This window comes from Desulfosporosinus shakirovi, assembly GCF_020595055.1.
Lineage (GTDB): Bacteria > Bacillota > Desulfitobacteriia > Desulfitobacteriales > Desulfitobacteriaceae > Desulfosporosinus > Desulfosporosinus shakirovi.
Genome location: NZ_JAJDOO010000030.1, coordinates 1 through 57,671 on the forward strand (window position 1 = coordinate 1; position 57,671 = coordinate 57,671).

56 protein-coding genes and 2 riboswitches (1 of these 58 running past the window's edge) are annotated in these 57,671 nt (G+C 42.4%); of the genes, 46 read left to right on the forward strand and 10 right to left on the reverse strand.

The window, feature by feature from the left end:
• Nucleotides 1-203 precede the first annotated feature (203 nt).
• Nucleotides 204-1,118, reverse strand: coding sequence for a choline kinase family protein (locus LJE72_RS19790; RefSeq protein ID WP_229249719.1), 915 nt, complete (start codon nt 1,116-1,118; stop codon nt 204-206).
• A gap of 335 nt (nt 1,119-1,453) precedes the next feature.
• Here LJE72_RS19790 and LJE72_RS19795 point away from each other — a divergent pair, with 335 nt between their 5' ends.
• From LJE72_RS19795 to LJE72_RS19900, 22 genes are all read left to right on the forward strand, one after another.
• Nucleotides 1,454-1,753, forward strand: a complete 300-nt coding sequence (locus tag LJE72_RS19795) for a BMC domain-containing protein (protein ID WP_073027677.1) — start codon at nt 1,454-1,456, stop codon at nt 1,751-1,753.
• Nucleotides 1,754-1,780: 27 nt separating this feature from the next.
• Nucleotides 1,781-2,071 (forward strand): BMC domain-containing protein, encoded by a 291-nt coding sequence (locus LJE72_RS19800; RefSeq protein ID WP_229249720.1) that lies wholly within the window; start codon nt 1,781-1,783, stop codon nt 2,069-2,071.
• A gap of 58 nt (nt 2,072-2,129) precedes the next feature.
• Entirely contained in the window at nt 2,130-3,578 is a 1,449-nt protein-coding gene (locus LJE72_RS19805) for an acetaldehyde dehydrogenase (acetylating) (RefSeq protein WP_229249721.1), read from the forward strand.
• Between the two features lie 101 nt (nt 3,579-3,679).
• Nucleotides 3,680-6,223, forward strand: a complete 2,544-nt coding sequence (cutC, locus tag LJE72_RS19810) for a choline trimethylamine-lyase (protein WP_229249722.1) — start codon at nt 3,680-3,682, stop codon at nt 6,221-6,223.
• A 79-nt stretch (nt 6,224-6,302) separates the two neighbouring features.
• Nucleotides 6,303-7,313: a DMT family transporter gene (locus tag LJE72_RS19815; RefSeq protein ID WP_229249723.1), complete on the forward strand. Its 1,011-nt coding sequence runs from the start codon at nt 6,303-6,305 to the stop codon at nt 7,311-7,313.
• Nucleotides 7,314-7,315: 2 nt separating this feature from the next.
• On the forward strand, nt 7,316-7,606 hold the full coding sequence (locus LJE72_RS19820) for a hypothetical protein (RefSeq protein ID WP_229249724.1): 291 nt from the start codon (nt 7,316-7,318) through the stop codon (nt 7,604-7,606).
• A 36-nt stretch (nt 7,607-7,642) separates the two neighbouring features.
• Nucleotides 7,643-8,626, forward strand: a complete 984-nt coding sequence (gene cutD / locus LJE72_RS19825) for a choline TMA-lyase-activating enzyme (RefSeq protein WP_229249725.1) — start codon at nt 7,643-7,645, stop codon at nt 8,624-8,626.
• Nucleotides 8,627-8,652: 26 nt separating this feature from the next.
• Nucleotides 8,653-9,006 carry an ethanolamine utilization microcompartment protein EutS gene (eutS, locus tag LJE72_RS19830; RefSeq protein ID WP_229249726.1) on the forward strand — a complete coding sequence of 118 codons (354 nt, stop codon included), beginning with the start codon at nt 8,653-8,655 and terminating at the stop codon, nt 9,004-9,006.
• Nucleotides 9,003-9,458, forward strand: a complete 456-nt coding sequence (locus LJE72_RS19835) for a EutP/PduV family microcompartment system protein (protein ID WP_229249727.1) — start codon at nt 9,003-9,005, stop codon at nt 9,456-9,458. The genes eutS and LJE72_RS19835 overlap by 4 nt, the downstream gene beginning before the upstream one ends.
• A gap of 50 nt (nt 9,459-9,508) precedes the next feature.
• Nucleotides 9,509-10,180 (forward strand): cobalamin adenosyltransferase, encoded by a 672-nt coding sequence (locus LJE72_RS19840; RefSeq protein ID WP_229249728.1) that lies wholly within the window; start codon nt 9,509-9,511, stop codon nt 10,178-10,180.
• Entirely contained in the window at nt 10,168-11,010 is an 843-nt protein-coding gene (gene eutJ, locus LJE72_RS19845; RefSeq protein ID WP_229249729.1) for an ethanolamine utilization protein EutJ, read from the forward strand. The genes LJE72_RS19840 and eutJ overlap by 13 nt, the downstream gene beginning before the upstream one ends.
• Before the next feature lie 18 nt (nt 11,011-11,028).
• Entirely contained in the window at nt 11,029-11,340 is a 312-nt protein-coding gene (locus tag LJE72_RS19850; protein ID WP_229249730.1) for a BMC domain-containing protein, read from the forward strand.
• A complete protein-coding gene (locus LJE72_RS19855) occupies nt 11,337-11,597 on the forward strand; it encodes a EutN/CcmL family microcompartment protein (protein ID WP_073027696.1) in 261 nt (86 codons plus the stop codon). Before LJE72_RS19850 ends, LJE72_RS19855 begins: the two co-directional genes overlap by 4 nt.
• 21 nt (nt 11,598-11,618) lie before the next feature.
• On the forward strand, nt 11,619-12,956 hold the full coding sequence (locus LJE72_RS19860) for a 4Fe-4S dicluster domain-containing protein (protein WP_229249731.1): 1,338 nt from the start codon (nt 11,619-11,621) through the stop codon (nt 12,954-12,956).
• A complete protein-coding gene (locus LJE72_RS19865) occupies nt 12,949-13,497 on the forward strand; it encodes a BMC domain-containing protein (protein ID WP_229249732.1) in 549 nt (182 codons plus the stop codon). Before LJE72_RS19860 ends, LJE72_RS19865 begins: the two co-directional genes overlap by 8 nt.
• A 51-nt stretch (nt 13,498-13,548) precedes the next feature.
• On the forward strand, nt 13,549-14,229 hold the full coding sequence (locus LJE72_RS19870) for a cupin domain-containing protein (RefSeq protein WP_229249733.1): 681 nt from the start codon (nt 13,549-13,551) through the stop codon (nt 14,227-14,229).
• Between the two features lie 11 nt (nt 14,230-14,240).
• A complete protein-coding gene (locus LJE72_RS19875) occupies nt 14,241-14,810 on the forward strand; it encodes a BMC domain-containing protein (RefSeq protein WP_229249734.1) in 570 nt (189 codons plus the stop codon).
• A 77-nt stretch (nt 14,811-14,887) separates the two neighbouring features.
• Complete coding sequence (locus LJE72_RS19880; RefSeq protein ID WP_229249735.1) at nt 14,888-16,372, forward strand: acetaldehyde dehydrogenase (acetylating); 1,485 nt, start codon at nt 14,888-14,890, stop codon at nt 16,370-16,372.
• Nucleotides 16,373-16,374: 2 nt separating this feature from the next.
• On the forward strand, nt 16,375-17,016 hold the full coding sequence (locus LJE72_RS19885; RefSeq protein WP_229249736.1) for a phosphate propanoyltransferase: 642 nt from the start codon (nt 16,375-16,377) through the stop codon (nt 17,014-17,016).
• Nucleotides 17,017-17,036: 20 nt separating this feature from the next.
• On the forward strand, nt 17,037-17,327 hold the full coding sequence (gene eutM / locus LJE72_RS19890; RefSeq protein WP_073027707.1) for an ethanolamine utilization microcompartment protein EutM: 291 nt from the start codon (nt 17,037-17,039) through the stop codon (nt 17,325-17,327).
• Between the two features lie 400 nt (nt 17,328-17,727).
• Nucleotides 17,728-18,921, forward strand: coding sequence for a histidine kinase (locus LJE72_RS19895; RefSeq protein WP_229249737.1), 1,194 nt, complete (start codon nt 17,728-17,730; stop codon nt 18,919-18,921).
• A gap of 2 nt (nt 18,922-18,923) precedes the next feature.
• A complete protein-coding gene (locus LJE72_RS19900) occupies nt 18,924-19,685 on the forward strand; it encodes a response regulator transcription factor (protein WP_229249738.1) in 762 nt (253 codons plus the stop codon).
• Nucleotides 19,686-19,951: 266 nt separating this feature from the next.
• On the opposite strand, the gene LJE72_RS19905 is transcribed toward LJE72_RS19900, so the two are convergent.
• The gene (locus LJE72_RS19905; protein ID WP_229249739.1) at nt 19,952-20,860 is read right to left on the reverse strand and encodes a LysR family transcriptional regulator; all 909 of its coding nucleotides are present in this window, start codon (nt 20,858-20,860) and stop codon (nt 19,952-19,954) included.
• A 467-nt stretch (nt 20,861-21,327) separates the two neighbouring features.
• Here LJE72_RS19905 and LJE72_RS19910 point away from each other — a divergent pair, with 467 nt between their 5' ends.
• From LJE72_RS19910 to LJE72_RS19930, 5 genes are all read left to right on the forward strand, one after another.
• Nucleotides 21,328-22,893, forward strand: coding sequence for a BCCT family transporter (locus LJE72_RS19910; protein ID WP_229249740.1), 1,566 nt, complete (start codon nt 21,328-21,330; stop codon nt 22,891-22,893).
• A gap of 375 nt (nt 22,894-23,268) precedes the next feature.
• Nucleotides 23,269-25,317: an alkaline phosphatase family protein gene (locus tag LJE72_RS19915; protein WP_229249741.1), complete on the forward strand. Its 2,049-nt coding sequence runs from the start codon at nt 23,269-23,271 to the stop codon at nt 25,315-25,317.
• Nucleotides 25,318-25,472: 155 nt separating this feature from the next.
• Nucleotides 25,473-25,799, forward strand: a complete 327-nt coding sequence (locus tag LJE72_RS19920) for a thioredoxin family protein (protein ID WP_229249742.1) — start codon at nt 25,473-25,475, stop codon at nt 25,797-25,799.
• 26 nt (nt 25,800-25,825) lie between these two features.
• Nucleotides 25,826-27,040, forward strand: coding sequence for a thioredoxin-disulfide reductase (trxB, locus tag LJE72_RS19925; protein ID WP_229249743.1), 1,215 nt, complete (start codon nt 25,826-25,828; stop codon nt 27,038-27,040).
• 290 nt (nt 27,041-27,330) lie between these two features.
• A riboswitch (cyclic di-GMP riboswitch) is annotated at nt 27,331-27,421 on the forward strand.
• 129 nt (nt 27,422-27,550) lie between these two features.
• On the forward strand, nt 27,551-27,940 hold the full coding sequence (locus LJE72_RS19930; protein WP_229249744.1) for a helix-turn-helix domain-containing protein: 390 nt from the start codon (nt 27,551-27,553) through the stop codon (nt 27,938-27,940).
• Between the two features lie 341 nt (nt 27,941-28,281).
• On the opposite strand, the gene LJE72_RS19935 is transcribed toward LJE72_RS19930, so the two are convergent.
• On the reverse strand, nt 28,282-28,998 hold the full coding sequence (locus tag LJE72_RS19935) for a GntT/GntP/DsdX family permease (protein ID WP_229249745.1): 717 nt from the start codon (nt 28,996-28,998) through the stop codon (nt 28,282-28,284).
• A gap of 52 nt (nt 28,999-29,050) precedes the next feature.
• Nucleotides 29,051-29,158: riboswitch (TPP riboswitch) on the forward strand.
• 52 nt (nt 29,159-29,210) lie between these two features.
• Here LJE72_RS19935 and LJE72_RS19940 point away from each other — a divergent pair.
• Genes LJE72_RS19940 through LJE72_RS19965 form a run of 6 tightly spaced genes read left to right on the forward strand, consistent with a single transcriptional unit; the run spans nt 29,211 to nt 35,039 of the window.
• A complete protein-coding gene (locus tag LJE72_RS19940; RefSeq protein ID WP_229249746.1) occupies nt 29,211-30,296 on the forward strand; it encodes a LuxE/PaaK family acyltransferase in 1,086 nt (361 codons plus the stop codon).
• Complete coding sequence (locus tag LJE72_RS19945; RefSeq protein ID WP_229249747.1) at nt 30,293-31,744, forward strand: acyl-CoA reductase; 1,452 nt, start codon at nt 30,293-30,295, stop codon at nt 31,742-31,744. The genes LJE72_RS19940 and LJE72_RS19945 overlap by 4 nt, the downstream gene beginning before the upstream one ends.
• Before the next feature lie 12 nt (nt 31,745-31,756).
• Nucleotides 31,757-32,503 carry an ABC transporter ATP-binding protein gene (locus tag LJE72_RS19950; RefSeq protein WP_229249748.1) on the forward strand — a complete coding sequence of 249 codons (747 nt, stop codon included), beginning with the start codon at nt 31,757-31,759 and terminating at the stop codon, nt 32,501-32,503.
• Nucleotides 32,500-33,255, forward strand: coding sequence for an ABC transporter permease (locus tag LJE72_RS19955; RefSeq protein WP_229249749.1), 756 nt, complete (start codon nt 32,500-32,502; stop codon nt 33,253-33,255). Before LJE72_RS19950 ends, LJE72_RS19955 begins: the two co-directional genes overlap by 4 nt.
• A complete protein-coding gene (locus LJE72_RS19960; protein ID WP_229249750.1) occupies nt 33,252-34,259 on the forward strand; it encodes an ABC transporter substrate-binding protein in 1,008 nt (335 codons plus the stop codon). The genes LJE72_RS19955 and LJE72_RS19960 overlap by 4 nt, the downstream gene beginning before the upstream one ends.
• 12 nt (nt 34,260-34,271) lie before the next feature.
• Nucleotides 34,272-35,039 carry an SDR family oxidoreductase gene (locus LJE72_RS19965; RefSeq protein WP_229249751.1) on the forward strand — a complete coding sequence of 256 codons (768 nt, stop codon included), beginning with the start codon at nt 34,272-34,274 and terminating at the stop codon, nt 35,037-35,039.
• Nucleotides 35,040-35,043: 4 nt separating this feature from the next.
• On the opposite strand, the gene LJE72_RS19970 is transcribed toward LJE72_RS19965, so the two are convergent.
• The 6 genes from LJE72_RS19970 to allB (LJE72_RS19995) form a co-directional block, all read right to left on the reverse strand.
• A complete protein-coding gene (locus LJE72_RS19970; RefSeq protein WP_229249752.1) occupies nt 35,044-36,447 on the reverse strand; it encodes an FMN-binding glutamate synthase family protein in 1,404 nt (467 codons plus the stop codon).
• 23 nt (nt 36,448-36,470) lie between these two features.
• Nucleotides 36,471-37,871, reverse strand: coding sequence for a cbb3-type cytochrome c oxidase subunit I (locus LJE72_RS19975; protein ID WP_229249753.1), 1,401 nt, complete (start codon nt 37,869-37,871; stop codon nt 36,471-36,473).
• Entirely contained in the window at nt 37,871-38,212 is a 342-nt protein-coding gene (locus LJE72_RS19980) for a c-type cytochrome (RefSeq protein WP_229249754.1), read from the reverse strand. Before LJE72_RS19980 ends, LJE72_RS19975 begins: the two co-directional genes overlap by 1 nt.
• 340 nt (nt 38,213-38,552) lie before the next feature.
• The gene (locus tag LJE72_RS19985) at nt 38,553-39,950 is read right to left on the reverse strand and encodes an NCS1 family transporter (RefSeq protein ID WP_229249755.1); all 1,398 of its coding nucleotides are present in this window, start codon (nt 39,948-39,950) and stop codon (nt 38,553-38,555) included.
• 61 nt (nt 39,951-40,011) lie between these two features.
• Nucleotides 40,012-41,364 carry an allantoinase AllB gene (gene allB, locus LJE72_RS19990; protein WP_229249756.1) on the reverse strand — a complete coding sequence of 451 codons (1,353 nt, stop codon included), beginning with the start codon at nt 41,362-41,364 and terminating at the stop codon, nt 40,012-40,014.
• Between the two features lie 80 nt (nt 41,365-41,444).
• Nucleotides 41,445-42,806 carry an allantoinase AllB gene (allB, locus tag LJE72_RS19995; RefSeq protein ID WP_229249757.1) on the reverse strand — a complete coding sequence of 454 codons (1,362 nt, stop codon included), beginning with the start codon at nt 42,804-42,806 and terminating at the stop codon, nt 41,445-41,447.
• Between the two features lie 551 nt (nt 42,807-43,357).
• Here allB (LJE72_RS19995) and allE point away from each other — a divergent pair.
• Both allE and LJE72_RS20005 read left to right on the forward strand, forming a co-directional pair.
• A complete protein-coding gene (allE, locus tag LJE72_RS20000) occupies nt 43,358-44,119 on the forward strand; it encodes a (S)-ureidoglycine aminohydrolase (RefSeq protein ID WP_229249758.1) in 762 nt (253 codons plus the stop codon).
• 38 nt (nt 44,120-44,157) lie between these two features.
• The gene (locus LJE72_RS20005; RefSeq protein WP_229249759.1) at nt 44,158-45,381 is read left to right on the forward strand and encodes a Zn-dependent hydrolase; all 1,224 of its coding nucleotides are present in this window, start codon (nt 44,158-44,160) and stop codon (nt 45,379-45,381) included.
• Between the two features lie 150 nt (nt 45,382-45,531).
• On the opposite strand, the gene LJE72_RS20010 is transcribed toward LJE72_RS20005, so the two are convergent.
• On the reverse strand, nt 45,532-46,056 hold the full coding sequence (locus LJE72_RS20010; RefSeq protein WP_229249760.1) for an ureidoglycolate lyase: 525 nt from the start codon (nt 46,054-46,056) through the stop codon (nt 45,532-45,534).
• Between the two features lie 185 nt (nt 46,057-46,241).
• Here LJE72_RS20010 and LJE72_RS20015 point away from each other — a divergent pair, with 185 nt between their 5' ends.
• The 11 genes from LJE72_RS20015 to LJE72_RS20060 all read left to right on the forward strand — a co-directional run.
• A complete protein-coding gene (locus LJE72_RS20015; protein WP_229249761.1) occupies nt 46,242-47,879 on the forward strand; it encodes a PucR family transcriptional regulator in 1,638 nt (545 codons plus the stop codon).
• Between the two features lie 497 nt (nt 47,880-48,376).
• Nucleotides 48,377-49,129 carry a GntR family transcriptional regulator gene (locus tag LJE72_RS20020; protein ID WP_229249762.1) on the forward strand — a complete coding sequence of 251 codons (753 nt, stop codon included), beginning with the start codon at nt 48,377-48,379 and terminating at the stop codon, nt 49,127-49,129.
• A gap of 99 nt (nt 49,130-49,228) precedes the next feature.
• Nucleotides 49,229-50,263 carry a BMP family ABC transporter substrate-binding protein gene (locus tag LJE72_RS20025; protein ID WP_229249763.1) on the forward strand — a complete coding sequence of 345 codons (1,035 nt, stop codon included), beginning with the start codon at nt 49,229-49,231 and terminating at the stop codon, nt 50,261-50,263.
• 20 nt (nt 50,264-50,283) lie between these two features.
• Entirely contained in the window at nt 50,284-51,819 is a 1,536-nt protein-coding gene (locus LJE72_RS26585) for an ABC transporter ATP-binding protein (protein ID WP_229249764.1), read from the forward strand.
• On the forward strand, nt 51,816-52,868 hold the full coding sequence (locus LJE72_RS20035) for an ABC transporter permease (RefSeq protein ID WP_229249765.1): 1,053 nt from the start codon (nt 51,816-51,818) through the stop codon (nt 52,866-52,868). Before LJE72_RS26585 ends, LJE72_RS20035 begins: the two co-directional genes overlap by 4 nt.
• Nucleotides 52,865-53,782 (forward strand): ABC transporter permease, encoded by a 918-nt coding sequence (locus tag LJE72_RS20040; protein ID WP_229249766.1) that lies wholly within the window; start codon nt 52,865-52,867, stop codon nt 53,780-53,782. Before LJE72_RS20035 ends, LJE72_RS20040 begins: the two co-directional genes overlap by 4 nt.
• Nucleotides 53,783-53,798: 16 nt before the next feature.
• Nucleotides 53,799-54,575 (forward strand): nucleoside phosphorylase, encoded by a 777-nt coding sequence (locus LJE72_RS20045; protein WP_229249767.1) that lies wholly within the window; start codon nt 53,799-53,801, stop codon nt 54,573-54,575.
• Between the two features lie 62 nt (nt 54,576-54,637).
• Nucleotides 54,638-56,017: an 8-oxoguanine deaminase gene (locus LJE72_RS20050; RefSeq protein ID WP_229249771.1), complete on the forward strand. Its 1,380-nt coding sequence runs from the start codon at nt 54,638-54,640 to the stop codon at nt 56,015-56,017.
• A 237-nt stretch (nt 56,018-56,254) separates the two neighbouring features.
• A complete protein-coding gene (locus tag LJE72_RS26590) occupies nt 56,255-56,461 on the forward strand; it encodes a Uma2 family endonuclease (RefSeq protein ID WP_312038949.1) in 207 nt (68 codons plus the stop codon).
• Nucleotides 56,409-56,828, forward strand: coding sequence for a Uma2 family endonuclease (locus tag LJE72_RS20055; protein ID WP_312038950.1), 420 nt, complete (start codon nt 56,409-56,411; stop codon nt 56,826-56,828). The genes LJE72_RS26590 and LJE72_RS20055 overlap by 53 nt, the downstream gene beginning before the upstream one ends.
• Before the next feature lie 333 nt (nt 56,829-57,161).
• Nucleotides 57,162-57,671 carry the 5' portion of an exodeoxyribonuclease III gene (locus LJE72_RS20060; RefSeq protein WP_229249768.1) on the forward strand. Its footprint extends 243 nt past the window's final position, so 510 of the gene's 753 nt are visible here — the first part of the coding sequence; it begins with the start codon at nt 57,162-57,164; its stop codon lies beyond the right edge, outside the window.

A 57,671-nucleotide genomic window follows, 5' to 3' on the forward strand; every position in this document is an offset into this window, starting at 1 on the left:
GCTGATCTGCCTTTAGGAATTCGGATGGTTTTTGCGAACATTTATTGACACTATCGCCGTAAAATTGGCTGTTTGTACTTCTGCTTGCCAGGGAAATCGCAAAATTCATATAATAATTCAAGCCCCGCCTTTTTTTAATGAAGGCGGGGCTTGAATTATGATTCATTTCATTTGTCGAATTGGCACTTCTTTTGTTGAGGTGTTCAACTCGTAACCATGCTGGCAATGGAACAATGGGGGGAGTTGGTCATTGCTTTGATATTCTTTCGGAAACGTTCATATCTAAATAAGCAATATTCGAGAAAGTCATCCCCATTGTAATGTCTGATCAAAGCCCAGGCTGTCCAGAGTATATCTTGAGCCATCATAAAGCATTTTATCTTTAATTCTTCCATAGGGGTCAGTGGCTGGCTGAAGCAGTTCTGAATTAAATGGCCAATTGCTTCCGAAGATAGTTTAGATTCCAGAATGTAGGCGGCCACATCCCAACAGGGATCGTTCATTCCAGAATATTCCCAGTCTATAAGATATGTTTTGCCGGTGTCGTCAATGATAAAGTTTTCAGGCACTGTGTCATTGTGACAGGGCACCAAAATTGTATTTTTAATATTTTCTTGGACAAAAGTGACTAACTGGTTTTTTAGGGTTTTGTAATCAAAGAAAAGGTCGCCGTGTAATTGTTGAATAATCAGTTCGTATTTGCAGAGCTCTGCTTGCCAATCGAAGCGATTTAAAAAACCCTTGGGATATGAGTGGATTTTTTTCATTATAGTGGAAACGGAATCCAAGTTTTCAGGTGAGCCAGGATCAGTTTGAGCCAAGTTTTGGCTGTTTTTTATGTTTATGCTTATTTTGATGCCGCTGTCTTCATCGAAGTAAATGCAATCAGAGTTCACACCTAACTCAGAGGCAATGTTATTATTGACCCTTTCTATTTTTCGATCAATAATCTGTTCCGTCATGCCGCCGGGTTGCCTGATGACATATTCGATACCTTTAATAGTCATGACGTAGTTGTAATTGGTAAGTCCGCCGGCAAAGCGGGATTTATCAAAGATAATGCTTTCATCATGAAAAGCATGGCGCAGCTTTTCTTGGACTAATTCTTCCATTCTCATATATATCTCCCCCAAGTTATTAAACTTGGATTTTAGGATTATTTGTTAATTTACTTTAGCAAATAATCCTAACAAAATCAATGCTTGGAAAAATGAATTTACGATGAATGAGTTTTAAACTTATGTCTTGATTGTTCAAATAAGTCATTTTAGTACAATAACTATATTTTGCTAGATACAATAATGCTAATTATACATATTCATTCTTCAAAAAAAATTGCTCTGCATGGGATATTATTAAAGTACAAATTATTATCGGTTTAATTAAAAAATAAAAAAGACAATCCTAAAAAGTTTAAATCTATGTTAATAGAAAGAAAAGAGGGGTTGTTTCTATGAAATACTCTGGAGAAGAGGCATTAGGTCTTATTGAAACAAGAGGCATGGTTCCGGCAATTCAAGCAGCAGATGTCATGTGTAAAACTGCTGATGTTGTTCTTGTTTCGTATGAAAATATGGGTTCCGGGCTTGTCACGGTCATGGTTAAAGGGGATGTAGCAGCAGTGAGGTCGGCTGTAGAAAAGGGAGCAGCGGCCGCAGCAGCTATCGGCGAGTTGACAGCCTCCCACGTTATGCCGCGTCCCATCAGCCGGATAGGCAAGATTGTCTCGAGCCATGACATAGACGCGGAATGAAACATTAATTTGGAAAGGGGAGCCCGTGTGGACAAAAATAGTGCTTTAGGGTTCATAGAAACGTACAGCCTGGTTTCGGTACTGGAAGCTGCGGATGCCATGTGCAAGGCTGCGGATGTGGAATTGGTTGGGTATGAAAACGTGGCTTCCGGTTTGGTTTCCGTCGTGGTTCGCGGGGATGTGGGAGCGGTGAAAGCAGCGGTAGATGCCGGCGTCAAAGAAGCAGGCAAGGTAGGCCAGATCTATAGCTCCCTTGTCATTGCCAGGCCTCATGCGGAGGTTGAAAAGATTATCGCCAAATACGTTATCGACTGGTGAATAACGCATTTGTTAAATCATTGATTCTGCGAGTGGAAAGGGGGGAGCGACTGGAATTATGAATAGAATTGACAATGATTTGCTCTCCGTCCAAGAGGCTCGAATTCTTGTAGAAAATGCCCGAGAGGCGCAAAAGGAGCTGGCGGCTTTTTCGCAAGAAAAACTGGATAAAGTCGTCGGGAATATGGCTGAAGCAGCCTATAAACATGCTAGAGAACTGGCAGTGATGTCCCATGAAGAAACAGGATTTGGTAAATGGCAGGACAAGCTTGTCAAAAATATTTTTGCGAGTGATTATCTCTATAAGAAAATCAAGGACATGAAAGTTGTCGGCATTATAAATGAAGACAAAGAAAATAAAACCATGGATATTGGCGTACCCGTTGGAGTGATTGTCGCCTTGTCTCCTTCAACCAACCCTGCATCTACTACAATTTATAAAGCACTGATTGCCATAAAGTCGGGTAATGCGATTGTCTTTTCTCCTCATCCTAAGGCCAAAAAAACAATCACCCAGGTACTTGACATACTCATCCAGGCCGCTGAAGAAAGCGGATTGCCAAGTGGCGCCATCGGATATTTGCGAACGCTGGCTGTGGACGGTACGGTTGCCTTGATGAACCATAAAGATACGTCTCTCATTCTGATTACGGGTGTGCCCAAGATGGTCAGGGCAGCGTATACATCTGGCAAACCGACTATTTATGGTGGTCCGGGGAATGGCCCTGCCTTTATTGAGCGTTCGGCTGATATAAAAAAGGCCGTAGCAGATATCATTGTCAGCAGAACCTTTGATAACGGAATTGTTTCAGCCTCGGAACAATCCATTGTTGCTGAGGGCTGTATCGCTGATGAAGTAAGGCAAGAGCTTAGGAAAAATGGAGCTCATTTCATGTCAGAGCAGGAATCAGTTCAGCTCAGTAAGTTCTTTTTCCGTCCTGATGGCAGTTTGAATCCAGAGATTGTCGGAAAAACGGCCTTAGAGTTGGCGCGGCATAGCGGCATATGTGTGCCGGAGAATACGTTATTATTGATTTCAGAACAAAAATATGTCTCCTCCAGCAATCCTTATTCAAGGGAAAAACTTTGCCCGGTTCTGGCCTTTTACGTTGAAAAGGATTGGATGAATGCTTGTGAAAAATGCGTAGAATTGCTTATAAATGAAGGCCGAGGACATACCTTGGTCATTCACTCGAAGAATGAGAATGTGATTCGGGAATTTGCCCTAAAAAAACCAGTATCCAGAGTTCTGGTGAATACGCCGGCGTCATTAGGGGGTATAGGAGCGACAACCAATCTCTTCCCGGCATTAACCTTAGGTTCCGGTACGGCAGGCGGCGGGTATACTTCTGATAATGTCACACCCATGAACTTGATTAATATCCGAAAAGTCGGCTATGGTGTACGGCAGATAGAGGATATAACCAAGGGTGTTGATCAGCTCTCCATTGAAAGTACGGATGATTTAAAAGAGGTCCTCGAAAAATTACTTGAGCTACTTAAGTAATGCGGAGACGATAGTGGTACTGAAAAATTTGTTGCCGGTATAGATACTTTGGTACATGCCCATTGAGGCTTATGTTTCTAAAGTAAGAGGAGGAAAGAAAGTTGGATATCAAAGAGTTTTCAAATAAATTTGCGGATGCCACAAAACATTTGTCCCCGGAAGAAACATCCGCCATCATGAAATTGTTTCAGGGGATTTCCAAGGAATTGTCAGCAAAAGCTCCGGTAATAAACGCTGTGACAAAATCGCCTGTGTATGAAGGGGAAATCACAGGACTGACACCCCGACTGGAACGACTAAAAGCGGCTTATTTAAAGGTTAAACCGAGTGTCAGTATCTATCGTGCCAGAGCTTTTACCCAAGTTGCCAAAGAAAATGTGGGGTTACCTAAAATTCTTCTGAGGGCCAAGTGCTTTAGAAAAGCCTGTGAGACTGCTCCCTTGGTAATTCAGAACGATGAGTTAATTGTGGGACATCCTTGCGGGAAACCAAGAGCCGGTGCAGTATCCCCGGATATCGCCTGGAGATGGTTGCGGGATGAATTAGATACCATGTCAACGAGAGCCCAGGATCCATTCCAAATCAGTGAAGAAGACAAGCGGATTTTGCGGGATGAGATCTTCCCCTACTGGGAAGGTAAGAGTGTAGACGAGATTTGTCAGAATCAATATGAAGAAGCTGGGGTATGGTCATTTTCAGGGGAATCCTTTGTTAGCGATCTCTCTTACCATCAGGTAAATGGCGGCGGTGACACTTGCCCTGGATACGATGTCATATTGATTAAAAAGGGCATTAACGCTGTAAGACAGGAAGCTGTCGACAAATTGAGCCAATTGTCCATGGAAAATCCGGATGACATGGATAAGATTTATTTCTATAAAGCAGAGATTGAGACTTGTGACGGTATTTTGGCTTATGCCAAACGACTTTCTGATTATGCGAGAGAACTGGCTAACAGAGAGCACGACTTAGTCCGGCAGAAAGAACTTTACAAGATTTCAGAGATTTTGACCTATGTACCGGCCAATCCACCTCGTACTTTCCAGGAAGCACTCCAGTCCGTTTGGACGCTGGAATCCTTGTTTGTGGTAGAAGAAAACCAGACGGGGATTTCTCTCGGACGCTTGGATCAATACATTTATCCTATGTTTAAGGCCGACATGGAAGCTGGCCGAATGAACAAATTGGAAGCCTTTGAACTGATAAGCAGTTTTATTATTAAATGCTCTGAAGTTATGTGGCTTTCCAGCGAACTGGGAGCAAAGTATTTCGCAGGCTATCAACCGTTTATCAATTTAACGATTGGTGGACAGAAGAGAACCGGTGGCGATGCAACCAATGATCTGACTTATTTGATCATGGATGCCGTTCGTTTTACCAAGATGTATCAACCGTCCCTTGCTTGCCGGATTCACAACAAATCACCGCAACAATATCTGAAGAAGATCGTCGATGTTGTTAAAGCAGGGCTTGGATTCCCCGCCTGTCACTTTGATGATTCTCATATCAAAATGATGCTTGCCAAGGGATTCTCTATAGAAGATTCACGGGATTATTGCCTTATGGGCTGCGTAGAACCGCAAAAGTCCGGCCGAATTTATCAATGGACATCCACCGGTTATACCCAATGGCCTATTGCCATAGAATTTGTTCTTAATCGCGGCATGATGAAATGGCATGGCACCATGCAAGGCCTGGACACAGGAGATCTTGACAATATCAAGACTTATGAAGAATTTGATGTTGCATGTAAACAACAAATCGAGCATATTATCCGCTTATCTGCCATAGGAACTCTTGTCAGCCAGCGGGTTCACCGAGATATTGCTCCAAAACCCCTTATGTCCCTACTGGTAGAAGGGTGTATGGAAAAAGGCACGGATGTTACAGGTGGCGGGGCTCTAGTCAATTACGGTCCTGGACTTATCTTCTCCGGTCTCGGAACCTATGCCGATTCTATGGCAGCGATCAAAAAGCTGGTTTTTGAAGAGAAGAAATATACTCTAAAACAAATCAGAGACGCATTGATTGCGAATTACGAAGGATTTGAATCTATTCGCACGGATTGTTTAAATGCACCCAAATACGGCAATGACGATGACTATGTTGATGAAATTGCCTCAGATCTTATTATTTGGACTGAACGGGTGCACCATTCCTTTAAAATGCTGTATTCTCACTTCACCCATGGCACCCTATCCATTTCCAACAACACGCCTATCGGAGAAATTACTGGTGCATCCGCGAATGGACGCTTAGCCTGGACACCTTTGTCAGATGGAATTAGCCCGACACAAGGAGCCGACAAATTGGGACCCACAGCTATTATTAAATCCATTAGCAAGCTAAGTAACGAGTCTATGAATATTGGTATGGTACACAACTTCAAACTGTTGCGAGGCATTCTGGAAACTCCGGAAGGGGAAAATGGCCTGATCACCTTACTCAGAACAGCCTCCATCCTCGGTAATGGTCAGATGCAATTTAGCTATGTTGACAATGAAGTTTTAAAGAAAGCGCAAATCGAACCTGACAAGTATCGAGACTTAATCATTCGCGTCGCTGGGTACAGCGCTTACTTCGTAGAACTGTGCAAGGAAGTACAGGATGAAATTATTAGCAGAACCGTGTTGGAGCATTTTTAAGATGATTTAAATCTATATGGAATATCTAAAGAGTTTAAAACTCTTACAGATATTCCATAAAGGAGAGAGTATTGCCGAGATGAGCATATCGGGAAACCAAAAAGCCATTATGATGAAGGAAAAACTGAATGCTGACTTTACTAGAAAAGGCGTCTTTACAGGTCTTTTCAGCGGCTTTACCTGGGGCTTAAACAGTGTACTCTTGGGCCTTGCTTTAAGTATGATCCCTGTTATGGGAGAAAATGTTGCCATATTTGCCATCCCACTGGCCGCCGCCTGTATCAATGATTCTTTTGCAGGACTATGGCTGCTCCTTTATAACAGCGGAGCCGGACGTTTAAAGGAAGTGCTCCGCAGTCTTAAAACCTTTCCCGGTCAAATGGTTTGTGTAGCCGCCTTATTGGGTGGACCCATTGCTAATGGCGGATACCTACTGGGTATTTCTCTGGCAGGATCTGCTTATGCTTTAACAATTACAGCCTTATATCCCATCGTTGGTGCTCTTCTTTCCCGGATTTTCCTTAAACAACAAATTGTGCCCCGCGTTTGGGCTGGCATGATGCTCTCCGTTGTTGGTGCTATCGTCATATCCTATGTTCCGCCCGAAGGCGTGAACAGTGAAACTTTCTACCTCGGTCTTCTCTTTGCATCACTAGCCGCGTTGGGTTGGGGAGCAGAAGCCGTTTTGGCGGTATTTGGCATGTCGATGATTGACCCGAAGGTTGCCATCAATATTCGTCAACTGACTTCCGGACTTTTTCTGGCGATTTTCATTCTTCCTATCGTTGGTGGCTGGGTTATCGTTTCCCAAGTTTTCACTCTGCCTGGAACTCTCGGGGCATTTGCCATTGTTGGCTTGGCGGGAGCGATATCATACTTGGCGTGGTATAAGGCTAATACTACCATTGGCGTGGCTAAAGGAATGGCTCTTAACGGAACCTATGTCATGTGGGGAGTCATCTTCTCGGTTGTTTTCTTGAAATCCCCCCTTACGCAGAACTTGGTCATAGGCAGTCTTCTGGTGGTGATAGGGGCTACTCTAGTGGCTATTAACCCGAAGGAGTTCTTCAAGAAAGGAGATGTGACATAATCATGGCGGACACATTACCACTGCGATTCAGAATGCTTCATTATGTTTCCACGGTCAAGAAAGCCAGCGCGGATGAGATTATGAAGGCGCTGAAACCGGAATATGGCACAGAAAAACAGTTTACAAAGAAAGTCTTTGTGAATCATCTCCTCGACATGAAAGCGAACCATATCCTTGACGATAATGATGTGACACTTGATGACGAGGGAGAATTGGTCATTTACTACTCCATCAATGATGAGGGGAAAAGACTTCTCAAAAAGTACCTTCCCAAAGGGTGGAATCAGACTTAAATTTTCGCTGGGGATTTTTAAAGGGATGGGGACATTATGAGTACAGAAACCGGTAGCATCTTAGAAAGAAAGGCAAGAATCTTCAATGTCCAGAAGTATTCCATTTATGATGGACCGGGCGTCAGAACATTAATTTTCTTCAAAGGGTGTCCCCTGAGATGCAAGTGGTGTTCAAATCCGGAGGGACTTGAAAGAAAATATCAAGTCATGTTCAAAGAAGATTTGTGCATTGACTGTGGCAACTGTATTCCTGTTTGTCCCGTCCAAATACATCATTTCCCGGAGGGAGAAGAAGGGCAACTGAAAACCCAAAGTGAAAGACTCGTGCATAAAGTCAGGAGAAGTATCGACTGTGTTGGTTGCCGAAAGTGCGAAACAGTTTGTCCCAAGCAGGCACTATCCATTGTCGGCACGGATAAAACAATTTCCGAAGCCCTGGAAATTATCCAACAGGATTTGCCCTTCTACCTCAGTTCAGGCGGCGGAGTCACCCTTGGGGGAGGGGAAGTCACAGCACAGCCGGATTTTGCGGCCAACCTGTTGACAGAATGCAAGCGCATGGGAATTCACACAGCCATTGAAACCTCGGGATATGTAAAACTGGATTCCCTGCTTATGATTGCCCAGTTTACCGATTTGTTTTTATACGATATTAAGCAAATTGATTCTGAGCGGCATTATGAACTTACGGGAGTGCGCAATGAACGTATTCTGGACAACCTAACAGAGCTCATACGCCGCGGGCATACTGTTAAAGTCAGGATGCCCCTCATCAGGGGACTGAATGATAGTGAAGAAACCTTGCGCAGAACTCTGGAATTTCTCCGGCCCTTTAAAAACTATAAGAACTTCCAGGGTATTGACTTGCTTCCTTATCATAAATTGGGTATCAACAAATATAAGCAATTGGACTTGAAATACGCCATCAGCGAAGATTTGAGCTTCAAAGAAGAAGAGTTGGATAAAATCGAAGAGTTCATAAAAGGGTATGACCTACAAGTTGAAGTCATCAGACATTAAAGACGTATACCTGACGGAGGGATTTTATGGGTGCAGCCGATGAGTTTGACAGAAAACGTATTATCCAAGAATCCGTGCCTGGCAAGCAAGTCACGCTGGCTCATATCATAGCCTCGCCGGTACAAGACTTGTACGAACGTCTAGGCATTGAAGAACAGGGATCGATTGGAATTTTAACCCTTACTCCCAGTGAGACAGCAATCATAGCAGCCGATGTTGCCACAAAGACCTCTGACGTAGAGATCGGCTTTCTTGATCGATTTACAGGATCACTGGTTATATCCGGTGATGTGGCAAGTGTCGAAGCGGCCATGATTGCCATTAATGACACCCTGGAAAAGCTGCTAGGCTTCACGCCTGCCAAGATTACACGAACATGAAAAAACGAATTATGGTCCTTGGACCAACCCAATCAGGCAAATCCACCCTAGCCAATGTTATAAATGAGTCTACTAGGCCCTTGAAAAAGACCCAAGATGTTATTTATGGGAAGAATACCATTGATACACCGGGCTCATATCTGGAAAACGCTTCTATGTATAAATATCTGATTGCAACAGCACAAGCTGCATCTCATGTGCTCATGCTTGTTGATCAATCGAAACCCAGGGAAGTATATCCGCCTGCTTTTGCCAAAACATTTACTTGTCCCGTCATTGGAATAATTACCAAGATTGATTTAGTCCCGGAAAATGCTGATTTGTGTATTCAACAGTTAAAAAAAATCGGGATTGATGAACCTTTCTTCTGGATTTCATTAAACGACAATACAGGCGTGGAAGCCTTGAAGCAATATTTATTCACTTGGAAAACAAGAAACATCTTAAAATAATTGAGTTTTTGATATAGATATATTCTTTGTCAGGAAAGGGGGGTGAGGCAATGAAATTCATCACTGAAATGGAACTGCGGGATTTATATAAAACAGGACCCTTTGAAACTTATGTTCTGGAACCGGATACAAAGATTACCCCAGGTGCCCGTCAATTTCTGGTGGACAGACGAGTGGCGCTGGTCCAGGCTCAGGGCAGTGACAGCAAAACATCAAAAATCGATGAGACGAGTCAGACCCAAGTGCGGGAAAACTGGTGTACTCTGAGGCTCCTTGGAAAAATGGAATGCATAGAATCTTTATTTATCCTAACTGCCACAGAATTTTCACACACGGGGGAGGCCGCCCTGTCAGAGGAAGTCATGACGCTGGGTAAATACTTCAGGAATGTGCGAAACGCTGAACGGAAACAGATAGTCCCGGACAACCTTCAATTTTGGGGATTGACAGCAGAAGAAATTAAAACACGAGCCGAGAATCTGAAACAATCTATTGACATCAGTGAGTTTTACCTGGGATTGGAAAATGGAAAAGAGATTGCTCTGTTAAATCACTTGCGTGCCTCCCTGGGAGAGGTCGAACCAGCCCTTTTGGAAACCTATTGGGACGAAGAGAAGCAAATCTGTTCACGTCAAGACCTGATTGATAGGGTTAATCTGATCATCAACATACTCTGCATAATAATGTGGAAGTTTTCTGGAGGTAGAAAATGGAAAATGTAAAGACAGCTTTTCAATACTGCGATCAACTCGTTCGTGATTTTGAGAAAGTCATCACAACACCCATATTAAATAACTCCTCCGTTTATTACACCGGTGTTGACCTGGGAACAGCCTATATTGTTCTTGCAGTCCTTGATGAGAACTATCAACCTGTGGCCGGCGCCTATCGCTTTGCCAGTGTTGTCAAAGATGGCATGGTGGTAGATTATATCGGTGCAATTCGCATAGTTAAAGAATTAAAACAGGAGCTGGAAGAGAAACTGGGCGTTGAACTGATCTACGCAGCGGCAGCGCTTCCTCCCGGGACGGTTACCCTTGACTCAGGGGCTATCAAACATGTCGTTCAGGGGGCTGGTTTTGAAGTTACCAACGTATTGGATGAACCTACGGCAGCTAATGCTGTACTGAAGATTCAAGACGGAGCGATTGTCGATATCGGCGGCGGCACTACGGGAACTGCCATTCTCAAAGACGGCAAAGTAATTCATGTCGACGATGAACCTACAGGCGGCACTCACTTTTCTCTTGTCATTTCCGGTGCCTATAAAATGAGCTTTGAGGATGCGGATCAATATAAGCGGGATTTCAAAAATCATAGGGAACTAATGCCCGTATTGCGTCCTGTCATTGAAAAAGTCTCATCCATTATCAGTCGCCATATACGTGAATACCAAGTAAAAGAGATCTATCTGGTAGGTGGAACCTGTTGCTTGGAAGGAATCGAAGATATTATCGCCAAACAAACCAACCTTCCCACCTATAAGCCGCAAAACCCTATGTTTGTAACCCCTTTAGGTATTGCACTTAACTGCACACAGGAAATCCTTTAGACAGGAGTGAAGTTCACCATGGAATATCGAATCATAAAATCTCCATCCAGTGGGACAGTGGATATTCTCTTTCGGCGAAAAGGCTCCGCTTCAACCATCTCTATTGAGAACTATGATGCTGTAGGTTTGGTTCAGGGACGGTTGATTGATATGGTTTTTGCTGCTGATATTGCTGAAAAAGCGGCTGGAGTAGTGGTAGAAGACATTAAAGGTCATTGCCCGCAGAATCTGATTATGATCGCTATCTTCGGAGATACGTCGTCGGTGGAAGCTGCTATTCAGGAAATACAATATAAATTTAAAGAAGCGAAAACAGGTGAGATTCTATGATAGCAGCCAAAGTAATTGATAGTATATGGTCAACCAGAAAAGCCGATTCTCTCGTGGGACTGAAATTCATGTTGGTGGAAGTCCTTGGCGGTATTGATGCCGGACGTCTCATGATCGCTGCCGACACCATCAGTGCCGGCGTTGGCGAACGAGTGATTGTCTGTAATGGCAGCTCGGCCCGCAAAATGTTGGGCCGGGAGGATGTACCGATTGATGCAGTCATTGTAGGAATTATTGATGAAGACTGCAAGTTTTAAAAAACTGGAGGCGGGAAAACGTTGGATCTAGTAAATATTGTCAAGGGCGCCGGGGTTATTGGGGCGGGAGGAGCTGGATTTCCAACTCACGCCAAACTAACGTCCAAAGCCGAGTATCTATTGCTTAATGGAGCTGAATGCGAACCCCTGCTCAGAGTGGATCAGCAATTAATGGAGAAGTTTCCTGATGAAATCATCAGAGGAATGGAAGCGGCGGGACGATATATTGAAGCCCGCAAGGCCATTATCGGTATTAAGGGCAAACACAAACAGGTGATTGTCCTTATGAGAGAAAGAATCGCCGCTCTGGGATTGTCAGATTACATGGAAGTAATGGAACTCCGGGATATTTATCCTGCCGGTGACGAACAGGTTCTGGTTCATGAACTGACTCAACGAATTGTCCCGGAAGCATCTATTCCACTGAAAGTGGGCTGTGTGGTTATCAATTCGGAAACTGCACTTAATATATGCAAGGCCATGGCCGGGAACCCTGTCACGGAAACTTACATCACCGTTGCCGGTGATATTCCTCAGCCCAGGACTCTTAGAGTACCTGTGGGTGTATCCATCCGGGAGGTCATTGGAAAATGCGGAGTGGAAAACCTGGATGATTATGCCGTAATAGACGGCGGTCCCATGATGGGTTCTGTCATGAACAATATTGATGGGTATGTCACCAAAAAGAGCAAAGGCTATGTACTCCTGAAAAAAGATCATTTTCTGATCCGTAAAAAAACCGTAAGCCCTGATCGAGCAAGAGTGATAGGCAAGACTGCCTGTGAACAATGTCGCATGTGTACCGATCTCTGTCCTCGTTATCTGCTGGGTCACAATATGCAGCCCCATAAAGTCATGCGAGCTCTGAGCTACAACTTAGAGGATGTAAAGGAGCAACAAATTGCCCAATTATGTTGTGAATGCAATGCCTGCGAATTATTCTCCTGCCCGGTAAATCTTCATCCGAAATCTGTCAATGTCTTATTCAAGCAAAAGCTGGCAGAACAAGGGATTAAATATCAGCCGATTCAGATGGATTTTCAGGCTAGATCAGCCAGAGAATATCGCCTTATTCCAAGTAAACGTCTGGTTATTAAAATCGGTTTAACAGCCTACGATAAACCCGCCCCCATGAACGAGGTCGAATTCCGACCTGAATACATCCAGATCGCTCTGCGACAGCACATTGGAGCACCGGCAATCCCTGCCGTCTCTATCGGCGAACAGGTGAAAGCGGGGCAACTGGTTGGTAAAATTCCGGATAACAGTCTTGGAGCTGCCGTTCACTCCAGCTTCAATGGAACTGTGGTTGAGATCAACGATAATGCTATTGTGATAAAGGTGGGTTCGTATGTATAGTGCAATAGGGATGATTGAGCTTACGAGTATTGCCAGAGGAATTAAAGCAACAGACTTAATGCTTAAAACAGCCTACGTTGAGGTGGTCAGTGCTACTCCTGTCTGTCCGGGAAAATATATAGCCATCATCAAAGGAGACGTTGCCGCAGTAGAAAGCTCTATTAGTGCAGGTGTTGAGATGGCAGGAGAATATCTGGTAGATAGCTTCATCCTTGCCAATGTCCATCAGGGCATTTTCCCGGCCATCACGGCCACAACCATGCCTGATGGAATCGGAGCCTTGGGTATTATGGAATGTTTTTCGCTAGCTTCTATGATCATTTCAGCGGATGCAGTACTCAAAGCGGCTGATGTACAAGCTCTCGAACTGCGTTTGGGAAGTGGGCTGGGCGGAAAAGCCTACTTCACCTTCACCGGAGATGTCGGCGCAGTAGAAGCAGGTATGGAAGCTGGAATATCCATCGCTTGCGAACGGGGCTTGTTAGTTGATACAGAGGTAATTCCTTCGCCCTCTGACAAGCTGTGGGCATCGCTATTCTAAATTAACAAACACAAACTTCTATACCCGAGACGATAGAAAGGAGGTGCGACCTTGAAAAAACTAGTTTCAGCAAACGAAGTAAAAGTAGCAGCGGAAAAGGGACAAAGCGTATTTTACGTAGACTGCAATACCATCATTACAGCGGCGGCAAAGGATTTAGCCAAGGAACTGGGCGTGGAATTTACTACAGACTCATCTGCAGAAGGAAATCACACAAGTAAAGAGATTGGCCTGCCGAAAAAAGACCGCCGGGAAAACGAGATTGACCCGGAAATGATCTTTCAAGTGGTAAAAGCGGTACTAGCTAATAGACTCCTGGAAAACGTCCCCGTTTCAACTCCAGAAATGCCTTTCCGTACAGATTGTGACCCGAAAAGTGGATTTAAAATCATACGGGGCAGAACAGTAAACCTGGAGACCTTTGACACAGGCGATTCTAGCACCGAAGTAGCTTATCGTGAAGTGATCAGTAAAGAGGATTCCCAAATGAGCGCAGGCTTTTTGACCATTGAAAAATCCAGCTTTGAGTGGGAATTATGCTATGAAGAGATTGATATTGTTCTCGAAGGAAGTTTAACCATCACCATCAATGGTGAAACTTATCAGGCTAACCAGGGAGATGTCCTCTTTGTACCTAATGGCTCTAAAGTAACCTGGGGTTCCTCCGATTATGTCAAACTCTTTTACGTAACCTATCCGGCAAACTGGCCTGATCTTATGGTGCAACAATAGGAGGGTAAGCTATGCAGGCTCTTGGCCTAATTGAGACTCACGGGCTCATTCCCGCTATTGAATGTGCAGATGTCATGCTAAAAACGGCACAAGTGGAACTTTTAGGGAAGACCTTTGTAGGTGCCGGCCTGGTAACGATCACAGTAACCGGTGATGTGGGAGCCGTTAAAGCAGCTGTGGAGGCAGGTGTAACTGCGGTTGAAAAGATTGGTCCCTTGTCTTTAGTTTCTCATCATGTCATTCCCAGACCTCATCAGGAGATTGAAAGCATGGTTGATCCCTTGCCAAATAAGGATACAGCAATAGAATCGACGGAACCTGCCAAAACCAGACAAGAAAGCATTGAGTCAGCGCAAATAATTCTGAACCAACTCTGCAAAGAGAGGGTAGATGCCTTCGTTCAGGAATTCGGCCTTGAAAAGGGTTTGGATTTCCTGAGAACGATTACTGTAGTAAAACTCCGAAATTTAGCAAGAGAATACAAAGAACTTGGCATTGCAGGAAGAGCCATATCCAAAGCAGACAAGGACTTACTGATCCAGAAACTCACGGGATATTACGAGCAGGAGATTCAAAAGTAGCCTGTACGCAAGATCATAAATGTGTAAACTTGTCTGCCAGTAAAAATAAATAGAGATGTGGAGGGAGGAATAGCAAATTGGAAAACTTTGATTATGATTTACAATCCGTGCAAGAGACCAGAAATATTGCCCGTCAGGCTAAACTGGCACAGGCTCAACTTGCAAAGTTTAATGGCGAACAAATTGAGAAAATCATCCGCAATATGGTGAAAGCAGCAGAGGAAAATGCTGTTTCTCTGGCCAACCTGGCAGTAGAGGAAACAGGATTTGGCAAAGTAGAAGACAAGATCTTCAAAAATCATTTTGCATCCACAGAACTGTATGAATTCATCAAACCCATGCAAACCATTGGAGTCATCAAAGACGATAAGGTCAATAAAATAATGGAAATTGCTGAACCCGTGGGAGTGCTCATGGGGATTATTCCCTCGACCAATCCTACATCGACGGCCATATACAAATCCATTATTGCCATTAAATCTCGAAACGGGATTGTGTTCTCCCCGCACCCTTCAGCTTTGAAATGCACCATGCAAGCAGCCAGACTGATGAACGATGCCGCAGTAGCTGCCGGTGCACCGGCCAATATCATTGGCTGTATCTCAAAACCCTCCATGAATGCAACCAATGAACTCATGAAATGCGATGAAGTCGCCATGATTATAGCAACAGGCGGTTCAGCCATGGTTAAGGCTGCCTATAGTGCAGGGAAACCGGCCTTGGGTGTAGGCCCGGGCAACGTTCCGGCTTATATAGAAAGAACGGCCGATATTACGAAGGCCGTCAAAAATATTATCGCCAGTAAAACCTTTGACAATGGAACCATATGTGCATCCGAGCAATCAGTTATCGTCGAGGAATGTATGCGTGACCAGGTTATGGAAGAATTCAGACGACAGGGTGGATACTTCATGACCCCCGCGGAAACAAACCAGGTTGCCAAAAAATTGTTTGTCCGGGGCTATGCTATGAATGGGAAAATGGTAGGCAGATCCGCTGCAGTTATCGCAGACAGTGTCGGCATAACCATTCCTCCGGGCACAAAAGTCCTGTTAGGGGAACAACAGGGCGTAGGCGAAGGATATCCTTTGTCTTACGAAAAGCTGACTACCGTGCTGGCATTTTATACCGTAAAAGATTGGCAGGAAGCTTGTGACCTGTGCATTAAACTCTTGAATAACGGCGGTGTCGGACACAGTCTTTCCATTCATACGGAAAATCAAGAAATGGTCATGAAATTCGCTGAAAAACCTGTCTTCAGGATCTTGGTCAACACAGCCTCCAGCCAAGGCGGTGTGGGCGCAAGTACCGGACTTTCCCCATCCTTTACACTGGGTTGTGGTACTTGGGGCGGAAGTGCAACCTCCGATAATGTAACCCCCATGCACTTGATCAATATTAAACGTATAGCCTATGGAATTAAAGACTTCACCGAAAACACAACCTCCTGCTCTTCAGCCTGCGTAGCCCAGAGCAACAGCCCTGCTGCCATTAGCGATGATCAGATTATGAACGTTGTGAATGAAGTTATTTTGCTCCTGAAAAAAAGAGGTGGTAACTAAACGTGGGAAAGTATGACGATTTAGCAGCGCTTCTATTGGAAGCAATCAAAGATGGGGGGTATTTAAAAGCGGATTTAAGCTCTATACCTGTAGGAATATCTAACCGTCATATTCATCTTTCTCAAGTGGATTTGGAAACCTTGTTTGGTGCAGGATACCAATTGACAAAAACCAAGGATTTGTCCCAACCCAGGCAATATGCCTGTAAGGAAACGCTAATCCTGGCTGGTCCCAAAGGGACTATTGAAAAGGTCCGCATCCTCGGGCCGGCGCGAAAAGAGACTCAGGTAGAAATACTCCTGGCAGACTGTTTCAAACTCGGCATAACCGCGCCGGTGAGATCATCCGGGGACCTGCAAGGAACTCCGGGAATCACTCTTATTGGTCCCAAAGGAAGTATCCTTCTTTCCAAAGGGGTTTTGATTGCCCAGCGTCATATTCATATGACCCTGGATGATGCCCATAACTTTGGGGTTACGGATGGAGAATTGGTAACCATCCAAATAGACGGACTTCGAGGAGGAACTTACTCGAATGTCCTCATCAGAGCAAATAACACCTCGGCACTTGAATTTCATATCGACACGGAAGAAGCGAATGCCATGCAGCTCGCATCAACTTCAAAAATAACAATTACAAAATAAAATTTTAGGAGGAAACAAAAATGAGTAGATCAGAAGCTTTAGGATTAATTGAAACCAAAGGTCTTGTAGGAGCAATTGAAGCGGCGGACGCCATGGTGAAAGCTGCCAATGTTCAACTGATTGGTTATGAAAAAGTCGGCGGTGCTTTAGTTACCGTTATGGTAAGAGGAGATGTAGGTGCTGTCAAAGCAGCAACCGATGCCGGTGCTGCCGCAGCTCAGCGAGTTGGAGAGTTAATCTCCGTTCATGTCATTCCGCGTCCACACGGTGACGTAGAAATGATGCTCCCCCAAGTTAAGAAACAAGCATAATGTTCTATTAGACAAGCCACTACAGCAAAGGTCAAAATCTCCTAGGGGAGGTTTTGACCTTCATCTTTTCTGGAGCGGTGATCCCACATACTCCAGGCAATGTTGTATTATAAAATAATTTGTTGTATTATGAAAAAAGCAACTGAATTTACGTATCTTCGGATGCCTTCTTTTGGAGAAGGTTCACAACATTTGGTGTTACATGCTTTAAGGAATGCTTGGTTACTTGTCTATTTAATGAATTGAACTACTGTGTAGACAGTGGTTGATTCTTTTTTATTATAAGGGCAGCTTGTTAAGCCAAACGCAACAGGAATCTAAAAACACTTCGAAGGGTGTTCTCCTGTAAAACAGTCAAGTAAAAGGAATTAATCAATAGAAAAGGAAGTTTGGCGAAAGCATGAACAAGACTGACGAAACATTAAAAAAATTAATGGATTCCAATCTGTATTCGCGCTATAGCGGACTATTATCCCTATCCAATATTTCTTTACAGCTGGTAGATACCAGTGGCAATATTCTGCTTGAATTTAATCCATCTCCCGATTTTTGCAAATTTATTTGCCAGGAAGATGAAACGCGAATATGTTCGGATTATATTTCCAGATTAGAACCTGGTAAGTGTGACCGATTTATCTGCCAACACGGACTGGAAAATATTCTTTTGCCAGTTGATATTAACAATCAAACCATAGGATATCTCGTCGGGGCGCAGGTTTATTCAGCGGACACTGAATATCAGAAATATCTAATTGATATAATGGCCATGGCAAAGGAGAAAAAAATTGAACCGGCAGCTATTGCTAAATCAATTGCTGCGATAAAAACCATTGAAGAAAATAAAATTGAAATTCATGAACAAATATGTAACCATATCTCCCAAAATATTGGCCAGGACTTTTCTCAAAGCATCAATACTGCGGATAAGGCAGTAGTAAGGTTGTCTATTGAAAAGGAAATGCTGGAAAAAAAGATTATAGACCTCGAAGCTAAAAACATGTCCTTGGTGATTAACCCCCATTTCTTGTTCAACACACTAAACTCCATAGCCCGTATAGCCTATTTTGAAAAATCTCATACAACGGAAGAACTCATTTACTGTCTTTCTGATTTATTAAGGTACAACTTAAAGCAAGACGATGAGCTACACACCATCGGAGCCGAGATGGATAATATCGAGAAATACCTTTATATTCAGAAGGTAAGATATAAAAATCGTTTGGAATATGACATTGACATTGCAGATCAAATTAAAGCCCATAGAATACCCAATATGATCATACAGCCCATCGTTGAGAACGCTCTAATCCATGGGATTACTCCTAAGAGGGACGGGGGCAAAATAAAAATTTATGCCGAGAAGTATCAAGATAACATTAATATTTCTGTTATGGATAATGGGAATGGTTTTCCCAAAGAAGTCCTTGATGGTTTGCAACAATTGGAAAATAAGCTGGGAATAGGTTTTCGCAGTACGGACAAACGTTTGAAACGATATTTCGGAGAACAATACGGGCTGAAAATCACTAAATCAGACTATAGTGGAAGTACTGTCACGATCTCGATTCCAAGCAAACCCAATGCGAGGCGATAGTGATGAGCGTAGTTTTAATTGTAGAAGATGAATTACTCGAATTGGAATTTCTCAAAGCGATTGTGGCCGAAGAACTTCTCCCTAGAGATAAAATAATCACCTGTGAAAGCGGTACACAGGCTGTTAAAGTGGCCAAACAGTATCGACCGGACATTATAGTCATGGATATACTTCTTCCTGAAATGGATGGCTTACAGGCCCTTCAGGAGATAAGGGAGTTTCTTCCTCAGGCATGCGTTATAATTCTATCGGCTTGTTCAGACTTTTCTTATGCACAGACAGCAATTCACCTTCGAGTTCAGGAATATTTGCTCAAACCCGTTAAACCGTCCGTTTTTAAGAAAGTATTCCAAGACGTGTTGTCTACGGCATCTGCGTGCCAGGTACATGCCCACGAAGAAATTGTGGAACAAGAAACTAATCAGATATATTCTATTAAAAAATCATTAAAATACATTCACGATAACTTCAAACAAAAATTACCCCTGCAATTAGTCTCGGCCAACGTTTTTTTGAATCCCCAATATTTTAGTCGCATCTTTAAAAAAGAAGTAGGGGTTACCTATATAGATTATGTCAATAAATTGAAGATAGATCATGCCTGCAAGTTGTTAGAGACAACCAGCTATCCCGCCTATCGAATTTCCAGTGAATGTGGTTTCACTGATCCTTCCTATTTTAATCGTGTTTTCGTCCAGCAAATGAACATGACCCCTAAGGCATACAGGAGAAAACATCTGTCGGACAGCGAAAATAAGGGTTGAGTTTCTTGTTGCTATCCAAAACTAAGGCTTACCGGAATAGTAATTACGTTTGTTTTCAATAAATATTTGTTGTACAAAGTGTAAAAAAAGTTTGGATTTACAATTAGTGACGTGATTTAGGTTTTTGCAATAAAAATAACGAATGACTAGACAAAATGATGAAGGCTAAATTTGCCCTTTTGCATCAAAAGGGCAAATTTAGCCTTCATGTGTTATTAACTAATTGGCATCCTTAGACACACTCAGATGCTTTGTTGATAGCCGGGTTATCTTTGCATCTTCAAAGAACAAACGGTTTTGATCACTCTGATAAATTCCTTTTCGACCATGGAAAGATGGTGACGATTCAACCAAATTAAGATAATCGAAACCTCTAAATGAGCATCACTTAGAGTTACTTTTTTTAGCATGTTAGATTTGACATATTCATCCGCCATAAATTGAGGGACAAACGCAATGGTCTTTCCTTGGGATAAGATCTTTTCCATCATTTCTAAGTTGTCAACCCTGTAAGAAACATTAAGATCACCATACTTTTGCAATACACTGGATACTCCGCAAGTGGTAATGTACTCGGTGTTGTACAAAAGTATAGGCAACGAAAGAGCCTTTTTTAGAGACATGGTGATCGATTCCTTGGTCATTTCGCAGTTATTTCCAGCAATAATGACAAATTCATCAGAAAATAATTCTTTGAAGTTAATATCTTTAGAACTGCAAAAAGCATCCGTTTTCAAGATGATGCCAAAATCGGCTTTGCCTGATTGAACATCTCGCAAAATATTATTCGATTCACCGACTTTCAAAATGGCATTAACTTTAGGATGATTGTGTTTAAACGTTGTTAATATATCAGGCATTACTGTAATATTTATGCTTGGCTCTACTGCAATTGAGATGTTTCCAGTTAACTCAAATGAATCTCCTTGGGCGATGGATTTGATCTCATCAACCTTATTAAGCACTTCTTTGGCTATAATAATAATTTTTTCTCCCATTTCAGTAAGAAAAGCGCCAGCATTTGTTCTTTTTAACAGAACAACTCCCAGTTCATCTTCCAATTTACTGATGGCAGAACTAAGCGCAGGTTGGGATATATGAGAGCGTTCAGCAGCTAATGAGATTGATTTAGATTCATGGACAGCAATTAAATAGGATAATTGTTCTAAGCGCATATTTCTAACCATCCTTGATAGCTTAATTTAGGATTTGGAATTTATTTTTTGAGGCTTGAACTTAACTATTACTCTTCATTATACTATGAGTTATTCAGATAACAAAGTAATAAAACAATAATCATTAGACCTATTATTGGAAATCGCAGATAATTGTAAGGATTTAACTATAGAAAAATTTAATAGCCCTTCTCTATATTAACTATAGGGGGCATAATCACTAAGTATTTTACAGATAAACCTATATTACATTATAATCTGCAAATAAGTGATGAAAATCACAATTAGGACTTAAATTATGAAGGGGGAAAAGTTAACGCTCTTATTTCGATTTATTAATTTTTATAAGTGGGGTGCCATAATATGACCCCAAGCCCTTGGAAAGACTAATTAAAGTTGATTATCGTTTCAATAGTTACTTTCTTAATCCGGTTCTAAGATTAAATCACAAGAAAGGGTGAAATAACTTGTCACAAGAGAAGTCTAAAGGTTTATATGCTCGTATTAATCCTGTTGTTTTCTGGGGTAGTGCTATTTTATGTGTTCTGTTATATGCCCCAATGCTTATTTTTGGTAAAGAGCTGCAACCTTATGTTTCAGTCATATTAAAAGCTATAACCTATAATATGGACTGGTTATGGTTATTATTTGCTTTGGGTTGTGTAGTGTTTTCACTTTGGTTGGCTTTTGGCAGATATGGCAATGTAAAATTGGGCGGAAAAGATGATAAACCAGAATTCTCAGACTTCAGCTGGATATCGATGATGTTCACTGGCGGTGTTGGAGCAGGTTTAGTTTATTGGTCCATGGCCGAGCCTATTTTTTATCTTAAGTTTCCTCCTTTCTGGGGTGAAGCATTTTCAGCACAAGCTGCGCAATTCTCTATTGCTTATGGAATATTTCACTGGGGTGTTACGGCCTGGGCTATCTTTGTCCCAGGGGCCATCGCCTTTGCCTACATGATTCACGTGAGAAAAAAGCCCTTCTTCTACCCAAGCTATGCTTGCAGGGGAATATTGGGGGACCGGGTAGACGGATGGCTTGGCAAGGCTATCGATATCTTTGTTATTATCGGTCTGGTAGGCGGATTAGGAACAACCTTAGGAACGGTTATACCTATGATGGCGGCTGTAAGCGCCGATATGCTGGGTATTGCGGATACTATGACGGTAAAAGTTGGGGTCACACTGGTGGTTGCAGCGGTATTTACCTATAGTGCTTACGCCGGTTTAAATAGCGGAATTAAAAAATTGTCGGAATTAAATAGTTGGTTATGTATGGGATTATTAGCGTTTGTTATGCTTGTAGGCCCCACCTTATTTATGTTATCTTTTTATGTTGACAGCTTAGGGGTTTTGGCTACTAACTTTTTACGGATGAGTTTATATACAGATCCGATTACTAAATCCGGTTTTCCTCAAGACTGGACAGTGTTTTACTGGGCCTGGTGGGCAGCATGGGCCATGTATTTCGGATTATTTGTTGCCAGGATTTCCAAGGGGAGAACGATTAAAAATGTTGTTATAAATATGATGGTTGTAACGACAATCGGATGTTCACTGTTCTTCTTAGCCTTCGGCACCTATGCGGTAGATCTTCTGCTTAATCAAGGGGTAGCACTTGATAAGACTTTGGCAGATGCCGGTGCTGCGGGAATGATTTCCCAAGTCTTGCATACCTTACCCTTAACCCAAATAGTGATTCCCTATTTCTTACTTGTAATGCTTATTTTCCAAGCTACTACCATTGATTCCAATGCGTTTGTTATCTCCATGATTGCTTGCAAAGAGGTTAGGAGTGATCAGGAATCTCCTCGCTGGACAAGACTTTTCTGGTGTGCACTCCTTGCAGTAATCGGGGTGGCTATCATGATGGTGGGGGGATTACCGGTAGTTCAGCTTTCATCTGTTGCTACCAGCGTACCCATTATAGTTATTATCGTCATCTTAGGGCTGTCCCTATGCAAGATGCTCAAGGAGGATTTCGGCAGAGAAAGTAAAGTGCAAGCTGTCGATTATCCGGAAGAAAACTAATGATACGGGGCTGTCGAAGTAAGACCAGCCCGGAAAATAGCAAAAGGCGGCTTCAGCCAGAAGCCGCCTTTTGCCGTCAAATATAAAATGAGTTTGAATAAGTAAAAGTATCTAAAACAGGATGGTTGATCACGGTCATCGAAAAACTTCAACTATTAAAAATCCTAATAAGCCCTAGTTAACTTAACTATACGGGGCATAATTAGTCGGTATTTTACACATAAACGCGAATTGAATATAATTCGAATTGAAAGTGAATGAAATAACAAGTTCAATAACAAAGGACTTCAGTCTTTGAGAAAGTCAATTTTTCTTCCGCTTAACTCGGAGGATGTCATAAAGCGTAAGTCTAATTTATAAGAGGAGATGAGTATTTTGAAGAGAACAGCACTTACCCAAAAGTTATTGGTATTAGGTGTGGATGGTATGGACCCTAAAATTACTCGGAAATTTTTAGCAGAGGGAAAAATGCCTAATTTACAAAAATTTATTGAACGCGGATCTGCTAGAGAAGATTTGCGTCTGCTGGGGGCAATTCCAACGATTACACCGCCTTGTTGGACGACGCTCGCCACCGGTGCTTATCCGGGAACCCATGGTATTACATGTTATTGGAGACAATCACCGGAAAGTCTGGATGCAGTTGTATATAATATGGACTCTCGTAATTGTACGGCAGAACAAATTTGGAATATCACAGCTGAAGCTGGACTAAAGACACTCGTTTGGCATTGGCCTGGGAGTTCTTGGCCTCCAACCTCTCATAGCGAAAATCTCAGTGTTGTCGATGGTACGCAACCAGGTTCTGTCAATATGGGCGTTGCGCAGCTTGACTGGGAAAAAGTAATTGTTGCTTCACCTGAGATTAAAGAAGTGCGTTATGCACCAAGGGTGGATAAACCAGCCGGTGTTGGTTGCATCATCACTGATTTGGAAGACTCCTTAGACGCAGACGTTGATGATGAGATGATGGAACTTTGGTGGGGGGATACAGCTCGTGAAGGCGGCGAAATTCGCACCTTTGTCATGGATGACGAGGATACAGAAGTAGTTATTGGCAGTAAGGTTGCTTATGATATTGTAAACTCTCCCCTCAAAGATGCTACGGGTTGGACAAATGCTCCAGAAGGAGCTAAAGAATTCACGATCTTGACTTCTGGCGGTGTCATGAGACGCCCTGCCTTAATTCTTAAAAATGAAGCCGGCGAATACGACCGAGTGGCTATTTATAAGAACAAGAAAGCAGAAGCACCAATCGTTACCCTAGAGCGAGATGAAATGGTAGCAGGTATTATTGATGATGTTACCAAAAAAGAAGTCACTAAGCCTGCCTGCCGTTCGATGAAGATTTTAGAACTTGATCCCCTTGGCAATAAAGTTAGGCTTTGGATCAGCAATGCTCTTGATATTGCTAATGACCAATTATGGCATCCAAAATCTCTCTTTGGTGAAATCGTTGAAAATGTTGGCGTGGTTCCGCCTGTCAGCCTAATCGGCGGGGAAGATGCTGAATTAGTACGTGAAATCTTTGAACCTTCTTGGGTACAATACAACCAATGGCAAGCAGATTGCATGAATTATTGCATCAATGAAAAAGGCTATGAAGTAGTATTTTCCCATCTGCATAATATTGACTGTGCAGGTCATCAGTTATGGCATCTTGGGAAGACACTGTCACCCTGGGATCACACTGATGAGAAAACCTATCAAGGGTTTATCGAAAAATTCTATATCCAAACAGATGATTATCTTGGCGAATTCATGCATTTATTAGATGAAGGTTGGACTGTGTTAGTTCTAAGTGATCATGGTCTGATTGTTGGAGAAAACGTACCTCCTATTATTGGAGAATATGGTGGTCTCAATACAAAGGTTATGGAAGATTTGGGCTATACCGTCATGAAAAAAGACGAAAATGGGAATTCTATAAGAGAAGTTGATTGGGAGAAGACAAGGGCCATTCAGATTCGCAGTAACTATATTTATCTGAATATCAAAGGACGTGATAAATATGGAATTGTGGATCCGAAAGATAAATATGATTTAGAAGAACAACTCATCTCTGATTTGTATAATTACAGAGATGACAGGACGGGTAAACGTGTTATTGGCATCTGCCTTAGAAACAAAGATGCTGTGTTAATTGGTGCTAATGGACCAGAATGTGGAGATATTTTCTTCTCGGTTGAAGAAGGCTACAATCGATTGCATGGCGATAGTATTTCAACTTCAGAAGGATACTTTGAGACATCCGTTTCGCCGATCTTTGTAGCTGCAGGTAACGGTATTAAGCCTGGATTTACAACAGAGCGTACAATCCGACAAGTTGACGTTGCACCTTCGGTCTCGGTATTACTAGGGTTGCGTTACCCTGCACAATGTGAAGGGGCTCCAATTTACCAGATCTTCTCCGAAGATGTTTAAGTAAGTGCACTAGGCGCAGCTATCAGAAGGAAGCACTCTGATAGCTGCTTTTAAAATAGGAGTAAAACGGTCATAGTAATCAAAAAAGACGGGGAAAACCGTTGATGTATGATTATTATAGACAAAAATAATGGGGATTTTAAGGAGTGGAAAATATGTCGCTGCAACAACTAAACTCAACCGGTTTTGAGGAAATTATCTATGATAATTGTGAGCCCTGTTTGGTTATCTTTTCTAAAAAAGAATGTCATGTATGTAAAGAAGTCGTTCCAATGTTAGAAGAATTGAAACCTCAATATGATGAAAAATTTGGATTCTATTATGTTGATGTTGAAGAAGATAAGGAATTATTCCAACGGTTTTCCTTAAAAGGTGTTCCGCAGATTCTCTTTTTCAATAACGGCGAGTATCAAGGGAAAGTTGCCGGTAAAGTTGAGGAAGAAAGCGTGGAAGAGAAAATCGCAGAAGTCCTAGGAGTGTAATCAAACTTAAAGGGGATGAAGAAGACATGGCTAATAGTTATGATTTGATTATTATAGGAGGTGGTCCCGCCGGACTTTCCGCTGCAATTTATGGCGGCAGGGCTAAGCTTAAGACCTTAGTAATCAATAAAGGGACAATCGGCGGTTTAGTGGATACAACTAGGGAAATCGTCAATTATCCTGGATATATCCAAGTCAGTGGACCGGATCTCATGAAAGATTTCAAGGAACATGCTGAGCATTTTAACGTTGAATTTTTAAAAGAAGAGGTTATCAGTGTAGATTTTTCTCAAGAAGATAAAATAATTAAAACAAAGAAAGGCAAAGAACTATCTGCTAAAGCTGTTATTCTTGCCTGTGGCAGTGAACCAAGAATTTTAAATATCCCAGGAGAAAAAACACTCCGAGGGAGTGGTGTGGCGTACTGTGCGACCTGTGATGCGGAGTTTTTTGAAGGGGAAGATGTTGTTGTCGTTGGAAGTGGTGACCAGGCCGTTGAAGAAGGTATGTACATCACTAAGTTTGCCCGTAAAGTGACCGTGATTGTTTTACATGACGAAGGAGTTCTTGATTGCAATAAAGTAAGTGCAGAAAGAGCCTTTAATAATGAAAAAATGGAGTTTATCTGGAACTCTACAATTGAAGCAGTTCTTGGGGAAGAAAACGTGGAGGGAGTGAAAATTAAGAATCTAAAAACAGGCGGTTCATCTGTACTTACCTGTCAAGGTGTATTCTTCTTCGTCGGTATGATTCCATCAACCCATTTTCTCAAAGATAGTGGACTTGAAACGGACAAGAGAGGGTATATTCCCGTCAATGAAGGTATGGAAACGAACCTTGAAGGGATTTATGCCGTCGGTGATAATAGAGTAAAATATTTAAGACAAGTTGTCTCCGCTGCAGGGGATGGCGCGACTGCGGCTGTAGCAGCTGAACGTTATATTGAAGAACTCAATTATTTTAATTCCAATATTGTTCAAAGTGATAAAAAGATCTTATTATTATTTTTTAATGTCTTAGTCAATGAAAGCATAGAATTCAGCACCTTATTGGAAGGTCTCATTAGTGAAAATGGTGATGAATATAAAATATTTAAAGTTGATATGGCAACGAAGAAGAATCTTGCCGGAAAATATCAAATAGAAAAGGTACCCGCAGTTGTTGTACTAGATAAAGGGGAGGAAATCAAACGTCTGGACTGCAGTATGGATAAAGAGCAGCTTAAATCTCAATTATCCTAGCCTCTATTTCTCGGAAGTTGCCGACAGTAAACCTGATCAAAATAATATACACGAGAGCCTATAGTATGACGAAAGCCTTGAAGCGCATATCCATGATGATATATCTTTAAGGCTTTTTGAATTATAAGGAAGCTTTAAAGGAAAGTAAAAAAAACATTTAAAATTATTGGTAAATATGTTAAAATACCTCACGAGAGGTTTTTTAACAAAATACGACATCATTTAACACGGTTTTGTCTTTCTAAATAAAATTCCCATATATTAGGCATTTTATTTAGAAGAAAATCGTTTTCTGATAAAGGCAAAGCATCTGAAAAGGTGTGACGCAAAGCCATGGGTCTACAGCAGTATAATTACTGCCATGATTGCCAGGTTGCCGGAGAAGAAATTTGAGCCCCAGCCGGGACAAAGTTCTCTGGTTTGGAGTTCTTTTTGTTTCTTCTTCTTTAAATTAAGTTTGGATAATGTTGACTGTATTTAATCACTGATCTTATAAGGGAGGTTTTAAATATGAATAGAGTTGTCCATCAGTTACGTACAGCCAGGGAAGCTAAAGGACTGGAATTGAAAGAGGTCGAGGAAATTACTAAGATTCGGACTAAATACCTACAAGCATTGGAAGATGGAGACTTCGGCGTTCTTCCCGGCGGGGTTTACACAATAGGATTTTTGCGTTCTTATGCTCGTTTCCTTGACTTAGACGCAGACCATTTAGTAAATACCTATAGAATGGAAGCAACTGCTTCAAAATCAGAAACCACTTTCGATAATACTTTACAAGAAACAAATAGGCCGTATCGAGAGCAATCTTTACTAATAAGGATTTCACAATTCTACAGGGAGGCAGGTGACATATTTAAATTTTTAAAGACAAGCAGGATGGAGCAGTCAAAAAGATAGACGGAGAATTACTTTACTAAGATTGTTTTTGGAAAGACCCGGTGCTTCTTTTGTAGGCTTAGATAAGTGCACTTCGCGTTCCCAATTAACTCGGAAATTTTCGGAAAATAATATAAATTCTTAAAAATACCTTGAGGGACATATTGATGTAGATCTCAAGGCTTTTTTGTATGTAGAAGATGAATACCTCGCATCAATCGGATATGATAAACACATATCTAAAAGATACGAGGTGCTGTACTCAACCTACGTCCGGCAGAGTTGTTATGGTGTGAAGGTCGTTTATTATACAGTCAGGAAGAAAGATATGATCCAAACTACAACTATTGCGGACACACTTCCTATTGCTGAACCGACTGAGACCAGCGAATAACCTTCTTCATAGAGAGATCCTTGGACTTGACAACGACCCAGAAGTGGCTGGCGTTAGCATGATAGAAGAAGGAGGAACCTGCTGCTATAGCAAGAGTCCCGATAACGGGGTGGATTCCCAATGATGGAAGCAACGGCAAGATAATTGCAGAAGCGGTTAGAAGGGAAACCGTTGCGGAGCCGTTTGAAACGGAAAGGAGCAAAGCAACTAAGAAGGGCACGCCTTTAACAAAACTGATATCTGCCTCCAGGTTGATCCAACGCCGCCTTACAAATACCATTAGGCATCCCACTGGCTGATCCATCTTAGTGAGAGGTGCTGCAATGATCGTATGGTAGCGAAGAATTCCTTTCAAACGTGTATTATTCTTGGTCTCAGTCAAGGTAACAAACTGATTGTCTTCCATAGCTTGTTTTGCAGGCAATGGAAGCCCCCTAAAATCGTCGATATCAAGGTTGCTATCCGTCTGTCCCCAGGCAAGGACCTCTTGGCGATCAGTTATGATAACACTGGAGCATATGCCGGAGGAAAGAATGATGGATACGGCGTTTTTCAGATCCTCTCTACTGGAAAAACCTTTTCTCAGATAGGGCAGACATTGCTCTGCAATAGATAGGGCGAGGCTCATTTTACTTGCGGATATTACTTTAAAACTGCGGATGGTAAGTTCCGAACTTCGGCTCATCTGGAAGAATTGAAATTCTCCCCAGTAAGAAGTATACTTAAGCATGTATATATTATTAAACATCGGGAGCTTGATGAACAGGCTGAGAGTACGACTAATGTCGTAGACCGATTGAACCTGTTGGGTAATGCCAGCGTAGGGAATGTTATTTTAGTCAATAGCACTTTGCCTAGGCAAAGTGTTTTTATTTTGGAAAAAGGGATTTGAGAAAAATGAGTCAGCAAGAAATAATGGATTCTATCTGCCAATTCATTAGGCGGGATCAAAGTTCTGAAGAGGGTTTCAACGATCTGGCTTTGCATCTGTTCGCTTACCAATACAAAAATAATCTTCCCTATCAAGCGTACTGTTTGCAACAAGGGAGAACGCCAAGGACGGTGAAAATGTGGAGCCAAATTCCCTCTGTACCTATTAATGCTTTCAAAGAGGTTATTCTAAGCAGTAATAATCCAAAGGAGGCCGAAAGAATTTTTATGACAAGCGGCACTACACAAGGGATTCAGGGAAAACATTATCATCCGGCCTTGCAGGTATATGATCAATCCATGACAGCAAATTTCAACAGACACTTTATGAAAAACTCGGGAAAGATTCGCATGGGTATTCTGTTCCCGACGGAAGAAGTGATGCCCAATTCTTCGCTGGCACATTACTTGGCCCTTGCCGTTAAGGAATTCGGAACAGAGGATAGTTCCTATTTTATAAGTGAGGGTGGTTTAGAAATAGAAAAATTAATCGATGGACTGGAAGAAGCTAAACGAACCGGAGAACCATACGCTTTGCTAGGTGCATCCTACAGTTTTGTACATATGTTAGACGAATTGGAAAAAATCGGGGGAGTTTTCTCCCTGCCAAAGGGGAGCAGGATTCTTGATACAGGTGGATTCAAAAACAACTCAAGGCGCTTGGAACCGGATGATTTTTATAACCGTCTTTCAGATCGCTTAGGAGTAGCCCGGAAGGATTGTATCAACATGTATGGTATGACTGAGCTGAGTACTCAGTTCTATGATCAGGGTAATGGGGAAATTCCTTCCGTTAAGTCCGGGCCACATTGGATACGCACACGGGTTATTAATCCTCTGACAGGAGAAACGGTTCCTAAAGGTGAGCAAGGCGTGCTTGTCCACTGTGATCTGGCAAACTTTAATTCAGTTACGACTATCCTTACTGAAGATATTGGGATCGAGGTTGAGGCGGGTTTTCTTCTTAAAGGAAGAGCCCAGGGAGCGGAAGCCAAAGGGTGTTCACTTGCCTTAGAGGAGTTTATTCGAGCCAAGAAAGGAACTTCCTTATGAAAGAAGTCGGAGGCTATTTGCCGCCATGTCTGGAAGGGGAACTTGAATATAAAACCCTTACGTTCCAGAGGAATCAGGATACCGTGGAAATTCAGATCCCTCTTCTTACTCGTGAACAGATGGATGCTTTGACAGATATAGTGAAAAGAAACAGCCGATTTATTTTAAAATCCTTTACGGTCAACGAAATTGTTAGCATCATTGACAAAGCGATCGCCATATTTCTTGATCGCAGCTCAAAGTACCGACAAAAGGCAGAAAAACTGTTGCCAATTATTACTGGGTACGATGAAGAAATAATTCGGCTAGGTCTTACCTCTTACTTGAAAAGTTTTCGCAAGCCGCAACTTCAGCGGTTTCTAGTCGAGGATTTGGGAAATCCCTTGCTTTTAGATGATTTTCAACCTCGTCCTAAAGGGGGATTTTCCAAGGCAATGGGACCGGAGTTAGTGGTTCATGTTTGGGCAGGAAATGTACCTGCTCTTCCAATCTGGAGCCTAATATCCGGATTATTGATAAAAGCGGGGAATATAGGCAAGGTTTCAAGTGGAGAGCCTTTGTTTGCAGGATTGTTCGCTCAATTATTGATGGAGATTGAACCTAAATTGGCTGATTGTCTAGCTATTGTTTGGTGGAAAGGAGGGGATGAGGAGCGTGAATCTTGCTTACTTAACAAAGCAGATATAGTAGTGGGTTACGGCAGTAATACGTCTTTAGCTTCTCTCGGCTCCAAAATCCCGCTCACAACCCGTTTCCTTCCCTTCGGACATAAAATCAGCTTCGGCATAATTTCCAAGGCAGGTCTAGACTCACGCAAGGCCTGGCAGACCGCACATAGCGCTGCTCTTGATGTTATTCGGTATGATCAACAAGGGTGCTATTCCCCTCATTGTTTCTATGTTCAAAGGGGAGGGAGTGTTTCTCCGCGAGAGTTTGCCAGATATATGGCCCATGAACTGGAGTGTTTTGAAAAAAGGTATCCGCGGCGAGGGCTATCGCTGGAAGAAAAAACGGCTAATGCGGCTTGGAGAAATAAAGAAGAGCTGAATATTTTTTCGAATTCCTCTAAAGAGGTTCTTGGAACGACCTCGAATAATTGGACAGTTGTCTACGAGGAAGGGAGTCAAGAGATTAATCCCAGTTGTTTAAATAGGGTCGTCAAAGTAATTGCAATTGATCAATTAGAACAAGTTATTGACTTTATTGGGCCCTATCGCTCGTTGCTTCAAACGGTGGGGATTGCCTCGACTCCTAAGGAACTGTTCGATATTTCGGATTTATTGGGAAAAGCAGGAGTTACACGTATTACGGGACTTGGAAGCATGACTTCCCCCGAAGCCGGTTGGCATCATGATGGTCGTTTTAATTTGTTAGACCTTATTAATATGGTAGATATTGAATGTTCGGCAGAGGAGTATGCAGAAAGATTTGCTCCATACGTCGATTAGGGGGTTGAGCGCTTGGGTTTTTTGACCTTAGATCATATACATTACAGTTATCCAGGACAGGGCTCGACAGTCAAAGACGTCACCTGGCAAATAGAAGAAGGGGAATTCCACTGTTTACTGGGGAAAAGCGGATGCGGTAAAACCACTTTATTGAAACTTGCCGCAGGTCTTTTGAAACCCGACAAGGGCAAAGTTTACTGGCAAGGGGTTGAAGTATTTAAGCCTTCTTCTCAAGTTGGGTATGTCTTTCAGTCACCGACGCTTCTAGAATGGAAAACGGTCTTTGATAATGTTCTCTTACCGATTTCACTTAAAAGAAAACCTAACAGCAAGGAGCTTGATTACGGAGAAACCTTACTTGAGTTAATGGGGATTATTTCTCAGAAGGATAAATATCCAACAGAGTTGTCCGGTGGACAACAAAGCAGGGTGGCGATTGCCCGTTCTCTTATTCAAAGTCCCAGCATGTTATTTTTAGATGAACCCTTTGCAGCAGTTGATGCTATTACTCGGGAAGAACTGCAGGATGATCTATTAAAACTCTGCCAGCTCCGGAAAACAACGGTTATTTTTATTACCCATGATATTACCGAAGCGGTTTATTTATCCGATCATGTAGCCATTATGTCGGGAGGTCAAATTGTCCAGGATTATAATGTGAATCTTCCGAAAGAACGCAGTTTCGAGATGAGGTATGACTCTTATTTCAATGAGCTATGCTTAAAAATCCGCCAGTCATTCAGTGGGGTTTCATCATGAAAAAGGTTGAATATTATTCTATGCTGCTCATGTTACTTATGTTAATAGGGTGGGAATTGATAGCAAGACCAATGTCAGAGCTCGTTTTACCGTCCCCTGGGGTTGTTTTTATTGAGTTATGGAAGGGTGTAAGCAGCGGCTATTTTCTACCGCATATCCTTAGGACGATTACAGAAATAGTGTTAGGCTTATCGATTGGCTGTACAATGGGGTTCATCCTGGGCGTATTAATGGGAGAAATCGATTTTTTGCGAAGGCTTATATTTCCTTATGTTATTGCTAGTCAAGCAGTGCCAAAATTAGCTTTGGCTCCGCTCTTCATTTTATGGTTTGGATTTGGGATGACGTCTAAAGTGGTTATTACAGCCTTGATTTGTTTTTTCCCCCTTCTGGAAAATACCTTAACAGCCATTCAATATACTGACCCAAATAAGAAGGATTTATTTTATATCCTGGGTGCCACACGCCTGCAAACCCTTATCCATTTAAAAATACCTGCTGGCTTGCCGGCAATTTTGGCGGGATTTCGGGTTTCAGTCATCTTGGCCGTGGTGGGTGCGGTTGTCGGTGAGTTCATAGGAGGAAGCGAAGGACTGGGAGCACTGATCATTGCCTCACAAGGAATGATGGATACCCCGCTCATGTTTTCAGTTTTGATTCTGCTCACGATTATGGGAATGCTTCTTTATTTGGGAGTAAACCTTATTGAAGGATTATTTTTAAAAACCTATATGAAAGGAAGAAATAAATGAAGATTAAGTTTTTATTGGGAATCAGCTTATTAACCTTCAGCGTTCTTTTAAGTGGTTGTGCTGCTAAGGACAAGGACGCAGCAGGTTCAAAACAACTCAGCGAGGTTAAGGTAGCCAGTTGGAGCCAGCCTATCACGGAACAAACCAATCTGTTAGTCGGCGAAGAAAAAAGCTTTTATAAGGAGAATGGAATAAAGATTACCTTTATTCCTGGAGCAGGCGGCGGGGATGCCATCAAAAATATTCTTACAGGCGCAGCAGATATAGCCTTTACAGATCCGGGTTCACTCTATTTCGCACTCGATAAAGGAGAAAAGTTAAGAGTTATTTACAATATTTATCCCCAAAATGTTTTTAATGTTGTTTCCTTAACAGAAAAGAACATCACTAAGCCTGAAGATCTAAAGGGGAAAAAGATCGGCGTTTATAGTCTTTCAAGCGGAACTCGTCAGAATTTGCTCTTGCTTTTACATCAGGCAGGCCTTTCCGAAAAAGATGTTACCATCGTAGAAACAGGCCTTTTAAATTTTGCACCATTAATGCAAGGCCAGGTGGATGCAACTGCAGCCACAGATACTGGGTTAGAAACTGGTAAACAAAAAGGGTTAAGTGATGTAAATGTCATAGAAGTCAAAGATTACTTAAATATACCAAGTGATGCTTTTGTAGTAACGGAAAAAACCTATCAAGAAAAAAAGGATCTCTTAATAAGCTTTTTAAAGGGATATCAACAAAGTGCCCAGTGGATGATTGATAAGCCTCAGGAAGCTGCTTCTTTAGCCGTTAAACTCGCAATCGACGGAAAGGATGTAAATAGTAATTTAAAAATCATAGACTTGAGAAATAGTTCCAGTCTTTCTTCTGATCCGAAAGACAAGGCACTTGGAGCCCTTGATCCGGAGGTGTTGCAAAAAGGAGCGGATATTTATCAAGGTCTCGGTTTGATCGAGAATAAATTAGATATGTCACAAGTCGTAATTCAAGACCTCGTTCCTAAAAAGTAGAGGGGGGAGAAAGTGGACTTCAAAGATAAAGTCATCTTAGTTACAGGATCCAGTCGTGGCATAGGGGCTGAAATAGCCCAGTCTTTCGCTAAAGAAGGAGCCTTAGTTGTTGTTAATTACCTTCAAAGTGATGAAGCAGCGGAAAAAGTTGTTATTGCCTGTAAAAATTCGGGTGGGGATGCATGGTCGATTAAAGCGGATGTCATGTCTGAAGGTGCCGTCAGGGGCATGGTTGAGGAGATTCTGTCAGAAGCAGGGAAGATTGATGTTGTGGTCAATAATGCTTTTAAACCCTATATATTTGACCCGGACAAACGAAAGCTTGTATGGGAACTAACCTGGGAGGATTATCAGGCGCATATAGATGGTTCTTTACGGTCGACACACAATGTATGCCAGGCTGTTCTTCAGCTCATGAGAAAAAGGAATCAAGGAAGTATTATTAATATGGTAAGTAATCTAGTAGCCAGACCGATTATTCCTTATCATGAATACAGCACAGCTAAAACGGCAATCGTTGGTTACAGTCGTAACCTAGCGACAGAACTGGGACAGTTCGGTATTCGCGTCAATTGTGTTGCGCCCGGCTTAGTCTATCCAACAGATGCCAGCCGGCAGACCAAAGAAGAAGTAAAAGAAATGATTCTCTCCCAAACTCCGCTGCGAAGAATTGCTTCTCCAGAGGATGTAGCCGGGCCTGTCCTGTTTTTAGCCTCTGACTGGAGTCGCTTCATGACAGGGCAAACCATATATGTCGATGGAGGATTAGTGATGAAATAACTGTTTAGTAGATGCGCTTCACTCCGGTAACTTCGGCGCTCAGAGAATCCATCGCTACAAGATCATCAGCACTAAGCTCTTTCAACGATGCTTTTCCGAGAGAGCGCATTGCTTCTTCCATTTCTAAAACCATGGAGGTCAGAGTATTGACAACACTCGTGGCGGCTTGATCAATATCGAGTTTACTCTTGGCAGGGGAATCGTAAAACACCAATGTCGAAGGGGGTTCCCACGGTATCACTTTACCAACTTGATTATGGGTAAGGGCAAAAAGGGGAACGGTAGCCATATAGATAACATCCGCCCCTAAAGCAATAGCCTTAAGACACTCCCCGGGGGTGAAATATCCCCCGGCTACGATCAAACTAATCTGGTCACGCACCCTTTGCTTATTTAAAAAATTTACTGCGCGAATCAAAGCGACGAGGCTGGGAATTCCAAAATCATCTTGTTTAATCGGGGTTGTCGCATGGGAACCGCCTTGTGCACCATCGATAATGACAGCATCAAAACCTAAACGAATCGCGGCCTCTAAGTCGTCCTCCAGATGTCCGGTTGCCATAACTTTCAGCGCAATAGGGATACCGTTTGACCTTTTACGCAGACTTTTCATGAAACCGGGCCAATCACTTTGTTTTTGAATTCCGGGAGGAGCCGGAAATGCAATCGCTACTTCATCAGGTGCTAATCCTGAAAGCTCTTGTGCTCGACCTTGAAATTCCAGGGCCTCTATACTGACGCTGCCCATATCTGATCCTTGCCCCATTTGTACTTCTAACATATCAGCAGAGTCAATTTGATCCTTAGTTCTTGCCCCCCATGCCCAGCGTGAAATTTGTAAGACATACTTTCCTGCTTCCATGCGTTCTTCCGGTAAAAAAGGGCCCTCTCCGGAACACGTGGAAGTTTGAAGGGTTTTGGCCGCTCTGGCTAAAGCCCTTTTTGCTTCCTCGCTGAGTGCTATTCCATAGGCCATCGCACCAATCATAATGGGGATATTTATGACAAGAGGCTTATGGGCTTTTGGGCCAATCGTCACCTGCATGTTTATCCGGGCGCTTTCAGGCAAAGAAAGCCTCGTCATTAAGTGGGGAGAAAACATGAGGTTATCAAAACCAGGAAACTTCTTAGGTGAACCGATAGGCCGTGTGATGATTTTTCCACTCTGTGAGCGCAACCCGATTTCTAGGATGTTTAACACCGAAATGCGTTTTCCGGCTGGCCACACTTCCATAAGGTTCTGAGTATACTTCTCGGAAAGTAATTTTTCAATAAAATCGCGAATCTGCAGACCCACAAGATAACGCAGAATCGGTTTAATGATTAGTATTATTACTAAGAGCAATTGAAGTGCCAGCAACACAATTATTAGAAACATCCAAAACGAACTAGTTATTGTAATCTGCATTTCTTGACCTCACGCGTAAAGTTTCAGTTCTTTGGCTGCCTGTAAGACCTCGTTGCCTGCCAGGCCTTAAAAATACGCCAAGAAAGCAAGAGGTCCCCGAGAGTGAATATGGCTCCGCCCAGTGCCCGTATAATTAAATAGGGGTTAAGGATAAAACGGACATGCATAAAGTCCATACCGAGGATTCTCCAAAAATATGTCTCCATGAAACCGGCAACCAGCAGGGCTGAGGACATAATGATCAGTCCGCTGTTAAGTAAAATTACTGCCAGAACTCCACCTTTATACCCTTTGCGTGTAGGCTCACTGCCCTGACTCAGGATGTAATAACACCCAGCCAAAACCGCAAAACCCAAGCTGCCAAATAAGGCTAAATGGGCATGGCCGGAGGTAATATACGTTCCGTGGGTGTAAAGATTGATCCAAGGCACGGTAAGAAATAGGCCTAAGAGAGAAGCACCGGTTATATGATGAAATACACTGCTGAGCAGCAACCACAAGGTAAGTTTTTCCCGATTACTCCTAATTTTAGTGGATTTCAGTCCTTTATAGGTCATGCGAACCAACATACCTACAGGAATGATCTCTACCAGGCTGACCAACGAACCAAGCACTAACCAAACAGCGGGAAAACCAATCCAGTAATAGTGATGTCCGGTACCGTACAAGCCTCCGACGACCGCTAAAACCGCCTCTAGATAAAGCCACTTTTCAACCTCCCTACGAGGAGCTAGACCTGAGACAATGAAATACGTGGCAATGAAGCCGGCGGATGTTAGTTCAAAGGCCATTTCTTCCCATAAGTGAACTACCCAGAACTTGGTAGCTTCATCAGTGATCGGATTGCTAAAAGTAATGGTGTTCGGCAGCAATAGTAACATCAGAAATATAACTCCCACTGTCATTGTTGCGGCAGCCGGCGTAATATTCCGTTTATCTGTCAGCAATGTTCGGACAAGGTTATAGGAAGCCAGGACTAGAGATATACATATGCCAACATATAAAACGGGGATTCCTTCAAGATATTCTCGACCATTACCAATCCCCAGGGCTAAGGTGCTAAAGACCCCTATGCCGAAAAACATAACCATCCAATACTGCCAGCGGGCCAGACGGGGGGAATAGATCTCCCTGTTGAGTTCTGCAGTGGTAAAAAAATAGACCATGCCCATGGTGCCAATCAGGGGCCAAAGAACGGCCAAGGCTAAGTGGATTGCTCTACCGTACTCAAAGGGAATCGGTGAGGGTAAATCCGGTATTACTAATTCCAATGCGCCCAGTGAGGCTACCACACTTTGCAGGGCAAATAGGCTTACTGCCGAAAAACAATATCTGCGACTGATCTTTTGAGCAATAAATTGCTGTTTTCGAGCCTTAGATTTATCAATTTTACCTCTAAAAGAAAACCGCTTGAAGAACTTCATCAGTTCGCCTCCGCTTCTTCTTGCTGAGGAGGCCAGCCTAAAGTGGGTATGGTGTGGACAAACTCCAGGTAGTTTACTAGGTTCTCTGCATCTGCTTCGTTGAGAGCAGGGTGACGGGTGTAATTGTTGGGACGCATCACCGGAGGGTGGACAAGATAGTTAACGAGGTAGGCGGAAGTCTCCTTAGCGGTAATGTGAGTTAAATCCTCCGCTGCATATCCGCCGTGTCCAAACAGTGTGTGACAGCTTACGCAATTATTCCTTTGCCAGACAGACTTTCCGGCTTCAGCCTGCTCTGGCACGGGAGACGGAAGTCTTGACGAAATTAGTGTAATCGCCACAAATAATATCCAGGATAATATGCTTAGTAACAAGAAACTCCGTAGCTTCAAGAGGCTTCCTTCCAATGCTATTAGAATAATATCGTGGTAGTATTCACCAAAAGCATAATAATATACAGTTGTTAATAAAGTTCGACAAATCTTGTAGTGTGTTATTTTAAATGGGGCAGGAGATTCCGTAAGACTAAAAATCCCTGGAGCCAAGTTTGGTATAATCCCCGTATCAGTAACAGATTTTTTATTATCCAATCTGTTTACATTAAAGGGAGCATACCATTTTAGGTGTTCCAAGGATTTATGAATGTTACAGAGTCTTAGTCATCGACAGGGTTGCAAGCAATTACTGCTCAAATATCGTATCCTTTTTGAATTTGGAATCTTTAAAGGCAAACTTCATCAGAAGAATATAAGCAATACCTGCCACAACAACACCGATAATCCAGGCCAGCTCAACTTTTGTAAAGGCGGCACCGGCACCGATAAGCATTGCAAGTATTGCGGCTGGATTGTATCCGGCAAACGGACCGTCCTCGTTGTATAAATCTGCTATATTTACTTTTTGCTTTCTTAATATATAATATTCGATTAACAAGATAGAAACAATCGGGCCTAAAAATGCGGAATAGATAAGAATGAACATACCAAGACCCTTTGCCGAAGAATCCTGTACAAGCACCCAAGGGAAGGAGCATAAAGCAAGCAGTCCGGTTATGGTAACAGCAACTTTATATTTCAATTTTGTAATTAAGGTAATAACATAGGTTGGCGGGATAATATTCGCAACCATATTTACGGCAATCGCACCCATAACAATAAACGCAGATACAAAGACTGTAATATATGGGTTATTTACCACGATTGCAAACGCTTTCACAGGATTAGAGATGCCAGTAGCGGAAGCAAGCATCGCGCCGATTGCGAGTACGAAACCGTAGGCGATTAAAATAGGCATAAAGTACAAAAATCCGCGTTTCGCATCGCTAATGCCAAATTTCAGTTCTCTAGAATAGTCCGCAGCGCTTAAAAAGATAGCTGCATAATTTCCCATAAACATCATTATGAAGGCAAAAAACGGCAAGCCCCATGAACCTTTTGCTTGAATCCATTTTTCTGCAATAACTGTGCTGTGGGATGTCAGAAGGACGCCAAATACATAAACAAGAGCGAGCATAATGACAATAGATGTCAGGGATTCCACCCATTTAATAGCATGGAAGCCGTACAGCGAAAGCCCAATTTGCACTAACTGAAGCAGAACAAAACATATGAAAACATTATCAAAGGTGCCGCCTGTAAGGATCTTCACGATTTCGTTTAAGGCAGTACCGCCAATCCAACTTTGAAAACCATACCACACGATGGCGGGGATACCGCGTAAAAGTGATGATATGACGGAGCCTTTCACTCCGAAGGACATTCTGAGTTGTACAACATAGGGTATACCCGTTCTGTATCCGAGTCTGTCATTTAAAGCAAAGATGGTTGAAATGATCCCAATTGCTATGATCGCAGCGGCAAATGTCTGAAACATGTTTAACGTTGCGATTCCAGCAACAACCAAACTGGCTCCAAGCGTCATGTTGCCTAAATTGACACCGTCTCCAATCCACATGAACATATAGTCTATGGGACCTACCGTCCTACCCTTTTCGGTTTTCGGAATTAGTGATTCATCTACACTCGCACCATGTTGGATCTGCGTCTCTTTTATAACGTTACTTTCTGTATTGGTAGACATCGTTATAAACCCAACTCCTTCTCTCGTTTATTGTTTACTGTAGTTCTGAATAAGCTATCGTTTACAAATTAGGCATTAGATGTCTGCCAATAGGCTTGGATACAATCTTTCCATCTTTAAAAACAGTTGTTCCCCTAAGTATGGTTTGTGTGACTGTCCCATGGAAGCGGTCTCCGACATAAGGGCTTACTTGGTGCTTATAGAAAAGAGACTCCGCCTGTAATGTAAATTCCCTATTCAAGTCTACCAGCGCAAAGTCTCCATCAAAGCCAAGAGCAATTTCCCCTTTACCTTGAATGTTAAATATCTCGTTGACATTTTGCGAAGTCAATTTTGCAATATCCTCAAGTGCAACCTTTCTATTATGACAAGCATGAGTCAGCAGGGCTGGAAGTGTTGTTTGGCAAGCAGAGATTCCACCCCAAACCTTTAGGAATTCTCCGTCCTTCAGCTTCGGGTCGCAGGGAGAATGGTCGGAGGAAACGAAAGCTATCTCGCCATTTAATAGTTTTGCCCACATCTTAGTTTGGTTTTCAGTGTCACGAATAGGAGGTGAGCATTTAGCAACTGTTCCCATCCGTTCTACATCGTCATCTGTAAGAATTAAATAATGGCCAATTGTTTCACAGCAGACGTCAACCCCTCTGCTTCTTGCCTGTGTAACGAGCTCGATTGCCTTTGCTGTGCTGATGTGAGCGATGATTAATTTACAACCGGTTTCCTCGGCAAAGGAAATCATGCGGGAGACATTTTCTATTTCCGTAATTGGCGGGCGGGCTGCAAAATAATCCCATACAGTTGTTTTGTTATTGGAAAGGGCGATTGACGTCAAATCTCTTGTGATTTCATTATTCTCACAATGGACCATAAGCGGCAAGCCAAGCTTCGCTAATTTTTCCATGCCCACAAGAGCTGTATAATCGTCCATTCTTTCAAATTCATCAATACCGCTATTGCAGGAAAATGCCTTAAACCCTATTACGCCACATTCTGCAAGCTCTTCAAGTTTATCCAAATTTTTGGGAGTAAGCCCGCCCCAAAATCCATAATCAACTAAAGAGTCCTTCTGGGCCACAGCCAGCTTGGCATTAAAGTTTTTAGCGTCAAGAGTGCATGGGCTGCAATTAAGCGGCATATCAAAGTAGGCAACTCCGCCGCCTGCTGCCAGAGCACTGCTTCCGGTTGTGATGGTTTCCCAATCTGTTCTTCCCGGATCATTAAAATGTACGTGCCCGTCTGTTGTACCGGGAAATACATAGTTTCCGGCTGCGTCAATTATCTCTTTTGCATCTCCGGATATTTCTCCGGCAATTTCTACAATTTTTCCATCACATACAGCAACATCCGCTTTTTTTGCGCCATCCGGACAAACAAGAATCCCGTTTCGCAGGATTACATCATAACGCTTGCTCATTAGTTATTCCCCCTAATGTACTATTATTAGCATGCCTGACAGACTTGACAAACCAGTTTAGCTTTAGTTGAATTAGTCACTCACTTATTGGATTTTTTCACAAGTTCGCCAAATCCCTTTTGACCGACCAATTGACCATCTTTGGCAACGACTTGACCTCTTACTAATGTACATACGGGCAGACCTTTACCTTTTAAGCCTACAAACGCGGAAATTTTATTCAGATAATATAAGGAATCAGGTGTGATTGTCCATTCATGTTCCGGATCCAGAATTACAAGATCTGCATCAAAGCCAACTTCGAGGGCACCCTTTTTACCATAGATTCCAAAAGTCTTAGCAGGTCCTTCGCTTAAGGATCTCGCCAGTAAAGTAGGACTATACCCTCTCTTAACCACACCTTCACTGAATACAACCTGCATTACATTTTGAAGTCCGCTGATACCGCCCCAGGCCCCAAAGATACCATGCTTTTCTTCACTCTTTTCACTTAATTCACAAGGGGAATGGTCAGAACCAACACAGCATAAGGTTCCATTGTTTACATACTCCCACATTTCTTCGACGGCAGCTGCTTCTCTCAGTGGAGGTGCACATTTGAACAGACTCCCATTCCTTAGGACATCTTCATCTGTAAAGGTAAGGTAGTGGCCACAAGTTTCGCCGGTTACATCTATGCCATCCAACTGTGCGTCGCGGATGATTTTTGCAACTCTTGGGTGGCTGACATGACATATATGAACTTTTGCATCAAGTTCTCTTGCAAGCTCAATAATATTTTGCGTAGCAATCAATTCCGCAATAACAGGCCTTGAATTAAGGAAATCTAGCCAATCGTTTTTTTCTTTTCTCTTAGCTCTTTCTTCTTCCCATTTGATGATAGAATAATCTTCGCAATGGAAACCTGCACGGGCATTGCAATCTTTGAGGATTTCCAAAGCCTCTTTAGCTTGCCCTATGGTTAATGACACATAATCGGGAGAAACCGGTCCAATAAAGGATTTGAAAGCAACACAACCTTTTTCGTCTAAATCTTTTAATTTATCAAGATTGTAGTCTACCAGCCCGCCCCAAAAACAATAATCCACATAAGCGTTTGGAGAAACGGTTTCCACTTTCTTATCGAAGATCTGGGCATCTGTCAATGCAGGTTCATTTTGAAGAGGCATATCCACAATAGTTGTGACCCCCCCAACCCCTGCGGCTGCTGTGCCATGAGTATAGTCCTCTCTCCAGCAGTAACCGGGATCGTTTAAGTGGGCATGGCTGTCAATGGCTCCCGGAAATACATAATTTCCTTTGGCATCTATGACTTCTTCTGCTTCTACAGGACTCCCGGCTTCAACAATTGCGGCGATTTTACCATTATTAACACAAATGCTTGCCTCAATAATCCTGTCTGCTGTTACGACCTTCCCATTTTTAATAACTAGATTGAACACACTTATGCCCCTCTCTCTTTACTAAAATTGTTATATTCTTTGTGTACACCAAGAATATACTAAATATTTTCATTTTTCATTATCCGTCTTTGCTAATTAGCTTGAATTGTTTTTATCCCATTAAAGACTAAAGGCTGCTTAAGACCTTTTATTACAGGAATAGGTCAAAGCTCCTTCGCTATTATAGTCTCCTATTAGTCATAACCGAATTCCTGCAGTTTAGCTATAGTCATGAAATTCAAGATTCTTTGTCATAGATAAGAGAAGGGCTTTAATAATTATCTGGAATTGATCATTGTATTGAAATTACCTGACCCTTACAAAGGATAATTAAATAGTCAAATAATTATCCATGATTACCAAAGACAAAAGGTTAAAAATATCCAATAATTAAGAAGGATGGTACTAAGAACAATTTATACAAAGATTATCTTGATCAGGTTTCAGAAAAACATTCTTCTTAACTACTTAAAAGGTTGAGGTAGTTGATACTAACTCAACCACGATAAAAGCTACATCAAATCTTTGGAAAAATAAAAGGAGGAGTAATTATGGGTTATCCTAACGATTTATTAGCCACCCGTGCCATTATCAAACATGGCAGATATGCTGTTATTCCACCCGAAGGACGCGTCAATAACGTTATTCCCAATTTGGAGAACTGTAAAGTGAGCATTATTGCTTCACCGGAATTAGGAACTAAATTCGCTTTCTACACAGTTGATGTTCAGCCGGGTGGCGGAACAACACTGCCATTTCAAGAAGAGGGTATTGAGACATTTGTGTTCTGCATCAATGGTCAGGGTACAGTTCAAGTAGAAGATCAGAAATTTGTGTTACAAGACAATGGCTATGTATTTGCACCCGCATCTCAAGCGGTCTCCTTAACAAACCAGTCTGAAAAGGTATGGAGACTGCTGCTATATAAGCAAAGGTATCGTAAACTTGAGGGATATGAGGCAAGAGTTGTTCTCGGAAATCTTAATGATCTGCCCAATGAAGTCTATGATGATATGGACAATGTTTTGGTGAGAAATCTTCTTCCGGCGGATCTTGGTTTTGATGTTAATTTTCATACTCTAACCTTTCATCCGGGGGGAAGCCATCCGTTTGTTGAAACACATCAACAAGAGCACGGGCTCTACTTTCTAGAGGGAGACGGGGTATATCTTATCGACGACAAATGGCTCCCAGTAAAAGAAGAAGACTTTATCTGGTTTGGTCCATATGTTCCGCAGGCTTTTTATTGTTCAAGCAGAAAGAACGCTTGTTACATTTATACAAAGGACTGTAACAGAGATGTCCGGTTGTAAGGGGTTACAGAATAATTATGGTATAGGTTGTGGGACACATGATTAATGCGGATAGATTGTGGAAAAATATAGTTGACCTAGGGGATATTGGAAAGAACCCTGATGGGGGTATTACAAGGTTGGCTTTTACCAAGGAAGATCGTCAAGCCATTAAGAGGGTAGAAGCGTTGATGAAAGAAGCTGGCTTAGCTGTTCATGAGGATGAAGTCGGAAACCTGATAGGCCGAAAAGAAGGGGAGGACCCCAATGCTCCTGCAGTGCTTATAGGATCCCACTTAGACTCTGTTTTTAATGGTGGAATCTTTGATGGAAGTTTAGGGGTACTCGCAGGAATAGAAGTATTACAGAGCATGAAGGAGAACAGGATCGGCACTAAACATCCCATAGAAGTATATGCCTTCAGGGATGAAGAGGGTTGTCGCTTTAATTTCAGTTTGCTGGGCAGCAGAGGGATGTCAGGCACTTTGAAATCGGAAAACTTAGAGTATAGAGATAACGAGGGGATTTCTCTAGCGGAGGCCATGAAAAGCTGTGGAATGAACCCAGAAGAGTTTTTTAAAGCTTCCCGCAGACCGGATGAAATAAAGGCCTATCTCGAACTTCATGTGGAGCAAGGCAAAGTACTTGAATGCGAAAATTTGCAGGTCGGTGTTGTTACAGGTATTGCAAGTTCTTTGAGGTTGATGGTAACAGTGACGGGCAAGGCGGATCATGCGGGTGCCACCCCTATGAATTTAAGATTCGATGCACTGACGGCCGCGGCCCAAATTATCGGCGTAGTAGAAAAGGAAACCCGTGCGACCAAGAGTGCAGTTGGAACGGTTGGACAGATTCATGCTTACCCGGGTGGGATCAATATTATCCCGGGGAGGGTGGAATTTACAGTCGATCTGCGTGATGTTTCTATAAAAGTCGCCCAACAACTTGAAAAAAACATACTGTCACAGGCAGAGGATATCTGTACTCAAAGGGGTTTGAAACTCGAGGTTGATTTCTTGCAACGTGTTCCTCCGGCACCTTGTTCTCCGGAAATTATTGATACTATTGCCGAAAGTTGCCGCGAATTGGGAATTAAAGAGTTACATTTGCCAAGCGGTGCAGGTCATGATGCTATGCAGGTCGTGAATCTCTGTCCAATCGGGATGATATTTGTTAGATCCCAAAACGGTATTAGCCACCATCCTGCAGAATGGAGTACCCCAGAGGATTGTACAGCGGGGGCGAAGGTTTTGTATCAAACAGTCTTAAAATTAGCTGAATAGAATACAATGGTCAGAGGCATCCAGATGTTAAAGTTGGATGTCTTTGATTTAAACGTACAAAAAAATGAGGTTGCAACAAGAAAATTTGAAAAAGTTTTGTTGCAGCCTCATTTTAGAATGAAATTTAGGACAAGAAGTTAAAGAGAAACATTATAACATGATCTCAAAGGTTGTCTCTAAATTGCGTATTTGAACGTCACCATCATATAAAGGAGAAAGGGACTCGTCAGTTGTTTGTTGGCGTGTTGCAAGGATGTAGCCGAAATTTTCTTCTAACGGAAAGATCATACCGTGCCAAACGCCTCGGTTAATAACGAAGGCCGTGTAGCTTTCTAAAAGAAAGGCTTTAACTGAATTGGCAGAGGGTAATGATTCCAGGTCATTCGCATCTGTAGCAGGGGCTACTGTAATGATAGCAGGTCCACCATAAAGGGGGAAGAAACCTTGAGTTACTTTCAGATGTCTTTCCATACTTGAGAATTTGAACTCGCGCCTTTCCAAAAGAGCATAAACGAATTCTGCTTCCCCATCATCGACAGAAAACGGCATTCGATCAGTAAACTGAGGGGGATCAGGTTTAATTAGCGGTTGCCCCGGATTAAGCATCAGCACATGCCCAAAAGGAGCAAATGCTTCTTTGGTAAGGGTTTGGACCTTTATTATTTTACTTTTCATGTACATTCCCCATTTCTAAGAATACTTATCTTATTGAAGGATTCACTTTATCTACATATTATTGTACTATAAAAGAATGGAACAGCCTTTATCCAGTTGGGATATAGTTAATATAAAAAGTTTAGTGTATTTGGATATGCCAAAGTGAGAAAATTTTAGATATCACTTCAGGAGGACAATACAGTATGGAAATAACAGTAAGGGATATTATGGAGATAGGGCCATTACGGGAGGCTAAGTTATTGGCGGGAAAGCATCGTGCCAATAATATCGTCAAGGGTATTACGATTATCGAAGTCCCTGATATCGTGGACTGGCTTTCCGGAGGAGAAATTCTACTGACCAGCCTTTACAATGTACGGAATGAAATCATGTCTTTTAAGGACTACATCAGGATGATGGCCCAAAGAGAAGTCAGTGCCTTAATTATTAAGACCGGAAGAGTCGTCGAGGAAATACCTCTGGAAATTATCCAAGCCGGAGATGAATTTGGTCTTCCCATCATTGAATTGGGCAGAGAGGTTAAATTTATTGATGTAATGTATCCGGTAATGGCGGAATTGTTTAATAAAGAAGTATCTAAGCTTCAGTACTACAAGCAAGTGCAAGATCATTTTACGGAATTGGTCATCGCAGGAGAAGGATTAGAAGGTATATCCAGGGTTCTCGAAGAGCTTATCGGCAATCCTGTTGTCATCTATGATAAAGAATATAAAGCCATGGCTGCCACGGAACATAGTGTAACCACATTCGGTGAAGTACAGGATAGTACTCAAAGAGAAAATTTAAATGAGAAATTCTATTATTACAGACAGGAAGTAGTTTTTCCAGATTTGAATAATATTACAGCCACTCAAGTAGTAATACCTATTCAACAGTTAAATCAGATTAGCGCTTACCTTGTGGTTGTGGAAATAAACAAAAGGCTTACAGATATTGAGTATATTATCTTAGAAAATGCCTCAACCGTGATCTCTCTGGAGCTTGTAAAAAGGTTCGCTATTAGTGAAGTAGAGAGAAGATTTAAGAATGACTTACTGGATTCACTCATAAGCGGAAATATCTTGATAGAAACTGCCTTGGAACGCGCGTCAATTATAGGCTGGGATCTTAAAGGTCCATACTGTATTGTTTTAATGGAATTTCTAGATATTAATGACTACTTAACAGGTAAAAGGCAGAGGACAAATTTCATTACTGAGGTCGGTTCAACGGTTGCCAATGTTATCAATGAATACACGAAACATTTCATGAGGATTAGCAGTGATTCGCTTTATGTTTTGTGGCCGACCCAAGGCAAAAGTGAAGCACCAGTTGTCGCTGATATAGAAAAGGCCTCTCTTAAAATCTCAGCATTATTTGCAAAGAAATACCCGAAGATGCATATCTCAACAGGTGTAGGCAGTATAGCAGTTAATATTAAGGATATTGCAGACAGTTACCGAGAAGCAAAAAATGCGATCAACATTGGGCGAATAATGAATGAAGCTTTTATAAGTTTTTCGGAACTTGGAATAATGCGCATGTTGTGTCAGCTAGGCGTGAACAATGACCTAACAGAATTTGTGCCTAAATCCATTAATAATCTGATTCTTTATGATAAAGAAAATAAAACTAACTTATTAAATACCTTTGAAGTGTTCTTAAAAAACAATAGTAATGCAACTCATACGGCAAAGGAACTCTTTATTCACTATAAGACAATTCTCTATAGGCTGGAGAAGATTAGAGAAATCAGCGGGATAGATTTTTCAAATCATAAAGACCGACTTGAGGCTGAGCTTGGCTTAAAGATAGTCAGTCTCTTGAAAACTTGTAAATAACTTGACCCCTATCCTTAGTTTGACCTACTTAGCAGTAGGTCTGTTTTATCTATTCCGAGAGGGAAAGTAACGAAACTTGTTTTCCTGTTTATTAATCCTCACTCTATTTGTAATCCCTTATTCATTGGAGGACTGTTCACCACTTCAAAGGTGTACAGTCCTCTATTTTGGTATAACGCACACCAGTTTGAAAAAATCTCAAGTTTCGTCACGACCCCTTCCTTATTCTACTTCGTTGGTAGACTTACGTCACCGAAGTCTCGATGTTCAGCTTTAGTGGAATGAGTTCATTTTCCCCTTAAGCATAGATGTCTGTTAGAGCATGTAAAGGTTTATGTCGATCCTGAAAGAAAATTATCCTTTTATTATATTCGAAGGAGGAATATACCCTGTCACAATAGAAGTATAATGTGTAAATCATCAATTCATCAGAGGACTATACATCTTTAAACGAATAATCAGGCATATTGGCCTTTATGGTGGAGGAGTTGCGAAAGATGCAGGGTGTAAGAAAGGTTCGAAAATCAACGGCGGTTCTCGACACACTGGAAATAATGCGAGGGTATATCACGTCTATGGTTGAGAAAGAAAGTTTTCGCTTACCTTCCGAAGAGGACCTGGCGGTCCAGTTGGGAATCAGTCGGCTTACTGTCAGGGAAGCCTTGACGGTTTTAGAAAGGGAGGGACTTATTGCTCGATTTCAAGGCAGAGGAACAATTATTAACCAATTCGCTGAGCACTTGGTAACTCGCTTAGACTTTGCTCGTGAAATCGGGAAGTTTATAGAGGAAGCGGGCTATATTTCCTCAGTTGACGAAGTCACGCAGAACTGGCGCTTATCAACGAATGAGGAAAGTCAGAAATTATGTCTTCAAGAAAATGAAGAACTTTTAGTGGTCGAAAAACGTTTTTTAGCCGATGGAAATCCCGCTGCTTTCTGCATTGATCGAATTCCACGCAAGCTTTTCCGACAGCTTGATTTTGCCGAGGAAGAATTACATCAGGCCATTTTTCCCTTTGTTGAAAAGCACTGTCACTGTCGACTTACCCACGATGTGATTGAATTAATTCCGAGTATTGTCGATGAGAAGATGTCTCTTCTTTTCAATCTCAAAGTGGGAACTGCTATGCTCCGAATCGATACTGTCGAATATTCGGCGGAAGGTCAACCCATAATGTATAACACCGAATTTTACGTTGATCAATTTTGCCGTTTCACTTTATGCCGCAGCGTCGCCTATATAGACTAAACTTCACGAAGAATGGAAGGGGGGTGATGATAAAAAGATAGTTTGGGGCATTACATACTAACTAAAGAAAGCAATTCAAAAATATGGGAGGGACTCAAAGTGAAAAAAACTAGGAAATTTTTAGCACTAGTGCTAACTGTCTTTATTCTCTTTACGCTAACAGCTTGCGGTACCCAGAAATCAAGCGCTGATCAAACTCAACCTGCAGCATCTGAACAGGTCAAAGTCGGCCTGCTTACGGGTGTTGGCGGTTTAGGAGATAAGTCTTTTAATGACCTTGCGTATGAAGGGGCAAAAAAAGCTGAGAGCGAACTTGGTGTACAACTAAAGGTAGTTGAACCGCCCGATCTGGCCTCCGAAGAAGGCTTAATACGTGATCTGGCTAAAGCGGGCAATGCCCTAGTCGTCGTTGTTGGCTTTGACATGGCGGAACCCTTGGGAAAGGTTGCTCCTGAATTCCCAGATACTAAATTTGCAATTATTGACGCAGTGGTGGAAGGCAACAACATCTCATCCCTCGTCTTCAACGAGCATGAGGGCTCATTTCTTGTGGGAGCCTTGGCAGGTATGATGACGGAAAGTAATAAGGTTGGAGCAATACCTGCTATGGATATTCCTTTTCTCAATCGATTTACCGTTGCATACGAGCAAGGAGCAAAATATGCTAACCCCAAGGCTCAAGTCGTAGTTCAACCGATTGGTTCTGACTTCAGTAGCTTTAATGACCCGGCCAAGGCCAAGAATATTGCCCTGACCATGTATAACCAAGGGGTTGACGTTATTTACCATGCTGCCGGCGGATCAGGATCCGGACTTTTTGAAGCAGCCAAAGAAGCCAATAAATATGCCATCGGTTGTAATTCGGACCAGGATTACATGGCCGAGAAATTAGTACTTACTTCCATGATGAAACGCGTAGATGTAGCTGTTTATGACTCAATCAAAGGGGCTGTTGATAAAAATTTCAAAACAGGGACGAATACTTATGGTGTCGCGAACGATGGTATTGGTGTCACGGAAATGAAATTTACCAAGGACCTAATTGGCGCTGACAAACTCAAAAAACTTGATGATATCAAAAAAGGAATTATTGACGGCAGCATTAAAGTTACGGATGTAACAGCAGCGAAATAAACTTTGGGCGGTGATATGCCGTGGCGAAAGAGGAAGCCCTTGTTATCAATGGCTTAAAAAAACACTTCGGCCATGTAAAAGCAAATGATGGAATTGATCTAATCGTTCGCGCCGGAACAATTCATGCCATTGTCGGCGAAAATGGAGCGGGAAAAAGCACTTTAATGAAAAGCCTCTTTGGCCTTCACCAGCCTGATTCAGGAGAAATCCATTTATGGGGGGAGAAAGTCCAATTCTCCTCCCCTCTTCAGGCGCTTTCGCATGGAATAGGTATGGTGCATCAGCATTTTATGTTGGTAGAAGCCTTAAGCGTTTTAGAAAATATCATCCTTGGTGCAGAACCTGGAAAAGGAATCTTGCTTAGTTATAAGAACAGCCGAAAAACAGTGGAAGAGATCTGTCAAAAATATGGATTAGACTTAGATTTAGATGCCATAGTAGAAAATGTACCCGTTGGGATTCAGCAACGACTCGAGATTGTCAAAGTACTTTATCGGGGAGCACGCTTGATTATTCTCGATGAACCAACAGCTGTGCTGACCCCCCAAGAGATCGATCGGATGTTTGAGATTTTACGGGAATTCAAAAAAGACGGATGTACTGTCATTTTTATAACCCATAAATTAAATGAGGTCATGGCTCTTGCTGATGATGTTACGGTTATCCGTGACGGGCGAACGGTAGGTCATTGGCCCATCTCAGAAGTCAATGAAAAGATTCTGGCACGACAAATGGTAGGGCGTGACGTTGTCCTTGATCTGGTGAAAGAGGATGCCCAACCCGCAGAACTTGTTTTGCAGATTCAAGGCCTTCAGACTGAGCAGGTCAATGGGGATCAGAAGGCAGATGGTTTATCTTTTAACATTCGGGCAGGAGAAATCCTCGGAATCATCGGAGTTGCCGGAAATGGTCAGGATGCCCTGATCGAAGGAATATTAGGCTTGCGCAAAGTGGAAAAAGGGGAAATACTTTATCTTGGTGAACACATTAATGGTGTAGATACCTCATATCTCCGTCAAAAGGGAGTGAGTTGCATATCCGCTGATCGCCTTAAAACCGGGCTCGTTCGAGAGTTCAATGTGCGAGAAAATGCGATATTAGGTTATCATACCGGCAAAGAGTTTGTTTCTAACTTGCTTTTTCAGAATAAGCGTATAGATCATTATGTCAATCAAATCATTAAGGAATTCCAAATCAAGACCCCTTCCCTGGAAGCACCAATTACCACATTATCAGGGGGCAACCAGCAGAAGCTAATCATCGGACGCGAACTTCATGCCAACCCCAAACTGATTATTGCCGTTCAGCCGACGAGGGGTGTGGATATCGGAGCGATCGAATTTATATATCAAGTCCTCCTGGAATGCCGTCGCCAGAACACCGCCGTTCTTCTCGTTTCCAATGAATTGGAGGAAGTTCTATCCCTGTCGGACAGAGTTGCGGTACTCTATCAGGGGCGATTTATGGGATGCAATACGCCGGATCACCTTTCTAAAGAAGATATCGGTTTAATGATGGCCGGAGTTCGTCCTGAAGGGGAAGGTGGATCAGAGTGAACACAAGTCGCTTAAAACATTTTTTTTGGCAGATCTTCCCCTCCGTCCTAGCCGTACTCAGTGCCTTATTAATTGGGGCAGCAATTATTTTCGCAATCGGGGAAAACCCTTTACAAGCTTATGCTGCCATGTTCCAAGGGGCCTTTGGCGATCCCTCTTCTTGGGCGGAGACACTCCAACGGGCCACGCCCTATATTTTTGGCGGCCTGGCTTTTTCAATAGCAACACGTTCAGGGTTGTTTAACATCGGAATAGAAGGTCAAATGTACGTAGGAGCAATTGCGGGAGCTATCGTAGGTTTTAGTATTCACAATATCCCGGCTTTCCTTCATATTGCCTTAGCACTTGCTGCGGCAGCCTTGGCGGGTTATGTCTGGGCTATCATCCCTGCCTTGCTGAAAGTGAAGTCTGGGGTGCACGAAGTTATTTCTACGATCATGTTAAACTATGTAGCCTATGCTCTGACCGCTTATCTGACTGTGCGCGTTTTCCATGAGCCCGGTGCTGTAGCTCAAACGTATAAAGTTGATCCAAGTGCCATTCTTCCGGCACTTATGCCACCCAATAAGCTCAATACAGGTTTTATCATAGCCATTGTCTTAGCCATCGTCATCTATGGTTTTCTTTTCTATACCCCATGGGGATATAATCTGCGTGTGACGGGCCTCAACCCCGGTGCCGGACGCTATGCCGGTATTAAAAGCACACGCATCGTCTTAAGAGCTATGCTTATGAGTGGGGCGATTGCCGGTCTGATGGGCGCCGAGCGTTCCTTGGGGATTTATGGACGGTTTATCAATTCCTTTTCACCGGGTTATGGATTTACGGCCATTGCGGTTTCACTGCTTGGTCAGAATCACCCCTTAGGTATCATTCCGGCGGCCATCCTCTTTGGCGCTTTTGAGAATGGAGCTTCCTTCATGTCGTTACAGGTCAATGTCCCTCGTGAACTGGGCTTAATATTAGAGGCCTTAATCATCGTCTTCATTGCGGCTGAACATTTCTTCCGTGACGGTTTACGCTCTATGCTAAAGGGGGACAAATCATGATTAGCTTTCTTACTATAAGCATCATCCAAGCCACTGTGGCAATTGCAACCCCTTTATATATTGGAGCACTGGGGGGATTGTTTAATGAACGCGTTGGAGTCGTCAATGTCGGATTGGATGGGATTATGCTGTCTGGAGCCTTTGCAGCGGCCATTACCTCCTATTACACACAATCAGCCTGGATGGGTGTTTTAGCTGCGCTAACAGTTGGCGCTTTGCTTGGGCTTTTACATGCGGCCATCTGTATCGAATTTAAGGCGGACCATGTAGTTAGCGGAGTAGCCATCAATATTTTAGCCTCTAGTTTAACCGTCTTCCTGTTGCAATTGCTCTTTAACAATAAAGGACAATCTCCATCCGCACCCAAAATAGGGCAAATATCCAATCTCGATTCAATCCCTATTCTTGGACCGATACTTAATAATATGAGCTATCTCACCATCATTGGCTTGGTACTCATCCTGCTCAGTCACTTCTTTCTTTACCGCACAAAGATGGGACTTCGCTTACGGTCCGTGGGTGAAAATCCATATGCAGCCCAATCCTTAGGTATACCGGTCCGGAGATATATGTACCTTAGCGTGATTGTAGGGTGTGCCCTGGTCGGTCTGGCCGGAGCTTTTCTCTCCATCGGAATGTTAAATGTATTTACGAAAAACATGACAGCGGGGCGAGGGTATATTGCTTTAGCAGCCATGATCTGTGGTCGCTGGACCCCTCTGGGGTCACTCGGTGCCTCAGTATTTTTTGGTTATGTTCTTGCCTGGCAGATGAATGCACAGGGTCTGGCGATTCCAGCCCAAATCTTAGAAATCATTCCATATTTGACAACCATAATAGTATTAGCCTTTGTCGCTAAGCGGGCCCGGGGACCTGCCCACGTCGGAAAAATATTTGCTCCAAGTGAGCACTAAAATGGAGGAACAAAACATGACAATACTTAACAAAGCAGACCAAACTCAAGGAAAAATACAATACCACGTTCGAGTTAAACCCGGAGATGTGGCAAAATATGTGCTCCTTCCCGGGGATCCGGCTCGTGCGGATCGAGTCGCCAAATACCTGGATGATCCCGTTCTCATTGCCAATAATCGAGAATACCGGACCTTTACAGGTACCTATAAAGGGGTTGGAGTAAGTGTTACTTCAACCGGAATCGGTTGTCCATCCGCTTCAATCGCGGTAGAAGAGTTGGCTAATGTAGGTGCCGAGGTTTTTATTCGCATTGGAAGTTCCGCAGCTTTACAACCTGAGATTCGGATCGGAGATCTCCTGGTTTCCTCAGGCTCTATGAAAAATGAAGGAACCTCGCGTTATTACGTGCCGGATTGCTTCCCGGCTGTTCCGGATCTTGAGCTAACCCATACGATGATTCAAACCGCTCGGAGTATGAAGAGTGAGCTTGATTTTGGACTTCATGTCGGGATTTGTGCCTCTGATGATGCCTTCTATGGTGAGACTCAGGAATGGATTGAAAAACTGGCCAAATTAGGTGTTATGAACGTTGAAATGGAAAGTTCCGCAATTTACACTGTGGCCCATGTTCGCAAACTGAAAGCAGCCTGCATATGTGCTGTTTCTGGTAATCTCATAACGGGAGAAGTCGTTTATGAAAAAGAAAATACCCGTCTCGTGGAAGGCTGGGACAAAGAAATCAAAGTAGTTTTAGAAAGCATTTATCGTTTTGAAACTAACCAGGATAAATAATTCAACCCTCTATATGAAGAGAATACTTAATTGATATAATTAATCGAGCAAAGGAGGGCGTGATTTCGTTGGCAATTCTTATCAAAAATCTTCACACCCTTGTTACCTGTAATGATCAAGATCAAATTCTCAAGAATGTGGATCTCCTCATCGATGGACATCAGATTCGAGCAGTAGGTAAACAATTAACTTATGACGGACCGCATGAAGTGATCGACGGCAGCTCGAAGCTAGCAATTCCCGGACTGGTCAACACTCATCATCACTTATATCAAACACTCTTTCGCGGTTTGTCCGAAGTTCAAGGGATGCCACTTTTTTCTTGGCTCATAAATCTTTATGAGTTTTGGAAGCATCTAACTCCTGATGCGGTCTACTATGGTTCACAAGTTGGTTTTGCGGAACTCTTACGGACAGGGTGTACCTTGACCGCAGATCATCATTATGTCTTCCCCAAAGGTCAACCTGCCACCTTGATTGACAGTCAAATCCAGGCAGCTCAAGAAATCGGAATTCGTTTTCATCCGACAAGGGGTTCCATGTCCCTCGGCAAAAGCAAAGGGGGGTTGCCCCCTGATGAAGTGGTCCAAACTGAAGATGAGATTCTTAAGGATTCCCAACGTTTAATTGAAACCTATCATGACCCCTCTCCATTTGCTATGACTCGGCTATCCCTTGCACCTTGTTCTCCCTTTTCTGTCAGTAAGGATTTAATGATCCAAGCCCGAGAGTTAGCTCGTTCCACAGGGACAGGGGTTATGTTGCATACCCACCTTGCGGAAACGATGGATGAAGAAAAATTCTGTCTTGAATTCTATGGCCGTCGGCCAGTCGAACTGATGGAAGAAATCGAGTGGATAGGTCCCGATGTTTGGTTTGCTCATGCTATTCATCTCAGTGATCGAGAAATTAAAGTATTAGCCAACTCAGGAGTGGCACATTGTCCCTCCTCAAACATGAAGCTAGGCAGCGGCATCTGTCGCACCAGCGAATTAATTAAAGCGGGGGTCAAACTGGGGATCGCCGTGGATGGCAGTGCCAGTAATGATGGTTCAAATATGTGGGAAGAAGTTCGTCGTGCCTATTTGCTTAATCACCTGAGGTATGCCGATGCGGGACTTTCTGCTTACGAAACAGTTAAAGCAGCCACTCGTGGCGGAGCAGAAGTACTGGGACGAAACGATACAGGCATTCTTCAAGAGGGGAAGGCAGCTGACTTAGCGCTTATTAATCTTGAGGATGTTGCTTTTGCGGGTTGTCATGATCCTTTGGTTTCCATGGTTTGCTGTGGCAATACCAGTATTGTGGATACGACAATTGTCAATGGTCGAATAGTTGTACGTGAAGGACAATTAATCACCCTAGACCCAGAAGATATTCGGGTAAAAGCCCATAAGGTTTCTCAAGAAATGGTAGAGAAAGAACGCAGCTCTAAGTCATAAACACTAGGTTTTTAAGCTGAAGTCCAATATGAATTTAACCTATCCGACGATACTCTATTGGCAAATAAAAACAGTCCGAGCAGGACTGTTTTTATTTGCCAAAAATACGGTAGGATTATATATTATTAAAATGGTAAAATTATGGGAATAAAGAGATGATAAATATGACCCGATAAAGTATAATTATTTCAGTAGTAGTCAAATGAATAAGATAACGATTAAAGGAGCGTATTTTCGATGCCATTATTACAAGAAGGAAGAAAATACACGTATGCAGATTACTTGACTTGGCCGGATGAAGAAAGATGGGAGATAATTGATGGTGTCCCCTATATGCAAGCTGCTCCAACATGGCAGCATCAGGTAATATCTGTGGAATTAACATCACAATTTGACGCTAATCTTAAAGGAAGTTCATTGCAGGGTATTTGCTGCTCCGTTTGATCTGTGTATTCCTGACAATGAAGAAAATGATGAAAAAATCTCTAATATCATCTCGCAACCGGATATTGTTGTAGTATGTGATCAGAGTAAACTTAGAAAAACAGGTTATTTTGGAGTGCCAGCCTTGGTTATCGAAATTTCCTCGCCTTCAACGGCTAGGAACGATAAACTTTTAAAGTTTAACAAATTTGAACAAGCTGGTGTTAAGGAATATTGGATTGTTGAACCGGATTACAAACTTGTTAGCGTATTCATTCTTCAGGAAAATAAAAGGTATGGCAGACCTGAAGTTTATGCAGAAGAGCATAAAATAAAAGTAGCTATGATACCGGAATTTGAAATTGAATTGAATTCGGTTTTTGTCTGAATCCATGAATAAATCAAATATCTGAGATCTCGATTGCTTCGTATGCAAAAGAGGTCTTTTTTTGTGCCGTAAAGTCTTAGATCAGCAATACCTCTTCAAGTAAGAACTAAAGATTTTACTGAAAAATGTCGTTATATAACTAACTTATAGAACTGCTTCACCTAGAGAATAGGGCTCGGGTGATTGCTTAGGCAGCTCAGAAAGGGCTGGTAAAGAATATGAAAGACAGTGTAGGATAATAGTTTAAGAGTCCATTGCTTAATTGGTGTGCTATAATTGGATATTGCACAGAATTAATTTAACTATGTTAAACAATTAAGGGGTGTTTTATATATGAAATTAGTATCCTGGAACGTCAATGGAATTCGCGCTTGTGTAAAAAATGGTTTTTTGGATTTCTTTGCCAGAGAAAATGCCGATATATTTTGCATTCAGGAAACAAAGGTGCAGGAGGAACAGATTCCATTTAAACTTGAGGGGTATTATCAGTATTGGAATTTCGCTCAAAAGAAAGGCTACTCAGGAACGGCAATTTTTTCCAAGATTGAACCACTCAATATTGTCTATGGCATAGGTATAGAGGAGCATGACAAAGAAGGCAGGGTAATCACCCTGGAATTCGAGAAATTATATGTAGTGACTGTATATACACCAAATTCTCAAAGAGGGTTGGCCAGACTGGAATATAGAATGAGGTGGGAAGAAGAGTTTTTAAACTATGTTAAAGACCTGGAAAAACTAAAGCCGGTCATATTTTGTGGGGATTTAAACGTCGCTCATATGGAGATGGACCTTAAAAACCCCAGTACTAATAGAAAGAATGCTGGTTTTTCTACCGAAGAA

Bases quoted from the DNA above. Each gene is read 5' to 3' on its own strand.
- LJE72_RS19790 (WP_229249719.1), bottom strand. From the start codon at position 1,118: ATGAGAATGGAAGAATTAGTCCAAGAAAAGCTGCGCCATGCTTTTCAT.
- LJE72_RS19795 (WP_073027677.1), top strand. From the start codon at position 1,454: ATGAAATACTCTGGAGAAGAGGCATTAGGTCTTATTGAAACAAGAGGC.
- LJE72_RS19805 (WP_229249721.1), top strand. From the start codon at position 2,130: ATGAATAGAATTGACAATGATTTGCTCTCCGTCCAAGAGGCTCGAATT.
- LJE72_RS19815 (WP_229249723.1), top strand. From the start codon at position 6,303: ATGAGCATATCGGGAAACCAAAAAGCCATTATGATGAAGGAAAAACTG.
- LJE72_RS19820 (WP_229249724.1), top strand. From the start codon at position 7,316: ATGGCGGACACATTACCACTGCGATTCAGAATGCTTCATTATGTTTCC.
- cutD (WP_229249725.1), top strand. From the start codon at position 7,643: ATGAGTACAGAAACCGGTAGCATCTTAGAAAGAAAGGCAAGAATCTTC.
- eutS (WP_229249726.1), top strand. From the start codon at position 8,653: ATGGGTGCAGCCGATGAGTTTGACAGAAAACGTATTATCCAAGAATCC.
- LJE72_RS19835 (WP_229249727.1), top strand. From the start codon at position 9,003: ATGAAAAAACGAATTATGGTCCTTGGACCAACCCAATCAGGCAAATCC.
- LJE72_RS19840 (WP_229249728.1), top strand. From the start codon at position 9,509: ATGAAATTCATCACTGAAATGGAACTGCGGGATTTATATAAAACAGGA.
- eutJ (WP_229249729.1), top strand. From the start codon at position 10,168: ATGGAAAATGTAAAGACAGCTTTTCAATACTGCGATCAACTCGTTCGT.
- LJE72_RS19850 (WP_229249730.1), top strand. From the start codon at position 11,029: ATGGAATATCGAATCATAAAATCTCCATCCAGTGGGACAGTGGATATT.
- LJE72_RS19855 (WP_073027696.1), top strand. From the start codon at position 11,337: ATGATAGCAGCCAAAGTAATTGATAGTATATGGTCAACCAGAAAAGCC.
- LJE72_RS19865 (WP_229249732.1), top strand. From the start codon at position 12,949: ATGTATAGTGCAATAGGGATGATTGAGCTTACGAGTATTGCCAGAGGA.
- LJE72_RS19875 (WP_229249734.1), top strand. From the start codon at position 14,241: ATGCAGGCTCTTGGCCTAATTGAGACTCACGGGCTCATTCCCGCTATT.
- eutM (WP_073027707.1), top strand. From the start codon at position 17,037: ATGAGTAGATCAGAAGCTTTAGGATTAATTGAAACCAAAGGTCTTGTA.
- LJE72_RS19895 (WP_229249737.1), top strand. From the start codon at position 17,728: ATGAACAAGACTGACGAAACATTAAAAAAATTAATGGATTCCAATCTG.
- LJE72_RS19900 (WP_229249738.1), top strand. From the start codon at position 18,924: ATGAGCGTAGTTTTAATTGTAGAAGATGAATTACTCGAATTGGAATTT.
- LJE72_RS19905 (WP_229249739.1), bottom strand. From the start codon at position 20,860: ATGCGCTTAGAACAATTATCCTATTTAATTGCTGTCCATGAATCTAAA.
- LJE72_RS19920 (WP_229249742.1), top strand. From the start codon at position 25,473: ATGTCGCTGCAACAACTAAACTCAACCGGTTTTGAGGAAATTATCTAT.
- trxB (WP_229249743.1), top strand. From the start codon at position 25,826: ATGGCTAATAGTTATGATTTGATTATTATAGGAGGTGGTCCCGCCGGA.
- LJE72_RS19930 (WP_229249744.1), top strand. From the start codon at position 27,551: ATGAATAGAGTTGTCCATCAGTTACGTACAGCCAGGGAAGCTAAAGGA.
- LJE72_RS19935 (WP_229249745.1), bottom strand. From the start codon at position 28,998: ATGAGCCGAAGTTCGGAACTTACCATCCGCAGTTTTAAAGTAATATCC.
- LJE72_RS19940 (WP_229249746.1), top strand. From the start codon at position 29,211: ATGAGTCAGCAAGAAATAATGGATTCTATCTGCCAATTCATTAGGCGG.
- LJE72_RS19945 (WP_229249747.1), top strand. From the start codon at position 30,293: ATGAAAGAAGTCGGAGGCTATTTGCCGCCATGTCTGGAAGGGGAACTT.
- LJE72_RS19955 (WP_229249749.1), top strand. From the start codon at position 32,500: ATGAAAAAGGTTGAATATTATTCTATGCTGCTCATGTTACTTATGTTA.
- LJE72_RS19960 (WP_229249750.1), top strand. From the start codon at position 33,252: ATGAAGATTAAGTTTTTATTGGGAATCAGCTTATTAACCTTCAGCGTT.
- LJE72_RS19970 (WP_229249752.1), bottom strand. From the start codon at position 36,447: ATGCAGATTACAATAACTAGTTCGTTTTGGATGTTTCTAATAATTGTG.
- LJE72_RS19975 (WP_229249753.1), bottom strand. From the start codon at position 37,871: ATGAAGTTCTTCAAGCGGTTTTCTTTTAGAGGTAAAATTGATAAATCT.
- LJE72_RS19985 (WP_229249755.1), bottom strand. From the start codon at position 39,950: ATGTCTACCAATACAGAAAGTAACGTTATAAAAGAGACGCAGATCCAA.
- allB (WP_229249756.1), bottom strand. From the start codon at position 41,364: ATGAGCAAGCGTTATGATGTAATCCTGCGAAACGGGATTCTTGTTTGT.
- allE (WP_229249758.1), top strand. From the start codon at position 43,358: ATGGGTTATCCTAACGATTTATTAGCCACCCGTGCCATTATCAAACAT.
- LJE72_RS20005 (WP_229249759.1), top strand. From the start codon at position 44,158: ATGATTAATGCGGATAGATTGTGGAAAAATATAGTTGACCTAGGGGAT.
- LJE72_RS20010 (WP_229249760.1), bottom strand. From the start codon at position 46,056: ATGAAAAGTAAAATAATAAAGGTCCAAACCCTTACCAAAGAAGCATTT.
- LJE72_RS20015 (WP_229249761.1), top strand. From the start codon at position 46,242: ATGGAAATAACAGTAAGGGATATTATGGAGATAGGGCCATTACGGGAG.
- LJE72_RS20020 (WP_229249762.1), top strand. From the start codon at position 48,377: ATGCAGGGTGTAAGAAAGGTTCGAAAATCAACGGCGGTTCTCGACACA.
- LJE72_RS20040 (WP_229249766.1), top strand. From the start codon at position 52,865: ATGATTAGCTTTCTTACTATAAGCATCATCCAAGCCACTGTGGCAATT.
- LJE72_RS20045 (WP_229249767.1), top strand. From the start codon at position 53,799: ATGACAATACTTAACAAAGCAGACCAAACTCAAGGAAAAATACAATAC.
- LJE72_RS26590 (WP_312038949.1), top strand. From the start codon at position 56,255: ATGCCATTATTACAAGAAGGAAGAAAATACACGTATGCAGATTACTTG.